The sequence below is a fragment of the Methylocystis parvus genome (assembly GCF_049675845.1).
In the GTDB taxonomy this organism is placed as follows: Bacteria; Pseudomonadota; Alphaproteobacteria; order Rhizobiales; family Beijerinckiaceae; genus Methylocystis; species Methylocystis parvus_A.
The window spans coordinates 4,029,046-4,086,716 of the sequence record NZ_CP187161.1 but is presented as its reverse complement, the minus strand read 5'-3'; the positions used below and the strand labels follow the sequence as shown (position 1 = coordinate 4,086,716).

The 57,671-nt window shown below is 64.3% G+C and carries 45 protein-coding genes and 3 pseudogenes (2 of these 48 only partly in view); 22 read left to right on the top strand and 26 right to left on the bottom strand.

The annotated features are described in order from the left end of the window. The 7 genes from ACPFMJ_RS21005 to ACPFMJ_RS20975 form a co-directional block, all read left to right on the top strand. Positions 1-1,884, top strand: the 3' portion of a protein-coding gene (locus tag ACPFMJ_RS21005) for a hypothetical protein (protein WP_424361814.1). 147 nt of this gene lie to the left of the window's left edge; 1,884 of the gene's 2,031 nt are visible here — the last part of the coding sequence; its start codon lies beyond the left edge, outside the window; it ends in the stop codon at positions 1,882-1,884. Beyond that, positions 1,881-2,612, top strand: coding sequence for an AAA family ATPase (locus ACPFMJ_RS21000; protein ID WP_424361813.1), 732 nt, complete (start codon positions 1,881-1,883; stop codon positions 2,610-2,612). The genes ACPFMJ_RS21005 and ACPFMJ_RS21000 overlap by 4 nt, the downstream gene beginning before the upstream one ends. 15 nt (positions 2,613-2,627) lie before the next feature. Then, positions 2,628-3,035 carry a regulatory protein GemA gene (locus tag ACPFMJ_RS20995; RefSeq protein WP_424361812.1) on the top strand — a complete coding sequence of 136 codons (408 nt, stop codon included), beginning with the start codon at positions 2,628-2,630 and terminating at the stop codon, positions 3,033-3,035. A 207-nt stretch (positions 3,036-3,242) separates the two neighbouring features. Then, entirely contained in the window at positions 3,243-3,545 is a 303-nt protein-coding gene (locus ACPFMJ_RS20990) for a hypothetical protein (RefSeq protein ID WP_424361811.1), read from the top strand. A gap of 12 nt (positions 3,546-3,557) precedes the next feature. After that, positions 3,558-3,791 (top strand): hypothetical protein, encoded by a 234-nt coding sequence (locus tag ACPFMJ_RS20985; RefSeq protein ID WP_424361810.1) that lies wholly within the window; start codon positions 3,558-3,560, stop codon positions 3,789-3,791. Continuing rightward, entirely contained in the window at positions 3,788-4,084 is a 297-nt protein-coding gene (locus ACPFMJ_RS20980) for a hypothetical protein (protein WP_424361809.1), read from the top strand. Before ACPFMJ_RS20985 ends, ACPFMJ_RS20980 begins: the two co-directional genes overlap by 4 nt. 10 nt (positions 4,085-4,094) lie before the next feature. Then, positions 4,095-4,895: a hypothetical protein gene (locus ACPFMJ_RS20975; protein WP_424361808.1), complete on the top strand. Its 801-nt coding sequence runs from the start codon at positions 4,095-4,097 to the stop codon at positions 4,893-4,895. Positions 4,896-5,195: 300 nt separating this feature from the next. Here the strand turns inward: ACPFMJ_RS20975 and ACPFMJ_RS20970 are convergent, their stop codons facing one another. Continuing rightward, positions 5,196-6,176, bottom strand: coding sequence for a P63C domain-containing protein (locus tag ACPFMJ_RS20970; protein WP_424361807.1), 981 nt, complete (start codon positions 6,174-6,176; stop codon positions 5,196-5,198). Between the two features lie 407 nt (positions 6,177-6,583). On the opposite strand from ACPFMJ_RS20970, the gene ACPFMJ_RS20965 reads away from it, so the two are divergent. The 4 genes from ACPFMJ_RS20965 to ACPFMJ_RS20950 are packed head-to-tail and all read left to right on the top strand — an operon-like array spanning position 6,584 to position 12,138. Beyond that, complete coding sequence (locus tag ACPFMJ_RS20965; RefSeq protein WP_424361806.1) at positions 6,584-7,222, top strand: helix-turn-helix domain-containing protein; 639 nt, start codon at positions 6,584-6,586, stop codon at positions 7,220-7,222. A gap of 1 nt (position 7,223) precedes the next feature. Next, complete coding sequence (locus tag ACPFMJ_RS20960; protein WP_424361805.1) at positions 7,224-9,566, top strand: phage protease; 2,343 nt, start codon at positions 7,224-7,226, stop codon at positions 9,564-9,566. 13 nt (positions 9,567-9,579) lie between these two features. Beyond that, positions 9,580-11,757: a phage tail tape measure protein gene (locus ACPFMJ_RS20955; protein WP_424361804.1), complete on the top strand. Its 2,178-nt coding sequence runs from the start codon at positions 9,580-9,582 to the stop codon at positions 11,755-11,757. Positions 11,758-11,802: 45 nt separating this feature from the next. Next, positions 11,803-12,138 (top strand): hypothetical protein, encoded by a 336-nt coding sequence (locus ACPFMJ_RS20950; RefSeq protein ID WP_424361803.1) that lies wholly within the window; start codon positions 11,803-11,805, stop codon positions 12,136-12,138. 123 nt (positions 12,139-12,261) lie between these two features. On the opposite strand, the gene ACPFMJ_RS20945 is transcribed toward ACPFMJ_RS20950, so the two are convergent. From ACPFMJ_RS20945 to ACPFMJ_RS20915, 7 genes are all read right to left on the bottom strand, one after another. Continuing rightward, positions 12,262-13,170, bottom strand: coding sequence for an FkbM family methyltransferase (locus tag ACPFMJ_RS20945; protein ID WP_424361802.1), 909 nt, complete (start codon positions 13,168-13,170; stop codon positions 12,262-12,264). Positions 13,171-13,195: 25 nt separating this feature from the next. After that, a complete protein-coding gene (locus ACPFMJ_RS20940; protein ID WP_424361801.1) occupies positions 13,196-14,260 on the bottom strand; it encodes a hypothetical protein in 1,065 nt (354 codons plus the stop codon). Beyond that, positions 14,242-16,914, bottom strand: coding sequence for a hypothetical protein (locus ACPFMJ_RS20935; protein ID WP_424361800.1), 2,673 nt, complete (start codon positions 16,912-16,914; stop codon positions 14,242-14,244). The genes ACPFMJ_RS20940 and ACPFMJ_RS20935 overlap by 19 nt, the downstream gene beginning before the upstream one ends. 140 nt (positions 16,915-17,054) lie before the next feature. Beyond that, positions 17,055-17,243: a hypothetical protein gene (locus ACPFMJ_RS20930; protein WP_424361799.1), complete on the bottom strand. Its 189-nt coding sequence runs from the start codon at positions 17,241-17,243 to the stop codon at positions 17,055-17,057. 378 nt (positions 17,244-17,621) lie between these two features. Next, positions 17,622-18,437: a sulfotransferase family 2 domain-containing protein gene (locus tag ACPFMJ_RS20925; RefSeq protein ID WP_424361798.1), complete on the bottom strand. Its 816-nt coding sequence runs from the start codon at positions 18,435-18,437 to the stop codon at positions 17,622-17,624. A 430-nt stretch (positions 18,438-18,867) separates the two neighbouring features. Beyond that, on the bottom strand, positions 18,868-20,040 hold the full coding sequence (locus ACPFMJ_RS20920; protein ID WP_424361797.1) for a L,D-transpeptidase family protein: 1,173 nt from the start codon (positions 20,038-20,040) through the stop codon (positions 18,868-18,870). A gap of 196 nt (positions 20,041-20,236) precedes the next feature. Beyond that, complete coding sequence (locus tag ACPFMJ_RS20915; RefSeq protein WP_424361796.1) at positions 20,237-21,202, bottom strand: acetyl-CoA carboxylase carboxyltransferase subunit alpha; 966 nt, start codon at positions 21,200-21,202, stop codon at positions 20,237-20,239. 166 nt (positions 21,203-21,368) lie between these two features. Between ACPFMJ_RS20915 and ACPFMJ_RS20910 the strand changes: the two genes are divergently transcribed. Further along, entirely contained in the window at positions 21,369-22,241 is an 873-nt protein-coding gene (locus ACPFMJ_RS20910; protein ID WP_424361795.1) for an alpha/beta fold hydrolase, read from the top strand. A gap of 134 nt (positions 22,242-22,375) precedes the next feature. Beyond that, the gene (locus ACPFMJ_RS20905; RefSeq protein WP_424361794.1) at positions 22,376-23,893 is read left to right on the top strand and encodes a hypothetical protein; all 1,518 of its coding nucleotides are present in this window, start codon (positions 22,376-22,378) and stop codon (positions 23,891-23,893) included. A gap of 34 nt (positions 23,894-23,927) precedes the next feature. On the opposite strand, the gene ACPFMJ_RS20900 is transcribed toward ACPFMJ_RS20905, so the two are convergent. The 3 genes and pseudogenes from ACPFMJ_RS20900 to ACPFMJ_RS20890 form a co-directional block, all read right to left on the bottom strand. After that, positions 23,928-25,235: a TolC family protein gene (locus ACPFMJ_RS20900; RefSeq protein WP_424361793.1), complete on the bottom strand. Its 1,308-nt coding sequence runs from the start codon at positions 25,233-25,235 to the stop codon at positions 23,928-23,930. Further along, positions 25,232-28,344 (bottom strand): annotated as a pseudogene (locus tag ACPFMJ_RS20895) (efflux RND transporter permease subunit). The gene ACPFMJ_RS20900 and the pseudogene ACPFMJ_RS20895 overlap by 4 nt, the downstream one beginning before the upstream one ends. A gap of 10 nt (positions 28,345-28,354) precedes the next feature. Next, positions 28,355-29,476, bottom strand: a complete 1,122-nt coding sequence (locus ACPFMJ_RS20890; RefSeq protein WP_424361792.1) for an efflux RND transporter periplasmic adaptor subunit — start codon at positions 29,474-29,476, stop codon at positions 28,355-28,357. A 246-nt stretch (positions 29,477-29,722) separates the two neighbouring features. On the opposite strand from ACPFMJ_RS20890, the pseudogene pepN reads away from it, so the two are divergent. Then, positions 29,723-32,369: pseudogene (pepN, locus tag ACPFMJ_RS20885) on the top strand (aminopeptidase N). A gap of 133 nt (positions 32,370-32,502) precedes the next feature. Then, the gene (locus tag ACPFMJ_RS20880) at positions 32,503-34,935 is read left to right on the top strand and encodes a PAS domain-containing sensor histidine kinase (RefSeq protein ID WP_424361791.1); all 2,433 of its coding nucleotides are present in this window, start codon (positions 32,503-32,505) and stop codon (positions 34,933-34,935) included. Here the strand turns inward: ACPFMJ_RS20880 and ACPFMJ_RS20875 are convergent. Continuing rightward, the gene (locus tag ACPFMJ_RS20875) at positions 34,836-36,278 is read right to left on the bottom strand and encodes a sensor histidine kinase (protein ID WP_424361790.1); all 1,443 of its coding nucleotides are present in this window, start codon (positions 36,276-36,278) and stop codon (positions 34,836-34,838) included. The genes ACPFMJ_RS20880 and ACPFMJ_RS20875 overlap by 100 nt on opposite strands. Before the next feature lie 195 nt (positions 36,279-36,473). After that, a complete protein-coding gene (locus ACPFMJ_RS20870) occupies positions 36,474-37,184 on the bottom strand; it encodes a hypothetical protein (RefSeq protein WP_424361789.1) in 711 nt (236 codons plus the stop codon). A 232-nt stretch (positions 37,185-37,416) separates the two neighbouring features. Here ACPFMJ_RS20870 and ACPFMJ_RS20865 point away from each other — a divergent pair, with 232 nt between their 5' ends. Beyond that, a complete protein-coding gene (locus ACPFMJ_RS20865) occupies positions 37,417-37,893 on the top strand; it encodes a hypothetical protein (RefSeq protein WP_424361788.1) in 477 nt (158 codons plus the stop codon). A 13-nt stretch (positions 37,894-37,906) separates the two neighbouring features. Here ACPFMJ_RS20865 and ACPFMJ_RS20860 read toward each other — a convergent pair whose 3' ends face one another. Further along, complete coding sequence (locus ACPFMJ_RS20860; RefSeq protein ID WP_424361787.1) at positions 37,907-38,590, bottom strand: response regulator transcription factor; 684 nt, start codon at positions 38,588-38,590, stop codon at positions 37,907-37,909. Positions 38,591-38,829: 239 nt separating this feature from the next. Further along, positions 38,830-40,338 (bottom strand): Do family serine endopeptidase, encoded by a 1,509-nt coding sequence (locus ACPFMJ_RS20855; protein ID WP_424361786.1) that lies wholly within the window; start codon positions 40,336-40,338, stop codon positions 38,830-38,832. Between the two features lie 206 nt (positions 40,339-40,544). Here ACPFMJ_RS20855 and ACPFMJ_RS20850 point away from each other — a divergent pair, with 206 nt between their 5' ends. Continuing rightward, a complete protein-coding gene (locus ACPFMJ_RS20850) occupies positions 40,545-40,889 on the top strand; it encodes a c-type cytochrome (protein ID WP_424361785.1) in 345 nt (114 codons plus the stop codon). A 100-nt stretch (positions 40,890-40,989) separates the two neighbouring features. Here ACPFMJ_RS20850 and ACPFMJ_RS20845 read toward each other — a convergent pair whose 3' ends face one another. The 5 genes and pseudogenes from ACPFMJ_RS20845 to gshB form a co-directional block, all read right to left on the bottom strand. Then, positions 40,990-41,550 (bottom strand): nucleoside 2-deoxyribosyltransferase, encoded by a 561-nt coding sequence (locus ACPFMJ_RS20845; protein ID WP_424361784.1) that lies wholly within the window; start codon positions 41,548-41,550, stop codon positions 40,990-40,992. Beyond that, positions 41,520-42,536 carry a magnesium/cobalt transporter CorA gene (gene corA / locus ACPFMJ_RS20840; RefSeq protein ID WP_424361783.1) on the bottom strand — a complete coding sequence of 339 codons (1,017 nt, stop codon included), beginning with the start codon at positions 42,534-42,536 and terminating at the stop codon, positions 41,520-41,522. The genes ACPFMJ_RS20845 and corA overlap by 31 nt, the downstream gene beginning before the upstream one ends. A gap of 10 nt (positions 42,537-42,546) precedes the next feature. After that, complete coding sequence (gene grpE, locus ACPFMJ_RS20835) at positions 42,547-43,158, bottom strand: nucleotide exchange factor GrpE (RefSeq protein ID WP_424363927.1); 612 nt, start codon at positions 43,156-43,158, stop codon at positions 42,547-42,549. A gap of 69 nt (positions 43,159-43,227) precedes the next feature. Next, positions 43,228-46,047, bottom strand: a pseudogene (locus ACPFMJ_RS20830) ([protein-PII] uridylyltransferase). A 5-nt stretch (positions 46,048-46,052) separates the two neighbouring features. After that, positions 46,053-47,009: a glutathione synthase gene (gene gshB / locus ACPFMJ_RS20825; RefSeq protein WP_424361782.1), complete on the bottom strand. Its 957-nt coding sequence runs from the start codon at positions 47,007-47,009 to the stop codon at positions 46,053-46,055. A gap of 97 nt (positions 47,010-47,106) precedes the next feature. Between gshB and ACPFMJ_RS20820 the strand changes: the two genes are divergently transcribed. After that, entirely contained in the window at positions 47,107-48,429 is a 1,323-nt protein-coding gene (locus ACPFMJ_RS20820; RefSeq protein ID WP_424361781.1) for a methyl-accepting chemotaxis protein, read from the top strand. Between the two features lie 114 nt (positions 48,430-48,543). On the opposite strand, the gene ACPFMJ_RS20815 is transcribed toward ACPFMJ_RS20820, so the two are convergent. The 3 genes from ACPFMJ_RS20815 to ACPFMJ_RS20805 all read right to left on the bottom strand — a co-directional run bounded on the left by ACPFMJ_RS20815 (position 48,544) and on the right by ACPFMJ_RS20805 (position 52,589). Further along, on the bottom strand, positions 48,544-49,596 hold the full coding sequence (locus ACPFMJ_RS20815) for a hypothetical protein (protein ID WP_424361780.1): 1,053 nt from the start codon (positions 49,594-49,596) through the stop codon (positions 48,544-48,546). A gap of 113 nt (positions 49,597-49,709) precedes the next feature. Beyond that, positions 49,710-50,753 (bottom strand): FecR family protein, encoded by a 1,044-nt coding sequence (locus tag ACPFMJ_RS20810; RefSeq protein ID WP_424361779.1) that lies wholly within the window; start codon positions 50,751-50,753, stop codon positions 49,710-49,712. A gap of 114 nt (positions 50,754-50,867) precedes the next feature. Beyond that, on the bottom strand, positions 50,868-52,589 hold the full coding sequence (locus ACPFMJ_RS20805; RefSeq protein WP_424361778.1) for a hypothetical protein: 1,722 nt from the start codon (positions 52,587-52,589) through the stop codon (positions 50,868-50,870). Between the two features lie 154 nt (positions 52,590-52,743). Between ACPFMJ_RS20805 and ACPFMJ_RS20800 the strand changes: the two genes are divergently transcribed. The 3 genes from ACPFMJ_RS20800 (at position 52,744) to ACPFMJ_RS20790 (ending at position 54,858) form a co-directional block, all read left to right on the top strand. Continuing rightward, positions 52,744-53,280, top strand: a complete 537-nt coding sequence (locus tag ACPFMJ_RS20800) for a SixA phosphatase family protein (RefSeq protein WP_424361777.1) — start codon at positions 52,744-52,746, stop codon at positions 53,278-53,280. A 25-nt stretch (positions 53,281-53,305) separates the two neighbouring features. Continuing rightward, positions 53,306-54,448, top strand: coding sequence for a hypothetical protein (locus tag ACPFMJ_RS20795; protein WP_424361776.1), 1,143 nt, complete (start codon positions 53,306-53,308; stop codon positions 54,446-54,448). 104 nt (positions 54,449-54,552) lie between these two features. Further along, on the top strand, positions 54,553-54,858 hold the full coding sequence (locus ACPFMJ_RS20790; protein WP_424361775.1) for an HdeA/HdeB family chaperone: 306 nt from the start codon (positions 54,553-54,555) through the stop codon (positions 54,856-54,858). Between the two features lie 45 nt (positions 54,859-54,903). Here the strand turns inward: ACPFMJ_RS20790 and ACPFMJ_RS20785 are convergent, their stop codons facing one another. From ACPFMJ_RS20785 to ACPFMJ_RS20775, 3 genes are all read right to left on the bottom strand, one after another. Beyond that, complete coding sequence (locus ACPFMJ_RS20785) at positions 54,904-55,155, bottom strand: hypothetical protein (RefSeq protein ID WP_424361774.1); 252 nt, start codon at positions 55,153-55,155, stop codon at positions 54,904-54,906. A gap of 138 nt (positions 55,156-55,293) precedes the next feature. Further along, on the bottom strand, positions 55,294-55,824 hold the full coding sequence (locus ACPFMJ_RS20780; protein WP_424361773.1) for a DUF4142 domain-containing protein: 531 nt from the start codon (positions 55,822-55,824) through the stop codon (positions 55,294-55,296). Between the two features lie 58 nt (positions 55,825-55,882). Continuing rightward, positions 55,883-57,007, bottom strand: a complete 1,125-nt coding sequence (locus ACPFMJ_RS20775; protein WP_424361772.1) for a hypothetical protein — start codon at positions 57,005-57,007, stop codon at positions 55,883-55,885. Between the two features lie 248 nt (positions 57,008-57,255). Here ACPFMJ_RS20775 and aroC point away from each other — a divergent pair, with 248 nt between their 5' ends. Beyond that, positions 57,256-57,671: the beginning of a chorismate synthase gene (gene aroC / locus ACPFMJ_RS20770; RefSeq protein ID WP_424361771.1), read on the top strand. The gene runs 658 nt beyond the window's last position; only the first 416 of its 1,074 coding nucleotides appear in the window; the start codon lies at positions 57,256-57,258; its stop codon lies off the right edge, out of view.

Below are 57,671 nucleotides of genomic sequence, written 5' to 3'. Positions count from 1 at the left end.
GGCGGGAAGGCGGGGCTTCAATACCAGGTCCGCGTCGACTCGCTGCCGAGCGACCTTCAAAGCCGCATCAACGCCCCTTCGAAAGCCCTTTCAACGGCAGTTAAACTCCCGGTCAAAGCCGCGAAGCTTTCCGCCATCTTGGCCGTCTTCGGCGAAATGTTCGCCGAGATCGACGCCACCCGGCCGAACACGAAGGCGCGCGCCGACATCTTTCGAGCCTGGAGCGAGCGCCTCATAGTCGACGTGAAGGGCAGCGGGCATTCCCGGCGCTACAGCATCACGACATTGAAGAGGTTCTACCGGGAGCACCAAGCGGCCGGACTCGCCGCTCTCACTCGGCGAGGACGCAGCGACAAGGGTCGCAAGCGCGTCGTCATGACCGCGCGCTACGACGCTTGGGCGCGAAAGGCTGGATTAATGGACTTGGAAGCCGTCGCCGAGAACGTGAAGGGCTATATTCGGGGCTGGCACAAGGCATGGGAAAGCGTCTCCGCCATCCGGTTGCACGCCATCGCCCGGCTCGAAAAGCTCACGCGCGAACGGGGCTTCGAACCGCCGGACGGCATCTGCAACATTCCCTTGAACGTCGTCAAAGCAGAGCGCCGCTACCGGCGAGTCGCAGAATTCAAGAAAGACCGCAAGGCCTTCGAAGACAAGTCTCCCGCCATCCGCCGCACCATCGAAGGGCTGTGGCCCATGGATACCGTCGTTGGCGACGTTCATCCGCTCGATTTTTTCCTGCCGGAAATTGAGGGATATCAACGCTACGCCAAGGCAATTTGCTGGTTGGATTTAGCGACGAAGCGCCTTTGGGCGACGGTTGTCATTCTCCCCCGAGGGAAGGGCATTCGGAACGCCCATGTCATCGCCAGCTTCATGGAGATGGCTGGGGAGTGGGGCCTCCCAAGGACGCTCTACCTCGACAACGGCAAGGAATATAACTTCGCGGAATTTATCGCGGATGCGCTGTCGCTTGACAGCCGTGGAATGGCTGTTGGCGGCGGCGGAGAGCATAAGGCCGTGCGCCATGCGCGACCCTACGCGGCGCGCTCCAAGGCCATAGAAGGCGTCTTCGCCCAGCTTCGCCATCTGTTCGCGAAAGTGCAGGGTTATGTCGGCGGCGACCGCATGAAATCCAAGGTCGCCAATGTCGGCAAGGCGCCCGTGCCCTTCCCTTCGATTGAGCTATTCCCTCAGGTCATTGCAGGGATACTGACGCAGTATCACGCCATGCCGCAGGGCAAGGCGTCGCAGCTCGCCGGTCTCTCTCCGATCGAGGCTTACAACCGCGCGGTTGAGGCGGGGTGGCAAAAGACCGAAATCGACCCAGACGCCTTCGCAACGGTCTTCGCCGAAACGCGCGCCGTCGCCATCAACCGGGGCGCAATCACCGTCAACGGGCGCACCTTCTATTTCGACGGGTTGGTGAAGTATGTGCAGGGCAATTACGTCAATGTCCGCGTGCCGAAATACGAACAATGGGCGCGGCTTCCGGTCGAAGACCTGCAAGGGAACTTCCTCGGCTTCGCTCAGGAGGATCAGCGCTTTAGCGCCTTCGATCCGGCCGGCGCTAGGGAGAGCGATCATCGTCGGGCGCTTCAAAGGGGCGCGGTTCGCGTACTGGACAAGTCCGCCCCCACTATCGACGTGACGGCTGAAATTCTCGCCTTCTCCGCCAACGCGCCAAAGGCGCTCCCGGCGCCGATCGGCGGGCGGGTCACGGCGTCGGACAACGAAAAAAACATCTCGCGCGGACTGAGGGAAACGCCCAAGGCGCAGCGCGAACGCGAGGATGCAGAGCGGCAGCGGGAATTCGAAATCCAGAGACAGTTGGACGAAGAGTTCATGGCAAAGCGCGCCACCAGAAAGGCAGGGAACAAATGACTCATATCAGCCGCACCACCGCCTTAGTTTCCGTTGAGCAATGCTTCAATTACGCGCTTGAGAGGTGCGAGGCGGCGGCGGTCTTCGGAACGCCGGGTGTCGGCAAGACCACGGCGATGACGCACCTTGCTGAAAGAAGCCCCACCGCGACCTTGATCCATGTGGGCTCAACCCGCTGCACGCCGCGCGCCATCGCTTCGATGATCGCCGATGCCATGCGACTATGGGTAGAGCATCGCAGCGCGTGGCAGATCACGGAGATCATCGAAGCCCACCTGATGCACCCAAGCACGCGGGACGAGATTTTGATGTTCGACGAAGCCCAGAACATACCGCTCGGCTTCCTAAAAGATATTGTCGACTGGCCCCAGCGCTTCGGCGTTCCCGTGCTTATCTGCGGCAATGAGCACCTGTTGAAGCGCACGAAGGCGTCGGGCGCCGCGTTCGACCAGATCGACAGCCGTATCGGCAAGCGTATCCACCTCAGCCGCCCGACGCGTGAAGATTTTGAGACGATAGCGATCGATTTCGACGTGTTCGGCGTTGACGCACGTAACGCTTGCGCCGCCTATGGCGCAAAAAACTCCATTCGCGACCTCATTTCATTGCTGCAAACGGCGCGTGACTTCGCCGAAGGCCGCAAGTTGGGGCTGGAGGAAATCCGCAAGGCGGTTGTCTACAAGAAAGGCACCGCCGGCCTGAAACAGCTTTCCAATAGGGGCGCATAACAGGGAGAGCAAACCTTGCTGACGACGAAGCAAATGCGCCTTGTCCAGGCGATCAAGAAGCATCTCGGCGACGAAGCAACCTATCGCCACCTGTTGCGCCAGACGGCCGGCGTCGACAGCGCGAAAGACTTGACCGAAATTGGACTGAACGCCTTTCTCGCGGAAGCGAAGCGCCAGGGCTTCAAGCTCACGTTGCAACGCAGCTTTGGCGCGCGTCGGGGAATGGCGACGCCGCGACAAGTCGCCCTGATCCATAACCTTTGGGCGGAATGGGCTGCAGAAAACAGCGAGAGCGCTCTGAATGCCTGGCTCGAACATAGCTACGGCATCTCGGCGCTGCGGTTCCTTCCCTCCGACGTAGCGGCGAAGGCCATCACCGGCCTGCGGATGATGGTCAAGCGGCGGAAGTCCGACGCTGCGTGACGTTCGGCAGGCTCCCTAAGACGACGGCGCGCCGCGCCAGCCCGGAATAATAGCGAAACGGCGACACTTCCGGGAGCCGAAAAAAGCGCAATCTCTGCGCTTCTTCGGCGGAAGAGATCAGGCCGCGCCTCGCGGCTTGAAGAGCGCGAGACGGGCGCTGCTACGCCCGCCTCGCATGGATCGCAACCACCAAAGGATTGAGCACCCATGACGAAGCGACCCGCTGAAACCATTGCGGAAGAAGGTAAAGAATTCAACCACGCGGCGAGCGCCGCGCGACACAACCTCACGGGCCAGGACTTCGCCTTTCTCGACGACGTTGACGCTCTTCTGATGCGCCTCGCCGCCCTCCCGGAGCTGCTTCGCGTGGTCGACCTGACCAAGGCGGGCGACGAAGAGCGGGAGCCGGTCAGCGCCGCCCTTCGCGAATTCGGCGGCGTTCTTTCCGGTCTGGCCTGCGAAGCGGCGGACAAACTGATGCGCGGTAGAGACGCGCTGGATCTGCGCTGAGAGGGGGCGGCTATGAAGAAGAATGAAGAGCGTAGCCCTGTCGACGAAGCCCGGCGGATGGCTTGGGAGGCAGCGCAACTGGCGGAGCTTCTGACGGTTGTCGATTTCACCTCGGAAGAGTGCGACCGGGACGCCGCAAGTCGCGGCCTGCGCATGTTCGGAAGGCTGCTGTCCGACCGGATTTTGGATGCGGAGGAAGCCTTGGGCGTCGCCAGGGTGGAACAGCTGAGGACCGCGCGCCGATGAAGCCGCTCCTTAGACCAGACGGGAACTACGACCGCGCCGCGATCGTCGTCGGCGCCAATCGGCTCTTCGCCTATATGCGGGCGAAGGGCGCGGAAGATTGGCCCCGCAAGCGCTGTCTCTCCTTCTTCTGGGCTCAGGCGCGCATCCGCCGCGCCGAGTTTCTCGGCGTCGCCCTGGCGCCGCCGAAGAAGCGCAAGCCGCCGCAGCTCCGCGCGCCGCGCCGGGCAGGCCCGCCAACGATCAGACCGGCGCGGCGTCGCGCCGGGGCTCTCCATTCCCTTCCTGCCAATTGAGGCGCCCAAAATGACCCATGCTCATTCGAATGCCATCTCCGATATCAGCGCACTCGGCGCCATTCTCGATGCGTTGGAAGCGGTTCCCCGCGCCCGCGCCGACGCGGGCGTTCTCTTGCCCGGCGCGGCGGCGATCGGCCGGCGCGTCGCCGCTTTGGCTGAAGAGGTTTCCGGCTCGCTCCCTGAAGACGGGGCCGGCGCGGGACAGGCGCTCTCCGAAGCCGGCCGCCTTGGCCAGGCGCTCGGCGCCCTGGACGCCATCCCGGAAAGAGCGCACGGGGCCGGCAAGCTGCTTCGCGGCGCCGCCGCGCTCGGCCGCTCTATCGAGGTCCTGGCGAGCGAGGCCTCCGAGGCGCCGGGGCTGAAAGAAGCCACAGCGTTTGCGCTCGCCAAGATCGCTTTGGCTCAGGCGCGGGAAGGCGGCCACGTTCCTCCGCATATTTGCTCGGTAAGGGACTTTCGAGAGATCGCCTCCAATGTGGAACACGGGGGCGTCCTGATCGGCGCGCGGTTCTTCAGTTGCGATGCGCTGCAACCGATGCACGGGGAGCGGGTGCGCGTGCTGACCCCGAATGCGGAGCCTGTCGACGTCGCGCTTGTCCTGGATCTGGACGGCCGGCTGATCGGCGTCGCCACGCCCGAGGCCAACGGGGACCCGATGCGCCCTGTTCCGGGCGCCGCCGCCCTCGCTGACGCCGTCGCCGCCGAGCTGGGCGACGAAGTGGCCGGGCGCCAGCCCTTCCCGCTCTCTTTGGGCGTCTCCTGCCCCGCCGACGCGGCCCTTGATGGGGCAGCATCCGTCCCCAACTGACGGCCCGCCAAAAGGCGGGAAGATATGAAGCCGGCCGCGCCGACAGGGCGCCGCCGGCTTCGCGCGTTTTGGGGGCCGCTTTTCAGGCTCTCCCAACCCGAAGAGGCAAAGCCTCAGAAATGGCCCATGGATGCGTTGCGACGGATTTCCGCTGTCATGAGCCCTGCCGGCCGGAAAAACGCGCCCAGCGCGTTTGATGGGGGCTTGATGCGCGTGTGTCGGGCTAGGGATCAGGGGTAAGTTGCTAGGGCCCGGAAAATGGCGGGGGCCGCCATCAATCACACATGCCAGCTACCGCGGTCATTCGCCCAAATCCAATTCGCCCTGACCGTGGAAATAGGTCAGCCAATGGCGCTTGAATTCTTCCTTATTGCGGGAGACCCGCAGCAAAGTCATGACAGTGATAACCAGTGTCCGGAAGTGATCGAGGCCCTGCTCCTTGGTGAGGAACTGGTGATGCTTGTGCTTGCGTCGATACTTTTCATTGGTCGGATTTGCATTGTCGAGAGCAGGCAAGACAGGCTTAGGCATCTGAGCGTAGATGAGTTGCCTTATCAGCTTCCCAGCATAGCGCGGGCCTCGGTTGTCGGAGGTGCGCTTCCATCCGTACACTCTGTAAATTTCGCTCGTGAACTCAGCTGGGATCGTTTTGAGCCATGGGCGATGCTCCGGCAGAATGTAGGCTGTGAGAATCTGTTGAAGTTCGTCGCTGTCTCTTTTCGTTTGATAGCCTGTCGCTTCATCAATGAGGGCAATCAACCCCAGCCTCGTGAGGCTAGAAGTAATTACGCGGCACTGATGAGCAATGGCCGCTTGCTGGGTCATTAGAACGCCGGCGTTATCGGCTTTAATAACCGCCTCTGCTATATCGATAAGAGTATCTGAGTCAAAACCGTAAGTTATATTGGATTTGTAACGAAACCTGATCGGGCTTTTGATTCTCTCTAATAACTCATTGGAAACGTATGGTTTTATTCGATTTCGTGAGACGAAAAGCTCCAAACGATTCATACCCCCCACCATCGAGCCGCCATGCGCCATATTCAGAGCCACAAGCATGCCTTTAGTTGGGATTACTCTGCGTTTATCCTCCAGCACAAAACACGGCACTTCGATGTCTGCTATCTTGATGGACTTGTCAGGCGCGCCAAACACGGCTTCGGGTGTTGAATCAGCCCAGCGCTTGGTGGCCGCCTCGCTAGCTATGCGCCGCCGCTCTTCAGGACTAAGTTTTGCCGATCTAGCCAAGCCGCCCTTCTTCTGAGGCGATAAATCTTCCATCCGAATCACTCCGCCATGCTTGCTGCGGAACTCAGCTTATGCTTGCTGAGGGAGTCAGCAAGCATCTTCTGACAATCTCTACGCATGCTTGCTGTGGATATCCGAGAGACGAAACAGTTCTTCGCCGCGATGAACCTCGGATTGAGCGCCGCCAGGATCGCGCCTACCTTGACGGCTCGGCGTAAACGCGCATCCTGTGACTTCTCTTCCCGCGGATGCCTGACAACTGTCAGCGGCGCGAGCGCGACCCCCTTCCTGCGAAGTTGTGGCCCACCTGACAATGTCAGGGCGGACACGTGTCACGCCGTCGCGTAGCGTTTTCTCGCGCGGGTCCGGCTTGCTCGCGTATTGAGCGCGCCGCCGGGGGCTCCATAACGGCGGCGCGCTCTCCTCAAGAAGGGCTGCGCGTGGGCAATCTATTGCTGGCGAAAATTGCCGAAGTAGCGGGCGCGGACGTTGCGACGGCCATCATGCGCGCCAAAGGTGGAACGCGCGCCGAGTTCCCCAGCGAATATGCCGTTCGTGCCGGGGATGGAGGATGGCTGGTCGATCTGGTGGGGCCTGGTCCTGCGCTCGCCATCGCGCGCAAGGTCTTCCCGCGCGGCGGCGCGTTCGATGTTCCGCTTTCCCAGGAAGCACGGCGAGAGAATGCCCCATACTTGCATGAGCTTCCGAACTTCCTGCGGGAGGTCGCGGATGTCGCTGGCGTCGAAGCCGCTCTCGCCCTCGCACGCGCTTATGGCGGAACGGAAGTAACGTTTCCCTGTGCCGAAACCATCCGCGCGGGAAGAGGGGGGTGGTTAGCCAGCGTGGTTGGGCGCGAGAAAGCACTCATTATCGCGCGCGAGCTGTTTCCGATCGGCGGAAAGATGCTGGTCCCGATGGACCCCATGCCGCGCCTTGCGCGGGAGCTACGGATTTCGGAACTGCTGAGCCGTGGGGAGAGCGCCAGAAGCATCGCGCGCGAAGTCGGCTGCCACGTCAGGACCGTTCACCGCTATCGCGCGCGCTTGCTGAAGAAGAAGCAGAAAAAAGGAAGCCTCTAACATGCGCTCTCGCACGATTGAAGAACTCTCGCTTTTCGCCATTGACGCGCCCCTCCCGAAGAACGGCTCGGCGCCCGAGTGGATTACGATCTTTCCCAAGATCGGACAGATAAAAACGCGGGACGGACGCAGCTACACCGTGGATGCGGAAGCCATTATGCGCGCTTTCGAGGCCGATGGGCTCGAGCTTCCCATTGACCTCAATCACGCGACCGATACGGCCATGGCGCAAGGCATGGGCGCGCCCGCCGTCGGCTGGATCACGGCCCTGAAAATCGAGCGCGGCGCCTTGCGGGGCAAGGTCGATTGGGGCGCCAAAGGCAAGGAAGCGCTGGCAGCGCGTGAGTATCGCTACGTTTCCCCCTCCTTTTGGCATACCGCTGAGGGCGATGGAAACAAGACAACGCGACTGAAAGCGGTCGCCCTCGTTACCGCGCCGGCACTTGGACAGCAGCAGGCGTTGGCCAGCGCTCAGGGCGTGCACGGCTCGGCGCGTAGCGCGGCGCTCGCGGCAGCGGAGACAGGAGAGCTGATTTACGGCGTCGTAGCCCCGCCTGTGCCGCGCGGGCGCTCCTTGCCTGACTGGGTTGACGTGTTCCCGGCCCTCGGCTTCGTCGAGACTTTCGAAGAACACGTTTTCTATATCGACGGCAAGTCGGTTGTCGACAATTTCGCGAAGGCGACGCGAGGCCGGGACGAAGATTATCGCGAATTCCCCGTTGGATTGGATCACCGCGCCGAACGGGCATTCGAGGCGGGGGAAGATTTCTCGGAGCCGCCGCTCGGCTACGTGGTTGATCTTCGCATCAGCGGAGGTCGGCTCGAAGCGAAGATCAAGTGGGAAAGAGAAGCGGAAAGCGCTTTCGCAGTCTATGCCGCTGTGTCGCCCGCCTTCTTTGTGGAGCCGGGCGGCAAGGTGAAGCGGCTGAAATCGCTTTCCCTTGTGCGTCGGGCTCGAAATTTCGTGAAGGCTCGCGCTCTCGGCAATGACGTTGCGCGGCAAGAGCGCGGCTATCAGGCCCCGAAGCTCTCTGACGACGCTGGCCAGATGGCGGCAGCGCCAGGCGGCGACGCAATCGACATTATGGCCGAATATGCGCGCAGCCGAGCTTTGAGCGAAGGCGAGTTGCTGCTTTACACGACGACTCGGCTCGAAACCGAGTATAAGCGCGCGGGGCTCTCCACCAGCAGGGCCAGCGCCGATGCAGATGCGCTCGTGAGGCGCGACCCTGCCTATGCGCTCCAACAGCTTCAGGAATGGGGGCAGTCCTCTACAGAGAGCGCGAAAGCCTCGCGCGCCCTTGATCCTGTCCAGCGTCTCGACGAAGAGCGGCGTCAGGCAGCCGCCTCAAATATTGAGGCGCAGCGACAGGGCAGGATTATCGCCGAAGAGGCGCAGCGGCTTGTCGCCAACGCTGCGGCCGAAGGGCTGATGATGAGCTTTTCGGACGCCGTAGCGGTCGCGGACGCGCGGCTCTCGGCGTCTGGCGGCGCCGTCAAGACGGGCGATGGCGCGGACGAAGCGACGATTTCCGCGCTTGTTGTCGAGGGGCTGAAAAACGGCGCTCGCTTCAGCCGCAACGACGCGAAGCGACTGGCGCAATTGATGGCCGAAGGCGCACTTGGCGGAAAGCATCTCGACGAATTGGAGCAAGCGACCATCGTCGGGGTGAAGGCCCATGAAATCCGCATGGCGGCGCTCCAATCGGGCCATGTTATGACCGAGGGCGGAGCTGTCGGCGAGGCCAATAGGCGGCTTGGGATCACAGCGCGCGCTCCCGCTACTCTGGCAAGCAACGCCGTCCTTCGGAGCGCCCCGCCGCCAGTCGATAGCAGCAATCCTTTCGCCATCGTCGAACGGGCGAACGCGTTGCAGGCGTCAGCTGAAGCCGCCGGCTATACCCTGAATTGGTGCGAAGCCGTCGAACTCGCCACCACCGACGCGGCCCCGGCCGGCGCTGGGAGCTTTGCAAGCGACGTAGCGCAACTTCTGACGGGCGCCAGCGAGCTGGTGGCTCGCACGGCGAACGCCCCCCGGCCCGTCTCTCTTCTCGACGCGATTGAAGTGCTTTCGGGAACATGTGCCCACTCGCGGGCGCCCTCGGTCGCTCGGGAGGCCAATGACCTAGTCGTAAGGGCAAGCGCCTTGATGGCGGAGGCCGAAGAGACAGGGCGGCGCCTTGATTGGTGCGCGGCCGTTCAACTTGCCGACGCGGGCGAAACCGAAGACGCGACGCCCCAACGCATCGCGAGGGAGGCCCACGTCATGGCAGCGGCGAGCGGCGGCTCCCTCTCCTATCTCGAGGCTGTGCGCAAAGTCGCCGATGCGCTCGCCGTCGCCTGAGTAAGGGGCTCTCATGGCCGATCTCGATGTTGCGGTAAGGCTTCGCTTTCTCACCACCGGGGACGAAAAGCTCAAGGCCGCCGCGCGCGACCTCCAGGCTTTCGGCAAGGCGAGCGGCAATCTCTCAGCGGCTGCCACGGGGCGTTTGGGCGGCGACCTCACCAAGGCTTGGAGCGCGAGCGCCAAACTCGGCGGCGCCTTGGACAAGACCGCAGGCGCTGCGACGCGAACGGCTGGGGCGCTCAATCGCATCGGAGCCGAAGCGCGCGACATCGATCGCGCTCGCGTCGCCGTGGACAAGCTCTCGAAATCGACGCGGGCGCTCGACGGCGCGCAAGCAAAGGTCGGACGGAACGCGATAGGCCGCCTCGCGGGGACTGGCGCACGCGCGATCGGCGGCGAAGGCCTTGTGGCGGCCGGCGCTATCGGCGGCGCATTGTCGAGGCGGGGCGCGGCGCTAAAAGCCGGCGCATTGGAAGCGGCCTCGCGCGTCTCGCCCGAGGGTTATTTGCTTGGCGCGGGTGGCGCTGTCGTCGCGGGCGCGACGATCGGCGCGACGACGGCCGCAGGCCTCGCGGCGGTTGGCGTGGCGACAAAGGAAGCGATCAATCGGCAGAGCGCTTTCGTCGATATCCAGAAGAAGGTGAGCCTCGAGGCGGGTCAAAGCTGGGATATGCTGGACCGAAAGGTTCGGGCAGTCTCAACCTCGATTGGTATGAGCTACGCGGACGCGGCTGCGATCTTCGCCCAGGGCGGGCAAGGGAACGTCGCCGTAAAGGACCTTGACGCATTTGCAATGCTCGGCGCGAAGATCGCTACATCATGGGATATCGGCGCGAGAGAAGCCGCGCAAATGCTCACGGAGGTGAAAGCTCAAACCGGAAAAACCATCCCACAACTCGACACCTTCGCCAACAAGATCAATGGCCTTGGCGACGTGTCGGCGGCCGCGGAAAAAGATATTGGCGCTATGGCGCAGCGCGCGCTTGCCGGAATGCAGGCGGCCGGCGTCGGCGAAGACGAGTCTCTTGCCTTGATGACAGCGCTGCGCGGCGTCGGCATGCAAGACGAAGTGGCCTCGCGCTTTCTGACGCAGTTTGCGGCCACGCTGCGCGTCGCCTCAAAGCTCCAACCGGGCCAGCTCGGGGCGCTTAAGGAAATTGGGCTTACCGGGAAGCAGCTTGAACAGGGCATGCAGACCAATGCGATGGGCACGATCCTTGATTTTCTGGACCGTGTTTCCAAGGCGAAAAACCCGGTGGGCACCATTCGCGATGTACTCGGGCAACAGTGGTTTGATGAAGGTCTTCGCCTTGCGCAAGCAGCGCCGGAAATCGTTCGCGTCCTCGATTACATCAATGGCGGCGCGTGGCGCGGCTCCATGGATAAGGCGATGACGCTGGAGCTGGGAACTACGGAAGCGAAACTGAACAAGCTGAAGGAGTCCATTCTCGACATCGCCGCCACCGCCGCGAAGCCGATCGCGCTGCCCTGGCTCTCAGAAGTCGCAGATAAATGGAGTGCTGCGGCGGAGCGGTTCCGCAACGCGCAGCAGCGCTCAGAAGAGACGCGCGCCCTGGCGAAGCCGGTTGGCGAGTCGATGTCAGCCTACGAGGGCCGGCTGCGGCTAGACAGGCCTTCCGGCCCGCCTCCAAAGCCGTTCTTTCAGCAAATCGAGGGAGGCGCGCCGCACCTTGCCCAGGTGAAGGGTTTCGGGAAGACCATGCTCGACGCCAGCTCCTTCGCGCCGATCGCGGAAAATGTAACCACGAAGGCGGACGATCTCTACAACGCCCTTCAGCATCTCAACACCACTGTCAAACCAGTGGTCGACGCAGGCGCGGCGACGGGGCCGCTCGCACAGATTGCAGCCGCCGGGCGCGAGGCGTTGGGCGTCCTTTCCTCTCTTCGCGGCATAAGCGCTCCTGCTGGTGGCGGCGTTGTCCGCATGCCGGCGAGTCTCACGGGCGCGAAGCCGGGAGCCGGTGGCTCCACCGGGTCAGGCGCGCCGGCCGCGCCAGCGCCCACGACGCCCGGCAAGCAGGCCCGGCGCGCGGGCGGGAATATCTACGCCAACGCCATTCACTTCCACGGGGTGAAGGACCTTGCGGGAGCCCACACCAAGCTCGCCCGCCTCCAAGACCGGCGCATCCGCGACGCGCGGGACAGTGCGCTCCACGATTTGGCTTAGCTCCCTTTGATGGGGCCTCAAAGCGGCTTTGAAGGAGGTTAGAAGGTGTCGGAAAAGGCGATTGAAAGCGCTCTCCCGGTCGGTCCGTCCACAGTCGCGGGCGTCCCCGTCGTCACAATCCCGCTCGCGGAATACGAGGAACTCCTTCGGCTGCGAAAGCTGCACGGCAACCCGGCCGGGCAAGTCCTGCTCCCCCCGCCTACCCGCTCGCGCATCGAACGCGACAAGGAAGTGGCTGAATTTCTGAACAAAAATCTCGGGAGAATGCTTCTGAAGGAGATCCACGCGGCTTGCGTCGAGAAATTCGGGGCCGCGCGGACGCCGAGCAAATCCGCCATCAACCGATATCACGTGAGGCACATGGCAAGTCGTCGGAAGTAATTCCGTCCGCGGTCGCCCCGGCCCTCCTGCGTCGATCCACGCTCGCGAGAGGCAGGGTGAAACCGCGTAATCCCGAAATTCGGTCAGATAATTATTTCTCTACCACTACGGCGCGCGACGGCGCTAGCCTCCTACGCGCGCCCTCACCCTGCGCCCGCGCTTACGATAGCCCGCGACCTCCACGCCTGCGCGGGCGTCTTCGCGAAAGGGCAGCGCTTCCGCCGAGCCGAGGACAGGCGGCAGATCCAACGCCGTTTCGCAGCCCTCGGGCAAAGCGAGCACCCCCATCTCCGTGCGCCACCAGATGTTCTCTTCATGCCCCCGATGATTAAGCCGATTGAATTGATGCGTCTCGAGCCAGAAGAGACGGTAGCCCAGGCGGGACAGCAAGTCGCATGGCTCGGCGGCGCTCGGAGCGTCGAGGGTCTCGAAAAACACCGCAGGCCGATGCGCGGCGAGCGTCTCGCGCGCGCCGGCAAGCACATCGAATTCCATGCCCTCCACATCGATCTTCAGCAATGAAATGGGCCTCGCATAATCATAATCGTCGAGCGCGACGACTTCGATGCGCGACATAAGCGGCGCCGCGGCGGCCGGTTGTTCGCCAATCGAGATTTGACGAAGCGAGAAGGCCCCCACATTGCCCTCCCCCTCCAGGGGCGGCGCCAGCAAAATCGCGCCCGGCGCCGCGCCGCAGGCGGCCGAAACGATGAGCGCATTCCTGACGCCGTTACGGGCGCAATTGGCCCAGGCGAGCGAACTCACAAGCGGTCGCGGCTCGAAGCCCCAGATCTCGGCCTTTGGATGGCGCTTGGCGAAAGCCAGCGTGTGGTTGCCGATGTTCGCGCCGATGTCGAGCGCGATCGTATCGTCGCGGATGAAGCGGCTCAGCACGTCGATCTCGTGCTCAGACCACTCCCCGTAAAGCTTCAAGGCGCGTCCGATAACGGGGTCGGACGCGAAGCCAAACATGGGCCCGTAGCGGCAGTTCCTGTAATCCGCCACCGTCGCTATTCTTGCGAAATGCTGCATGACGGTTGGAGCTCCGCATTATCAGCTACTTGATCTGCTCAAGATAAGTTCGGCCTTCCCTGGCCAGCCACGCGCGGTAAGAATCCTGCCCCGCGGCGAACGGATCGCGAAAGCGCGACCACAAGTCGGGACGCGACCGATAAAGCAACCGCATGGTCCGCTCGACGAGCGCGCCGTCCTTGAATTTGGCGTAGACCCAGTACTGCTTCGGAATTCCGGGAAGCTCCATTGCGGCGATCGCGCGCTTGTACCAGTTCCAGACCTCGAACACGGCCAGATTTCCTCTGGCGTAACGGTTCGTCATCACATCGCCGTCGCCGTTGATCTTGGTGAAATGGTAGAAACGCAGCAGATTTCCGTTGACCCGAATTTTTCCGTCTGCGTCGATGGTCAGCTTGCGCCGGCTGAGATTCCAGCTTGCGACGTTGCAGCCCGGATCGCGGTCGATGAACACATTGTCGAACAGCCCCGGCACATGGTCGCAGTATTTTTGGTCTGTGAAGACGCCATTGGGAACGTCGTCATAGCACGCGTGATAAAGACAGTCCGCCCACCAGCGCGCCATTGCGCGACCCTCGGAATTATTCCGAACAGCGAGAAAGCCGAGATTGAAAATGCCGTATTTCATCGACGCGAATTCGTTGTCGCGCATCTCCTCCAGAGTGGCGTTCGGCTCGATCTGATGGGGGGTCAGGACGATGGAGGAATGGTTCAACCGTTCCACGACAGTATCGAGGCCGTGAAAGACGGCGATGTCCGGATCTAGATAAATCGCCTTGTCGGCGCCCTGGTCGAGAATGTGCATCAGCGCACGGCCCTTCACAGCCGTGCAAGCCTCAACGATGTCGTGTTTGAATATCCAGGCCGCCCACTCGTTCGGAAAAAGCGTCGCCGCGTCCAGCACGAAATCGAACTCGCCTCGCCACGCCGCATCGTCGAAGGTCGGCGGCGGCGCATCGACCAGAACGGCCCATAATTTCCAGTCCGGATGCGCACGCCGCACAGTCTTCGCGAGCACGCGCGCGCGTTGCAGATAGGAATAGGTGAAGCTCGTATAGAGGTGAACGCCCGTCACGGTTCGCGCGTCCATGGGCTGTCTTCGAAGAGGAGCGCAGCGGTGGTCCCCGTGTGGCGCAGCGCGCCGCGGCATATGCCCTCCCGGGCGCGGGCGCGAACCCAGGCGATCGCCGCGCCGCTCACGAAGAAATCGACGAGCGCGTCTTCGTCTTCGAGCACCAGCCCGCGGCCGGTTTCACGGACCATGGTCGCGACATTGCCGCTGTCCGAGATCGTCGCCACGTCGCAACCCGCCGCCAGAGCCTCATAGAGCGTGTAGGAAAAAGTTTCCGGCCAGAGCGCCGCGTTGACGGTGATATCGATATTCTCGCGCATCAATGCCTGAATCATCGCGTCCCGATTTTGCGACGTGACGGAAGCGTCGATTTTCTTCACGCGCCGCAATGGCGCGCCTTCGCCTTTATTGGCGAAATGATAGAAGGCGTAGCCGGCGACGCCGCAACTTTCCTCGACGATCCTCTCGAAAGCTCCCCATCCTTTTGCGTACGCCTTGTAGCCAATGAAAGCGACGCGAACGGGATGCGCCGGCTGGCCGATCATTCCCACCGGCCTCGTGTCACGCCAAATTCCGGCCGGTTCAATCCTGCAGTGGGGGACAGTCAGCACTTCCTTGTGCGGCAGATTTGTGCTGCGCGCCCACATCTCGCGCGTCGCCTCCGAAGGCGAAACGACGCGGAAGACGCAAGCCTCGAAAAGACGCCGGACCAAGCGGAGATAAGGTCCGCGCGACTCTCCGTAGACGCAAACGCCGCAAGCCATGGACCCTTGCGGCGGCGCTCCGCAGTAGTCGATGTCGTTTCGTAGCAGATTGAAGCCCGTGCAAACCGATGAGAAGTCGTGCAGCCAATAGAAAGCCTCGGTCGCGCGGAACGCCGTATGCGCGTCGAGCAGGACATTGAGGGAATGACCCAGCACGCAATGAACGATGAAGACGCGAGACCCGGCGAAGGCCGTCATCGCGGCCTCGAGGGCCTCGATGACCGTCGCGCCCGACGCCGCGCCAACGACCTCGCCATTGACGACGACGCGGAGCATCGTCTTTTCAGCCGGCGCGTCCTCGAGCGTCAGCCCGCCTCTCAGGGGTGATAAATGAAAATAGCAGTGGCCGTTTTCGTTGAACTTGCGCTGCTCGTCCGAAATGAAGATTTGCGTGCCTCCGACGATGAGCGGATAGCAGTCATGACTGATCGAAAGCGCTGCGCCCACAGCGTTGGACAGCGCCTTGGCGAAGGCCTCGCATAACGATTCCTTGCCGATCTTCTTATGGGCGGGGTCGCAATATATCGCCGCCCTCTCCTGCGGCGTCTTGAGTTCGCTCAGGATCTGTCGACCGATCTGCGCCGTCACTTTGGGCTCACGCCCTTCGCGCCGTCCTGCGACGATGTAATGCCAGAAAGGATTGATCGCAGCTTTCGCAATGTCCGGATTGGAGTTCAGATAGTAACGCGTCGAGAACCAGGGAGCCGGATCATATCCATCCTTCCAACCTTTCTCGAAATAATGCGCTAAAGGATCGAGCCTTTTCGCCCGGACGTCGTCATAGGCCTGTAGATAGTAATTGAAGTCGAACTCAGCGGCGGCCGTCTTCAACTCGCCGGCATAATTTTCGGGCGTCGGAACGACGTCAACATTATTGCGCGCTTCAGCCAACAAGGCCGCCAGCTCAGCCTCGTCTGCAACAACGCGATCATATTCGCGGCGCGCGCGCCGCCGCGCCTCGGCGACGATCGAGGACATATCCGCCGTCGCCTCGACGGCCTTCTCGAAAACAAGCGTATCGTCTGCGAGCGAATAGGCGTCACCCGCGACTTCGGCAAATCCCCCCGCGTGCGGCGCGCAGCCTGTCGGCAAGTCATAGGCGATATCGGCCACGCCCGGCTCCGCGTCCATCTTGTAGCCGACGCTGCCCGCGATCGCGTGCAGCAGGGGATTGACGCCCTCATTCCCCGACAGCTTGAGGCTCTTATACGTCGCCAGGTCAAAGGTGGCTGAGGGGTTACGCCCTTCTCTGTGGCCCTGAAGCAGAAAATGCTCGAAGGGATCGCCGCCGCTCGCCCTGATCGCGTCCCGGTTTCTATCGAGATAGTAGCTTACGTCGAACAGCGGATTGGGACTTATGCGCGCCGACTTGCGGTTGCGCAGATAATGAGCGAGCGCATAGGCGCCGCCACCGATCTCGGAAGCGTATTGCGAAAGATACCAGTTCGTATCAAACCAGAGCGCCGGCCGTCGCGATTCTCTTTCGCCGCCCCGAAAATAGTGAAGCAGCGGCGGGACGCCGGCATTCGCCACATCCAGATACATGCACAGATACCATTCATTGTCGAACACGTAGTTCGGCTGAAAGGATCCGTGACAGCCTACGGTCCTGAAATGCTCGATCGCCTCGGCGGCGCTCCCGAAACTCCGCCCATAATTGGCAAGATACCACTCGACGTCGAAGAGGCCGGCCGAAATGAGGCTGGCCATGTCGCCCGGGGAGATGGGCTGCCCGCGACGACGATCCGCAACGGCGCGCCTGATCAGGGCGCGCATGTCGCGGGAGTCCGGAACCGTCCAGACGATGGGCCGATCCCAAAGCCGGACTGCCTCGCCCTCCTGCGCCCCGACAGCCGTGACAGGTCTGCGAGCAGCCAGGCCCGGAGAAAAATCGCGCTCCTCTTTCATCTTTGGCGCCGACGAAGGCTCACCAGCCATCTGCCCTTCCTCAAAACCCGCACATACGGAACCGGCGGCGCGAGAGGCCGAACAGCGCGGCGTCAGACCTCCAAAAGCCCGAAAAGAATGATGCAGGCCAGCCGGTCAGGCTAGCAGCAGCGAAAGCCAGAAACTGACGTCGGCGCGCCCCTCACGTCTGGATATTTGTCGAGATAAAAACGCTCATTGAAGCTCGAAAGAGAAACGGCCTTCCTCAAGAGGAAGCTAAACAGGTCCTTGTTGACGAGGACATTCGAGCCGCCATCCATCTTGGGGTTCTTCTTTTTGAGTTCTTCCATCAAGAAAGCGTAGCTCGGCATTTTCATGCTGATCGTCCTCGCTCAAGATTTTTGACCGGACAAGCCTAGACTTTGCTATAGAACGAATGCATACGCGAATCACAATCCGTATGCAAACAAAAATTCGTATTCATTTGCAAACGCTTAGCCCATGAATTTCCTGAATTCCATCACGGCTAAGCTTGCGGATACGCTCTGCTGGCGAACGCGGAGTCGCAAATTTCGACAAGGGCGGAAATCAGTTCTGGCTAGTGACCGCCTGCCGTCGCGCCGCGGGCGAGCGGCCCTATAAGCTCCCTTATCGCAACCCAAAACTAAAAGGCGGAGGCTACCGCGTCGCCTCCGCCTTGCATTTCACAACAGACTCCCGACCGAGCGTCAGGGATGCGGCCCCGGCGTGTATCGCGGATAATCGAACTCTCGTCGCGCAGGCTCGCCGGGCTTCGGTTTCTGAGTCGGGGGCGCGCTCGCTCGCCAACTGATCCGCCAATCATTGAGCAGATCGCCGGTCTGCTCCGCCTCGCGCACGAGTTCGTAAAGCTCGAGATCCCGCTCGATGAAGCCTTCGAGCCGCCGCCGCTGATCGCTTGTCAGGTCCAGATGGGACGCGCTGACATTGTGCGGCCGGATGACATGTACGGAGCCGAGTGTGACCCGCATATATTCCTGGAGCATGTAGTTTCGGGCGACCGTCATGATCGAATGCCCTGCCGAGATATATTTCAGAAGATCGCCGGAGACCGATCGCGCCGGCATCTCGTTCATCTGAATGTAATTGCACTGAAGATCGTACTCGTCGAGGCGCTCTTTCATGTCCAGGTAATCGTCGAACGTCCGAATATCGCGGCCATGCTCGGAGTAGCTATGCTCGACAATATTCTTGAAGGAAGAAACCTCACGCTCGACGGGATCGCGGACGATCGTGAACATGAAGAACTTCCGCGCGCCCATGACGTTCATTATGTCCCGCGCAGGGAGATGCGCAGACAGGTATTTCCAGCGAAAAGCGTGGAAGGGATCGTTCGGGTCCCTGATGCGAATGAAGTCTTCTTCCGTGCCAAGGCGAACGCAGTTCTCATCCCCGAAGACGTTGCGAAAATAATAGTCGACGGACATCCCGCCCGTGCGGGGTATGTGGCAGTGGACGATTGGGACGCTCTCGATGCCCGACAGCACCATCTGAAATCCGCTCATTGTTCGCCACCCCTCCATCAGGGATTTCTGCCAAAAGGGAGCTCTAGACACGGAACTCGACATCGCGGAGCAGACACGAACAGGAGCGCAGTGCGCCTGCGCGCACCACAAACGCTAACCGAATCGAAAGACTCCAGCTTCCAAATGTCAAAACAGCGTCGCCCAAGTTTCGACGATAACTGATTCTGCTAATATCTCAAACACTTGACCAGCCGGGTTTGCGGCAAAGACCGGGCGGCTGCTGGAGTGGAGCGCAACTGAAAGAGCTGGGACCGCCGCGCATCCACTCATTGGACGAGTTGGCCGCGAACAGCCGATTATTGGGCCGCGCAAAAAAGAGCGCCCTTCGCCATCTGCGCAATGGGGACGCAAAAAAGCCGCCGCCTTCGAATCGAAAACGGCGGCTCCTGAGCGGTCGATGCCGGCGGATTTACTTCTTGACGCCCAGCGCCTTCTTGATCGACGCGGTCGGGCTGTCGTCGGGAGCCAGCGCGGACATCTCTCGACGTTCGTCCGGCGCGAGCGACTGGGCGACGCTCGTCGTCTCCGCCTCACGCGTTTGCGCGGCGGCCCTGGCGGCGGCCACCGTGACGACAGGCGACTTCGCGGCGAGCTGCGTCGCCTTGGCGCCCGCCTTCACGGGCTTATCTTCCAGCGCGATTTCAACTGGCGCGGTGAGCGCCTCGGGACGGCTCGTCTCGGCGACGCGCGCCAGGAAGCTTGGATGCATGCCGCCATCCTGATAGACGATGCGCACCGGCTTCACGCTCTCGGAAAGCTGCGCGACCTTCTCATCGTCCTTCGAGGCCTTTGCGGAGACGCTCGCAATCAGTTCCGGATCGTGCTTCAGCGGCGGACAGGCGGAAAGCGCATCCATATGGCCGTTCGCCTGGGCGTTGAAGACGTAGCGACGACCGCAGAAGGCCACCTGCGGCTCTTCCTTCGTCACCTCGAAATGGTCGTTGCCTTCCTTCAGATTCTTCCAGAAGCCGATATTCGGATCGAGCCGGTGTTTGGCGAGATTTTCCGCCGTCATCCGGAACGGATAGGACTGCATCTGGATCGCGCGCTGCCCGCCATTGAAGGCCGAGCGGGCAATGGCGTAAATCTCCGCAATCTGCGCGTCGGTCATCGAGAAGCAGCCGGCCGACGAGCAGGCGCCATGCACCATGATCGTGCCGCCGCTATGGCCCAAGGCGCGATCGAGCTGGTTCGGATAGCCGACGTTGAAAGACAGATAATAAGCGGAGTTGGGATTCATCTGCGCCGGGGTGATCGAATAGAAGCCCTCCGGCACCTGGCGGTCGCCTTCGTGCGTCTTGGGCCCAAGCTGGCCCGACCAACGGCACATGGGGAATGTCTTGAGGTGGACATATTTGCCCTCCCCATTCATCTTCCAGATTTCGAATTCCGCTTCTTTCTTGTAGGCGCGGATCAGCATGGGCGACTCTTTGGTCGTGCCGATCTGACTCATCTTCGCCAGCGTTTCCGGAGGAACGGGGGCCAGCGAACGCTGAGTGACGCCGCTGTCCTGGCAAGCGGCGAGCGAAAGTCCGGCAAGGGCAACCGCCACGGCCGCCGGCTTCGAGACCCAATACTTCATGCGCTCAGCTCCCCTCTGCGCCCCGGCGCCCGCGCACACATACGCAACTGTGACAAATGTAACACAGTTCCGTAACTTAAATCTTACCAGAGGAACTCGGAGCCCCTCCCGCCACGGCGCACCTAACTCCGGGATTGGGACGAGAAAGTGTCATTGGCGCCATGGATGCGCCCAACTTCCAGACGCAACGCCAGACTTACGCCTTCACGTCGATCTTTCGGCCCATTGTGAGAAACTTGTCCGCGCGCTGGGCGCGAAGCTGCTCGCGCGAGAGATTGGTGAGCCGGGAGAGTTCGCTCGAGACCGCCTCGCCCACCGAAGCGATGGCGGCGGCCGGATCGCGATGGGCGCCGCCGGCAGGCTCGGCGACGATGACGTCGATGATGCCGAATTTCAGCAGGTCCTGCGCGGTGATCTTCATGCTCGTCGCAGCGTCCTGCGCCTTCGCCGAATCGCGCCAGAGGATAGAGGCGGAGGCTTCCGGCGACGCGACGGTGTACACCGCGTGCTCCAGCATGAGCACCTTGTTGGCGGCGGCGATGGCGATGGCGCCGCCGGAACCGCCCTCGCCCACGACCACCGCGACATTCGGCACGCCGAGCGACAGAGAAGCGTCGGTCGAGCGGGCGATGGCCTCGGCCTGTCCGCGCTCCTCTGCGTCGATGCCCGGAAAGGCGCCGGCCGTATCGACGAGCGAAATCACCGGCAGGCCAAAACGGTCCGCCAGCTCCATCAGACGCACGGCCTTGCGATAGCCCTCGGGGCGGGCCATGCCGAAATTATGATGCAGGCGGCTCGCCGTGTCGGAGCCCTTCTCCTGGCCGATGATGCAGACCGGCTCGCCCTTGAAGCGGCCGAATCCGCCGACGATCGCTGAATCCTCGCCGAACAGGCGGTCGCCGGCGAGCGGCGTGAATTCGGCGACGAGCTGCTTCACGTAATCCGAAAAATGCGGCCGCTGCGGATGGCGCGCGACCTGAATCTTCTGCCAGGGCGTAAGGGCGGCGTAGAGGTCGGCCAGCGCCTTGGCGGCCTTGGCCTCGAGCTTGGAAAGCTCTTCGCCGATCGAGACGCCCTCGCCTTTCTCGGCCAGCGCGCGCAACTCCTCCACCTTTGTTTCGAGTTCGGCGACGGGCTTTTCGAAGTCGAGATAAGAGCGCATGGGCTGGCGTGTTTCCTGACAAAATCAGACGGCGCCCGTCGGCCTCTCGGGCGGGCGGAACCTCGCTGCAACCGGGCCGGAAGTCAAGGAAGCCAAGCGTCGCGCGGGCAGGATTTTGAACGGGGCCCCCAAACGTGTAAAACGCCTTGGAAAAGGAGGGTTTCGCTTGAGCTCGACACTCCCGCCCGTCAGCCGCTTCGTCGCCGCCGGCGACGGTCTGCGCCTTTTCTACTTCGATTACCCCTGCCCCGACCGTTCGCGCCTGCCGCTCGTCTGCCTTCCGGGCCTCGCGCGCACGGCCGACGACTTTGCTCTGATCGCGCAGGCCGCGCAGCGTTCGGGGCGGCGCGTGCTGGCGCTCGACTATCGCGGACGCGGGCGCTCCGAATGGGACAAGGACTGGCGCCGGTACGACCCTGACGTCGAAGAGGAAGACATCTTCACCGTCCTTGGCGACGCGGGGATTTCAGAGGCGGTCTTTTTCGGCACCTCGCGCGGGGGCCTGCATACGATGCGCATCGCGAAAGCGCGGCCGGGCGTCATCCGCGCGGCGGTGCTCAACGACATCGGGCCGGTGATCGAGAAAAGCGGGCTTTTGCGCATCAAGACCTATGTCGGCAAGATGCCGCCGCTCCAAAAGATGAGCGACGCCGCCGCGCTGATGCGCTTTGCGATGAGCGCGAACTTTCCGGCGGTCACCCCTGAGCAGTTCGAGATCTTCGCCCGCCAGACCTTCGAAGAGAAGGACGGCAAGGTCCAGCTGCGCTACGATCCGGAACTCAACCACACATTGGACGACATCACGCCCGAGGCCGACGTCGCGGATTTCTGGGAGCCCTTCGCCGCCTTGTCCGCGGTCCCGATCCTTTCGCTGCGCGGCGAGACCTCGGACATTCTCTCGGTCGAGGTCTTCAACGAGATGGCGCGGCGCGCGCCAAGGCTGGAGCAATATACCGTGCCGGGACAAGGGCACGCGCCCTTGCTGCTGGATGACCCGACGATCGACCGGGCGATGGCTTTTCTAAACGCTCAGCCTTGAGCGAACCGAGACTTTGAACTGTGCGCTGCGGCGAATGTCGCCGCGCGCCGGCTCTTGCCTGACACCGCGCATGGAGAATAAGCTTAGGGCAGATCGACGCTTTTTCTAAAATTTGACTGTTTGGAGAACCTGCCATGTTTTTTAGGGATCCTCGCAACCCGCGTCTCTCTGTCTCGCTCGCCGCGCTTCTCGTCGTCGCATCGACGTCCTCCCTGAATGCGCATGTGCGCCATGTCCGCCACGCGCCGGTTCGCCACGCCCATGCGGCCACCCCCCGCACGGTGGCCCAGGCCGATGCGCCCGCTCCCGCAGCGCCCGCCCCTGCGGCCTCGTCGCCGGCGCTGCTCGCGGCGGACGACGTGTCCTGGCTGTTCCCGCCGCCGAAGAGCGCCGCCGACCTCGACAACACAATCGCCGTCGCCGATCTGACGGCGCCCGATCCAAAAGATCCGACAAAGCGCCTCCCGATCTGGCCCGCCGCGGCCTTCGCGCAATTCATCGCCAATGCGGAGAGCCCGGCGACGACCATCGTCAGCCACCATATCAAGCTTCCGGCCGACGCCCATGACATCAAGGCCTGGCGCGTCGCGGGCCTGCGCATCGATCCCGGCGCGCCCGGGCTCACGAGCGAGATCATCGGGCAGTTTGGCCAGTCCCCGCAATTGCGCTTCATTCTCCAGCCCGTGACGCGCAAGCCCGGCGGCGGCGTGCAGGTCCACGATGTAGCGGCGCACGTGATCTACACATTCGCCACCGGCGCCGACGACCCCGCGCAGCCCGGCTGCTCGAAGCGCCCGAAGCCGGACACCGAGGCCTTCCGAAAGCTCGCGCGCGATTTTGCGACGCTGCGCGACGACCTCGCCGCCGGGAAGTTCGGCGACGCCAGGATCACGACCGCCGGCAAACCGCTCGGCGTGCATCCCGGGCTGGCCGACAAGCGCACTGCCAAGCCGTTGAAGGACGCGCTCGTCGAGGTGCTGCAACGCAATCTCTCCGGCGAGAAGCTCACCGCCATGGCGGTGATGGGCCTCGACGTCGACGCGCCCGAACCCTGGATCTTCCTGGCGATGGCGCCGGTTCCGCCGGGCGTCGTCCCGTCTTTGCCGAATGGCGGCTTCATCCCGGTGCGCGGTCCCTCCCTCGACGGCAAGCAGATGGCGCAGGGGCTCGCCGTGCTGGAGACGCCCCATCAGGTCATGCCGACCCCGGCGCCGAACAATCTCAACCCCATCACCTGCAAGCACGCCGCCCTGCCATCGGGCGAAGCCGCCCTGCCCGTCGCGGAGCGCAAGGGACTCGCCACAGCCGCGCTTTTCGATATGGGCGACGCGACGGTGACCGACCCGAAGAAAATCGCGAAGATCAAGGAGACGGTCGACCTCGTCGCCGACGCCGACCGCAGCCACTTCTTCAACACCGATTGCGTCAGCTGCCACACGGATACGCGCCGCACGCTGGACCTACTGAAAAACGCATCGATCCCTGGCGTCGATCCGGCCGTCCTGCCGAAAGAGAAATGGAACGTGCGTAATTTCGGCTGGTTCCCCTCCTTCTTCCGCGGGACGCTCGAACCCACCGCGACACGCCGTGCGGCCTCGGAGACGGAAGCGGTCGTGAAGTTCATCAACGACAACGGATTGGCGAAGCCGTAGGCGCTGTCATAATCCCGGCGTGCAAGCGCCGGGATTACGGCGCGTAGCCCTGCGCCTGATTCACGCGCGAAATCGCTTGCCCGACATTGACCGACGCCGTGGCCTGGGCGCGCTGCGCGTCGAGCTGCAGTTGACGGACGCGATAGAGATCGAAGGCGTTGATCTCGCCGAGCGCAAAGGATTTTCGCGAGAGATCGAACTGTTCGTTCGCCACGGCGAGGCGTTGCGCGGCGAGCCCCGCAGCTTTCTTCGCGGCGGCGAGATTGACGCGCGCGGCTTTGACCTCCGCCATCACCACGCGCTTCGCTTTCTCATATTCCGCCTTCGCGCGCGCCATCTCCGCCATCGCCTCGGCGCGGCGCGGCTCCTGCCGTCCGTCGGTCGGCAAGGGGATGCGAATGCGCACGCCGACCGTCGTCGCATTGGTGAGCTGGTCGGATACTTCGAATCTCGGATCGGTCGAATATTGCCGATTATGCTCCTGTCGGCCGAAGACGCCGACATCCGGGCTGTCGATCGGCGTCGCCTCGACAAGCTGCAATTGTGTTTCGGCGCGGCGCAATGCGGCGAGCGGCGTGCGCAACGCCGGGTGATCCTCGATGTCGCCGGCGGGCTTTATCGTCTCCAGCACGCCGTCGGGCGGCGCGCCGCCGGTCAGCGCGCCGTAATTCACGCGCGCAATCTTCTCGGCGCCTTCCGCTTGCGCGAGTTCTGTCTCGGCGGCGAGCAATTCGTTCTTTGCGAGCAGAGCGTCGGCCTGCGCCGCGTCGCCCAGTTCGACGCGCCGCGTCATGTCGGAGCCAATCTCGCGGGCCGTCGCCACGCGGCTCTTGGCGACATCGACCTCGCGCGCCGTGCGCTGCGCATTCCACCAGGCGTCGCGAAGGAGGCCCGCGACGTCGAGCCGGCGGAGGGCTATTTTCTCCTCGACCTCGATCACGCCGCTCGAAACCGTCGCCTCCAATGCATCGCGCTGGCCGGGCAACCAGAGCGGCAACCCCGCCTCCACTTCCGTCTCGTTGTAGTTGCGCAGATTGCCGGCGACGGCGTTGCGCTGGGCGCCGCCAACATACGGCGAACCGGGCGAGATGGAGCGTGTCGTGGCGTAACGCGCGGAGACGGCGCCGAATTGCGCTTCGAGCGCCTTGCTCTGCGCGTCGATCGCCACGGCCATATCGAGATGCCGCGCGAGCTGATGGCCGAGCGGCTTCTTTCCACGCTTCTCCACAGGCTGCCCGCCGCCGCCCTTCACGGAAACCCCGCCGCTCGCTTTGGGCGCGGCAGCAGCCGGCGCCGCAAGCGCGCTGACTGACAGGACAAGAGCGAAAGCGCGTAGCATCATACCGCAATCCTACGGCCGGCGAGGCGCGTCCGCTTGCTGCGCAGACGCCAGCCCGTGGCGCGATCGTAGAGGATCGGCAGGAGGATCAGCGTGAGGATCGTCGCCGAAATCAGCCCGCCGATCACGACGATTGCGAGCGGCCGCTGGATCTCTGCGCCGGGGCCAGTTGCAAAGAGGAAGGGAATAAGACCGAAGGCGGCGATGGTCGCGGTGAGCATCACGGGCCGCATGCGACGGCGCGCGCCTTCGACGACCGCTTCGCGCGTGGTTCGGGTTCCTTCCGCGACGAGTTTGTTGATGTAGGAGATGAGCACGACGCCGTTCAGCACGGCGATACCGATGAGCGCGATGAAGCCTACCGAGGCCGGCACCGAGAGAAACTCCCGGAGAGCCAAAGGCCGAGAACGCCGCCGATCGCCGCGAAAGGCACGTTGCAGAAGACGAGCGTCGCCTGCAGGGACGAGCCGAAGGTGAAATAGAGGAGGATGAAGATCAATGCGAGCGCGATCGGCACGACGACGGCGAGACGCGCGGAGGCGCGTTGCTGGTTCTCGAACTGTCCGCCCCATTGATAGGTGTAGCCCTTCGGCGTCGTGACGCGGCTGGCGACCGCCTTCTTCGCATCCTCGACGAAGCCCACGAGATCACGGCCCTCGACGTTGGCGAGGACGGTGGCGAAGCGGCGCCCTTCTTCGCGAATGACCTGAATGGGGCCGTTCTCCACCTGAACCTCGGCGAGCTGCGACAGCTCCACGACGTTGCCGTCGCTCGACACCATCGGAAGCCGCGCGAAATCGACGGAGGAACGGCGTGAGGTCTCCGAACCGCGCACGACGAGCGGCGTTCGGATGGGGCCTTCGAGAACGATGCCGACCTGCTGGCCGTCGACCCAGACGCGCAGCGCGTCCTGAATGTCGCCGGCGTTGAGACCGAAACGGCCCGCCGCGAGACGGTCGACGCGCGCAGTGAGATAACGCATGCCGTCATTTTGCAGGCCGAACACGTCGCGCGCGCCCGGGAGCTTCTTCAGTTCCGCCGCGACCTCGCGCGTGAGACGGTTCAGTTCGTTGATGTCGTCGCCGAAAATCTTCACGACCACATCGCCGCGCGCGCCGATGATCATCTCCTGAACGCGCATGTCGATGGGCTGCGAGAACGCGTAGGAAATCCCGGGGATCTCATCGAGCACCTTGCGGATCTCGCCCATGAGCCAGTCGACGCCGCGGCCGCGCCACTCCTTTTCCGGGGCGAGCGTCAGGAAGTTGTCCGTCTCATTGAGGCCGACGGGATCAATGCCAAGCTCGTCGGCGCCCGCGCGCGCCATCATGCCCTTCACCTCCGGAACCTTCTCCATGATTTCGCGCTGGATGAGCCGGTCGGTCTCCGCGGCGACGGTGACGCTGATGGTGGGATGCTTGCGGATGGTTATGACGGGCGTTCCCTCGTTCATCACGGGCATGAAGGTCTGGCCGATGCGCGAATAGGCGAGGCCCGCGAGGACAAGACCGGCGACTGCGATTCCGGCCACGACGAGCGGCCGCTCGAGCGCACGCGCCAGCACCGGCTCGTAGACCGCCGCGATCTTTCGCACCAGCCAGGGCTCGTCGGCATGGCCGGGCCGCAGGATGGTCGCGCTCAGCGCCGGCACGACGGTGAGCGACAATATGAGGGCCGAGCCGAGCGCGAAGGCGATAGTCAGCGCCACCGGCGCGAAAAGACGGCCCTCCAGTCCTTCGAGCGAGAGCAGCGGCAGGAAGACGGTCACGATGATGATGACGCCCGAGGCCAGCGGCGTCGCGACCTCGCTCGTTGCTTCCAGCGTCATGAAAATGCGGTCGGCAAGCGTAGCGTCATGCGCCTCTCCGAGCCTGTGTTCGACATTCTCCACCACCACGACGGCGCAGTCCACGAGCAGACCTATGGCGATGGCGAGGCCGCCAAGCGACATGATGTTGGCGGACAGGCCCCAGAGGCGCATGACGCCGAAGGTCGCGAGCGCCGCGAGCGGCAGAATGACGGACACCACGAGCGCGGCGCGCATATTGCCGAGAAAGAGCGCCAGAAGAATGACAACGAGGACGATGGCCTCGATCAGCACCTTCTGGACGGTCCAGACCGCCTTCCCGATCAATTCGCTGCGGTCGTAGAAAATTTCGATTTTCGCGCCTTTCGGCAGGTTTGGCTCAAGTTCGGCGAGGCGCGCCTTCACACCCGTCACCACCGTGCGCGCATCGGCCCCGCGCAGGCCGAGCACCAGCCCCCAGACGGCTTCGTCCCGACCGTTTCTGCTGACGACGCCGTTGCGCGGCAGCGAGCCGAACCGCACCTCCGCCACGTCGCCGACGCGCACGATGCCGGTGGCGCGCGCCGCGATGACGACCGATCGAATGTCTTCCAGAGAGCGCAGGCGGCCTTCCGCGCGAACGAGCAACGCCTCCTCGCCGTCGCGGACGCGGCCGGCGCCGTCGTTTCTGTTGTTGTCCTTGAGCGCCGACTCCAGCATCTCGACCGTGACGCCGCGCGCCGCCATGGCGGAAGGCGACGGCGCCACCTCGAAAGTGCGCACGAAGCCGCCGAGCACATTGAGATCGGCGACGCCCGGCAGGCCGCGAATGGCGGGCCGTATCGTCCAGTCGATGAGGCTGCGCTGCTCGGTCGGCGTGAGATTGTCGCCGACGATGGTGAACATCAGCATCTCGCCGAGCGGCGTCACGATGGGCGCAAGCCCACCGGAAACGCCCGACGGCAACTGGTCCTGCGCCTGCGCCAGCCTTTCATTGACCTGCGCGCGCGCCCAATAAATGTCGGTCCCCTCCGCAAATTCGAAGGTGATGAGCGCCACGGAGTATCGTGTCGTGGAGCGCATTCGCACGAGCGACGGTATGCCCTTGGCGGCGATCTCGATCGGCGCCGTGACGCGGCTTTCCAGCTCCTCCGGCGTCAAGCCCGGGGCGCGCATGGCGACGAGAACCTGAATGGGGGCGACATCCGGGAAAGCGTCGATGGGCAGCTTTAGATAGCTCACCGCTCCCCAGGCCGCGACGAACAGCGCGCCGAGAAGGGTGATGAGCCGCTGCCGCAGCGAGAAGTGGATCAGACGCTCAAGCATATAAGACCGATCACTTGCTCTCGGCTTCCGCCAGCTCGGCGAGAAGCGTCAGGAGGCCGCGAGTCGCGACGCGTTCGCTCGCCGCCAGCCGCCCCTGCACGGACGCGAATTGCGGCGTTTCCGAGACCAGGGTGACTGGAACGGCGCGAAATCCCTCGGGGATGCGCACGAACACCCAGCTATGATTGAGATGGCTCACCACCGCGTCGGCCGGCACGCGCCATTGCGAGGCGCCGCCGCCCTTCACACGCAGAATGGCCGTCAGCGCCTGCCCCGGCCGAAGCGGACTGCGCCCGGGCCGAAACTCCGCGACCGCCGTCACGGACTGCGTCGCGGAGTCGACCGTGCGGCCGACGCGGATCAGCTTGCCGTCGAGGCCGGCGGAAGGAAGATGCACCCGCTCGACGCTGTCCAGGGCGACGGCGCGGCTGAGCGGCACTTGCAGATTGACCCAGATGGGATCGAGGCGGGCGATGGTGACGAGCGGGGCCGAGGCGGCCACGCGCTCGCCCGTCGTTCCGTGCCGCTGCAAAATCGTGCCGCCGATCGGCGCCCGGACGAGCAGCGAGGGGGCGAGCTTGCGGTCCTTGCGCAGCGCCCCGATCTCGCCCTCCGTCATGCCCGCAAGCGCGAGAATCTGTCCGCGTTCGTCGAGAGTCGCCCTTGCCTGAGCGGCCTCGGCGCGGGTCACGATCAGCCGGCGCTCGGCTATGATGCGCTCCTTGAAGAGCTGCTCGTCCCTGCGCAGCTTCTCTATGGCGAGATTCGCTTCGGACATGGCGAGGAGGAATGCGCGCTGCGCCTCGACGAGTTCGGAGGATTTCAGCGTGGCGATCGGATCGCCTTCCTTCACGTCCTCGTCGGGAGCGACGAGCAGCGTCTCGACGAGGCCCGCCGCCGGCGCGGCGACGATCCGCAACTGCTGCGGCGGCACGGCCACGACGCCGGGCACGACGATTTCGCCGACGCCCGATTCCGCCTCGACGGGCTGCGTCTCGACGCCCGCGGCGCGGATCTGCTCGTCGGTGAGCGGCACGAGAATGTCGCGCGCCTGCCCATTCGCGGGCGCGCCGATGGCGGGCGCAGAGCCGCACGCGAGGACGAGAAGGATAAGAAGGAGTGTTCGCCGCATGAGGATTGATGACACCTAGGTAGAGCGCGAGCGGCGCCGATCAAGGCGAAGGGCGCTTTCCGGCGGCCTGCCGCCATTCTTGACCGCCCGGCCGCCGCGACTCAAGCATTAACGGGGCGTTAATGCCGCTTTCCAATGGAAAATGGACCGACGCCGCCCCGGGGCGGGGGCGCGGCTGGTCGCAAACGGCCCGGCGGCGCCTATATTCGACGCTAATGACCGATTCTGACCGCCCTTGAGGATTTCATGCGCCACCCCGCCAATGTCGCCGTCCGCCTCGTCGATTACAGCCCTGCCGATTTTTTGATCGACGCCGTCAGGCTCGACATCTCGCTTGACCGGACGGCGACGAAGGTCGTCGCCACGCTCTCCTTGCGCCGCAATCCCAAAGGCTCCCCCGCGGCGCCGCTCTCCCTCGACGGCGACGACCTGAGCCTTGTCGGCGTCAAGCTCGACGGCCGCCCGCTCGGCCCGCAAGAATACACGGCTGCGCCCGACCGGCTGCTGCTGGAGAAAGTCCCGGACGCGCCCTTCACGCTGGAAATTGAGACGCGGGTGAACCCAACCGCGAACACCCAGCTCTCGGGCCTTTACCGCTCGGGATCGGCCTATTGCACGCAATGCGAGGCGGAAGGCTTCCGTCGCATCACTTATTTCCTCGACCGGCCGGACGTTCTCAGCGTCTACACGACGCGAATCGAGGCGGATAAGAGCGAAGCCCCGCTCTTGCTCTCCAATGGCAATCCCGGGGAAACGGGAGATCTTCCCGGCGGTCGCCATTACGCCGTCTGGCATGACCCCTTCCCCAAGCCCTCTTATCTCTTCGCGCTGGTCGGAGGCGATCTCGGCGTCGTGCGCGATAGCTTCACGACCATGTCCCGCCGCGAGATCGCGCTCGCGATCTATGTCGAGCACGGCAAGGAGACGCGCGCGACCTACGCCATGGACGCGCTGAAGCGCGCGATGCGCTGGGACGAGGAGAAGTTCGGCCGAGAATACGATCTCGACGTGTTCAACATCGTCGCCGTCTCCGACTTCAACATGGGCGCGATGGAGAACAAGGGCCTCAACATCTTCAACGACAAATATGTCCTGGCTTCGCCCGAGACGGCGACCGACGGCGACTATGCGGCGATCGAGGCGTCATCGCCACGAATATTTCCACAACTGGACCGGCAACCGCATCACCTGCCGCGACTGGTTCCAGCTCTGCCTGAAGGAAGGGCTCACCGTCTTCCGCGATCAGGAATTCTCCGCCGACATGCGCTCGCGCGCCGTGGAGCGCATCAGCGACGTGCGTGGCCTGCGGCTTGCGCAATTTCCGGAAGACGGCGGCCCGCTCGCCCATCCGGTGCGGCCAGAGGTCTATCACGAGATCAACAACTTCTACACGGCGACCGTTTACGAGAAGGGCGCGGAGATCGTGCGGATGCTGCGCACGCTGATCGGCGAGGAGACCTTCCGCCGCGGCATGGATCTCTATTTCGAGCGCTTCGACGGCACGGCGGCGACGGTCGAGGATTTTCTCTCCTGCTTCGCGGAAGCCTCCGGGCGCGACCTCTCCCACTTTGCGCGTTGGTACAGCCAGTCGGGAACGCCTGTGTTGTCCGTTGCGGGCGCCTATGACGCCGACGCCAAGACTTTCTCGCTGACGCTACGACAGGAGACGCAGCCGACGCCCGGCCAGAGCGAGAAGAAGCCGGTCGTCATCCCGGTCGCCCTCGCGCTCTTCGGCGAGAATGGCGAAAGGCTCGATCTCGCGAGCCCCGACGCCAGCGCCGGGGAGCTCTCGCGCGGCCTGATCGAACTTGGCGACGCCGAACGGACGCTTACCTTCACAAGCGTTCCGTCGCGCCCGGTCATCTCGGCGCTGCGCGGTTTCTCCGCCCCGGTGCGGCTGGAGCCCGCGCCCGCCAGCGCCGATCTCGAAAAGCTGCTCGCCTGCGACGACGATCCCTTCAACCGCTGGCAGGCGGCGCAAAGCCTCGCGCTCCGCGCCATCTTCGCGCGGGTCGATGCGGCGAAGGACGGCGCGCCCCTGCCGCCGGCGCCCGGCTTCGTCGGCGCGCTGCGCAGCATTCTCGCAGGCGCGGACGCCGATCCCGCCTTCGCGGCGCAGGCGCTTTCCCTCCCCTCCGAGATCGACCTCGCGCGCGAGGCCGGCCACGACGTCGATCCAGACGTCCTCTTCGCCGCGCGCATCGGTCTGCGCGAAGAGCTTGGCCGCGCGCTCGGACCCGGCGCCGAGGCTGTCTATGCGCGCCTCGCCGACGCCGGCCCCTACTCGCCCGACGCCGCGAGCGCCGGACGGCGCGCCCTCAAGGCGGTGTCGCTCGATCTCGTCGCTGCCGGCGACCCGGCGAAGGGCGCGGCGCTCGCACAGAGTCAATTTGCCGCGGCCGGCAATATGACCGACCGGCTCGCCGCGCTTGGGCTCCTCGCATTCCTCGGCGGCGACGCCCGCGAGGCGGCCTTCGCCGCCTTCTACGAGCAGTTCAAGGGCGACGCGCTGGTGCTCGACAAATGGTTCTCGCTGCAGGCGACGATCCCGGAGCCCGCCACGATGGACCGAGTCGTCAAGCTCATGTCTCACCCGGATTTTTCGCTCGCCAATCCCAACCGCGTGCGCGCGCTCGTCGGCGCATTTTCGAACGCCAATCTCACGCGATTTCATGCGCTCGACGGCTCGGGCTACGACCTTCTGACGCGTATCGTGCTGGAGCTCGATCCAAAGAACCCGCAGCTCGCCGCAAGGCTTCTGTCGGCCCTCCGCTCCTGGCGCACATTGGAGCCGCGCCGGCGGGCGCTGGTCGAGGGAAGATTGAGGCACATTGCTGATCAGAAAGGACTTTCCCCGGATACGAAGGACATCGCGACGCGCGCGCTCTCGTAAGGAGGGCGCAACAGCGCGCCCGCGTTAATCGCTCATTAAGGTCTGGACAATTCGAGTCTGAAAGATTCGAATGAGGGTGATTCGGGCGTCTCTCGGCCCACCTCGATAGATCGCCAGATTTCGGAGATTTTTAATGGCGCGCGTCACCGCAGCTCGTGCGATGAGTCACGCGGAAACGGTATGGGGCGCCTATCGTTTTAACGGCAATGGCGAGAGGGACCCGAAGGAAAGCCCCTGGCTGAAGCGGGCGGCCTACATCGTGTCTGCGATCGGCCTCGTCGCGCTCGCCGCCTTCGCCATCACGCTCACGACCTCGATGCAGGACCAGCTCGTTGAGGAGGCCACGGCCGACTTCGAGGTCTTCGCGCACGCCGTCTGGCACGATCTGCATGATAAAATTCAGGCCGACAAGAAGTCGCTCGGCGAGCCTTTGAATAAAATCCTGCCCGGCCGCGCCACGGCGCGCGGGCGCCGTATCCTCATCACTGACGACCAGGGCCATGTCGCCGCCGCCTTTCCTCCGATCACCGCGAAGAACGCCACGCTGTCGGACGTGCTCGGCGCCGAGCAGGTGCTGACGGAGTTTGCGGAAAAGGCCGGCGCGATGCGCGTCAAGCTCGCGGACGGCACGCCCGCGCTCGCGACGGTCCAAAAACTGCCCGCGCCCTATGGGCAGGTGGCGATGATCTACCCGCTCGACAACGTCCTCGGCGAGTGGCGCACCATCGCCGCGGAATATGCGGTCGTCTTCGCTTTCACGACGCTGATGCTGCTCGCCGTCGTCTTCGCCTATTTCCGCCAGTCGCGGAAAAGACAGGCGGCGGAGCAGGTCAACGCCTATATCCGCACGCGGCTCGACGCGGCGCTGTCACGCGGCCGCTGCGGCCTGTGGGATTGGGACATTGCGCGCGGACGTATCTACTGGTCCGACTCGATGTACGAGATGCTCGGCCTGCCGGCGGAGCGCCGCTGTCTCTCCTTTGGCGAGTTGAACGCGCTGCTGCATCCCGAAGACGGCGATCTCTCGATGATCGCCGAAATGGCGTCTCGCACGAAGAGCGTCGACCACGAGTTCCGCGCCCGCCACGCCAATGGCCAATGGATCTGGCTGCGCGCCCGCGCGCAGCTCGTCGACGACGCTCAGGACGCCGGCCTGCACCTCGTCGGCATTGCAGTCGACGTCTCCGAACAAAAGGCGCTCGCGAAACATACGGCCACAGCCAATATGCGCCTGCGCGACGCCATCAACGCCATCTCCGAAGCCTTCGTGCTTTGGGACGCCCAGAACCGCCTCGTCGTCTGTAATTCGAAGTTCCTCGACCTGCACGGCCTTGCGCCGGAGGTCGCGATTCCTGGCGCGTCCTATGGCGAGATCATGGCCCGCCGCACGGCCTTCGTGTTGCAGCAGGAAACCTCGTCGACCGAAAGCCGCGCGGGAGACGCCCGCACTTACGAAGCCCGCCTGACGGACGGGCGCTGGCTGCAGATCAACGAGCGCCGCACGCGCGACGGCGGTTATGTCTCGGTCGGCGCCGACATCACCGCGCTGAAGCGTCATCAGGAGCAGCTCATAGAGTCCGAGCGCCGTCTGACGGGCACGGTCGCCGATCTCACGCGCTCGCGCCAGACGCTCGAAATGCAGGCGCAACAGCTCGCGACTCTCGCCGAGCAGTATCACCACCAGAAGGCCGAAGCCGAGGCCGCTTACCTCGCCAAGTCCGAATTCCTGGCGAATATGAGCCACGAATTACGCACGCCTCTCAACGCGATCATCGGCTTCACCGAGATGATGCTGGCGGAACCCTTTGGTTCGCTCGGCTCGCCGAAATATGTCGAATATTGCAATAATGTCCGGCAGGGCGGAACCTATCTCAACGAAGTGCTCTCCGACATTCTTGACATGTCGCGGCTGGAAGCCGGCCTGGTGCGCCTGACCGAGCGCGAGGTCGACGTCGCGGAGGCGGCGCGCCGCGCGATCGGCGCCTGGCGGGCGCGCGCCGAGGAAAAGAAGATCACGCTCATTGTCGAAGTCGACGAGAAGCTGCGCTGCGTCGGCGACGATGCGCTGATCGTCAAGGCGCTGAGCATTCTGCTTTCCAACAGCGTCAAATTCACCGAGGCCGGCGGTTTCGTGCGCCTGCGCGCGCGCCATCACGGCGAGTCGATCGCCTTCTTCGTCGAGGATACGGGCCAGGGCATGGACCCGCGCGCCCTGTCGAAGCTCGGTCGCCCGTTCGAGCAGAGCGCGAATGTGATGGAGAACGGCATGAAGGGCTCGGGACTCGGCCTCGCCATCGCCCGCGCGCTCATCGACCTTCACGGCGGCGGGCTACGCTTCCGCTCGCGGCTCGGCATGGGCACGGTGGCGATGATGCGGCTCGCCTGCGCCCATTGCGCCGGCAAGAACGTCACGCCGCTCGTCGCGAAGCAAGCGGAGCCGCAACAATCCACCGCAAGAGGCCCCGCCTACGCCACGCGCTCGCGCGAGACCGCCGCGCGCATCGCCGGCAGCGACAGCACGACGCGCAACCCTGGCGCATTGTCCTCGATCCGCAGGGCGCCGTGATGCAGGCGGGCGACCGCCGAGGCCATTGAAAGCCCCAGGCCGGAGCCCGGCCGCGAACGCGAATTCTCGAGCCGCACGAAACGTCCGACGACGCGATCGCGGTCCTGCGGCGCAATGCCCGGGCCGTGATCGGCGACGGTGATTTCGATACGGTCGCCGACGCGCTTCGCTGAGACGTCGATGCGCGGACCGTCGCCCGCGGAGCCATATTTGAGCGCATTGTCGACGAGATTGACGACCGCCTGCCCGAGAAGCTCGCGGCTGCCGGTCACGCAGAGGCCCGGCTCGGTCGTCGCTTCGAGCTGGACGCCCTGCTCCTCCGCCACCGGCTCATACATTTCCACAATGTCGCCCACCACGGCGTCGACGTCGTAGGTCGCGAGATTGTCGCTCGAATAGCCGGCCTCGGCGCGCGCAATCATGAGCAGCGCGTTGAAGACGCGGATGAGGCTGTCGGACTCCTCGATGACGGCGTTGAGCGCCTCGCGATGCTCGCCATTGTCCGACGAGCCGCGCAGCGCCGCTTCCGCGCGGTTGCGCAAGCGCGTGAGCGGCGTCTTGAGGTCGTGGGCGATGTTGTCCGAAACCTCGCGCAATCCGGTCATCAGCTCGGAGATGCGCTCCAGCATGGCGTTGAAATTCTCGGCCAGACGATCGAGCTCGTCGCCCGCGCCCGAGACGGCGAGGCGTTCGTGCAGATCGCCCGCCATGATCCGCCGCGCCGAGGCCGACATCACATCGACGCGCTCCAGCATGCGGTGCGCGACGAAGAGGCCGCCCAGCGCGCCGACCAGCGCGAGCCAGAAGAGCGACACGCCGAGCGCGCGGCGCAGAATGTCGCGCAGCACCTGATGGTCCTCGATATCGTGGCCGATGAGCAGGCGGAAGCCGCCGGGGATGAGAAAGAGACGCAGCAGCGCCGGATGCTCGACGCCGGGCTCCCCGCGCCGCTGATAGGGCGTCTCGACAAGCTGCGAGCCGCTGACGGGCACGCTCGTGGTCGGCTCGATATTGCCGACGATCACCTCGCCCGAATGCGTGGTGAGCAGATAGAGGGAACCGCCCGGCGCGCGCACGCGGCGCTCCAGCGCACTGGTGAGCTGATGCAGGCCGCCCTGCGCATATTGCTCGGAGAGCGCACGGATTTCGGCGTCGACCGTCTGCTGGATCTGCTCGTCCAGCACCTCCTTCACCCGCGCGCCGACGCGCGTCAGCACGAGCCCGGCGCCGATGGAGAAGAGGACGAGATAGGCGAGCGACAGCTTGAAGGCGGTCGTGCGGAAGAGCTTGCCCAGCGATCCGAAGGAGACCTGGTTCACCCTGCTTTGCTTGGAAAAAAACATCCGGGTTCGCTTTCCCCGGCCGGCGGCGACATGCTGCGGCTTGCGACGACGACTTCGGCCCTGGCCTAGATATGGGATGCCGCGGGTGAAATCCCCAAGCTCGGCCTTGAAAGCGAGTTAGAGTCGAAAATAGCTCAAAAGAAAAGCCCGGCGCGGGCAGCGCCGGGCGTTGGGTTCAGACCTCGATTGCCCCCGCTACTTCGCCGCCGGCTTGCCGGGCAGGCTGAGATCGCCGGATGCGATCTTGAAGACGTCTGCGACGCAAAGCAGCGGCGCATGGAGGTCCGCATTCACCTTCAGGCCCGCCGCGACAGCGTCGAAGGATGCGTTTTTCAGCCCCGCGAGCGCCGAGAGCGGAACCTGCACCTCCACCATGTCGCCCGAGACTTTGGTCGGATAGTCCGGGCTGTCGATCAGGAGCGGCGCGCCGGGCCAGTGTTCGGGTAGTTTCGGTTTCGCGTCCTTGGGGACGTCGACAACCTTCAGACCGCCGCCGCAACTTTGGTCCTTTGCAAGGACGACCCAGTGCGGGTGCCAATGGTCGCGGTTTTTCGCGCCCTTCGCCCCGTCGTCGAAGTCGGGATGGTAGGTAACGGCGAGGGCGACGATCCCCTGCCCCTTTTCGAAGCCGACATCGGCGCTGTCGAGCGAAGTCGGCCAGACATAGGCGTACACCTGCGAGCCCTCGAACTTGCCCGTCGCGGCCGGCTTGTTCGCGCCTGCGTCGCCGCGCACGCGCGTCTGAAAGGTCGCGTGGTCCTTATCGACCACGATCCGGCTTTCCACGATGTCGAAGGGGGCGGCGACTTTCGCGTCGCTCTTCGCCTTGATGTCGTCGGCGATCGCCGCGCCCGCGAAGCCGACCATCAACGCCGTCGCCAGGTTACGCGCATTGCTCAGTTTCATTAACTCCTCCGAAGGTTTGTCAGCGGCCCGGCGTCGGACTCCGCCCGCCAGGCGCGCATCCTTGAGTGGATAGAAACTAACTCTTTTCGCGTGATTTTCTTAGATCCACACAAGCGCGGCGACATGGAGCCGAACCGCGCTTAACCAGAACCGCATGCCAGGCTGCCCGCCACGGAACCAACGCGGCGCAACCGACGTTCGTTTAGGAGGGGCCAGCCAAGGTGACACGGAGATGCGCAAGAATTTGAAAACCATGATCCTCGCGGCGCTCTGCGGCTCGACCGCGCTGGGCGCCGTCCCACCTGAAGCGCTCGCAGGGCCTATGGGGGTCGCGCCGCCGTCAGTGGTCAGCCTCGATCCGTTGACCACGGATGTGCACTACAGGCGCTATTATCATCGACACTACCGCCACTGGGGGTACCGGCCCTACCACCGCCACTGGCGCCACCGCCATTGGGGCTACTACCGCCCCTATTACCGGCGGGCCTATTACGGCGGCTATTACGGCTATCCGCGGTACGGCTATGGCTACGACCCGGCGGGCGCGATTTTCGCGAGCGCCGCGCTCGGCCTGATGGGCGCCGGCATCGCGGCCGCGACGGCCCCGCGCTGGGGCTATGGCTGGGGCGGCTGGGGCGGCGGATGGGGTCCCGGTTGGGGCTGGGGCGGCGGATGGGGTCCCGGCTTTGGCTGGGGCGGATGGTGGTGAACCGGTCGCCCGGTTAGCGCATGCCGTCCCTGATCATGTAACCCGCTCCGCGTATCGTATGCAGGAGCGGGTTCTCCCTGCCTTTGTCGATCTTCGAGCGCAGCCGCGAGATATGCACGTCGATGACGTTGGTCTGCGGATCGAAGTGATAATCCCAAACATTTTCGAGCAGCATGGTTCGCGTCACCACCTGCCCTGCATGTTTCATCAGATATTCGAGCAGGCGGAACTCTCGCGGCTGCAGCACGATCTCCTGCCCGCCGACCGTCACCTTGTGCGATAGGCGGTCGAGCTCCAGATCGCCGACGCGATAGTGAGTCTCCTCCCCCCGCGGCCCGATGCGGCGGCGCACCAGCGCCTCGACGCGGGCCAATAATTCCGAGAAGGCGTAGGGCTTGGGCAGATAGTCGTCGCCGCCGGCGCGCAGGCCCTTCACCCGGTCGTCCACCTGTCCGAGCGCGGAAAGGATGAGCACGGGCGTCTCCACCTTCTGCTCGCGCAGGCTGGAAATGAGCGAGAGCCCGTCCATTTTCGGCAGCATGCGGTCGACGATCAGGACGTCGTAATCGCCCTCCTGAGCCGTCGCATAGCCTTCGAGCCCGTCCGCCGCATGTTCGGCGACGTGCCCCTGTTCGCGGAACGCCTTGACGAGATAATCGCTCGCCTCTTTGTCGTCTTCGATGATGAGTATGCGCATCCCGGCCATGATAACCGACCTTGCCCAAAAACGGCAGCCCGGAGCCCCTGCCCCGCCTGCCGCCAAAACGACGGCGGGCCGGCGCGCGGGAACGCGCCGGCCCGCCTGCGACAGGAGCCAGGAGGGGACTGGCTAAACCCATCGCTCTTCCTTGCGTAGGACCGTCTGCGGGCGGGTGCAGTCTCGCGGTCCACGTCGCAAGAAGCTCTTAACTCCGCGCGAACTCTGGTCGCGCGCGCTTACCCGGCGCTCTGCTTCACCGGCACGGCGATGAACTTCGCCCCGTCGGCGGACTTGATCCGAAGCAGAACCGAGCGGCGGCCTTCCTTACGGGCGCCGTCGATCGCGTTGGCGAGATCGCCCCGCGAGCTCACCGGCTGGCCGCCGGCCTCCACGATCACATCGCCCCGGCGCACGCCCTTCTGGGCCGCCGCGCCGCTCGGATCGATGTCGGTCACGACCAGGCCCTCGCCGCCCGCGCCGCGCACCTCGGCAGCCGGCGCGACCTCGACGCCGAGGCTCGCGACATTGGCGTGCCCCGTCGGAGCGCCGCCAAAATCTTCCTCATCCGCCCTCGCCTCCTTCTCTTCGGGCAGCTTGCCCAGAGTGAGCTTCGCGTTCTTTTCCGACCCGTTGCGGATATATGTCAGATCGACAGACTTGCTCGGGCCCATGGCGGCGATTTTGCGCGCCAGCTCGCGCGGCGTCTCGATCTTCTCGCCATTCACCGCCGTAATCACGTCGCCCGCCTTCAGGCCTGCGGCCTCGGCCGGCGCGCCTCTCTGCGGCTGCGCGATCAGCGCGCCCTTGGTGGACTTCAGACCGAGGCTCTCGGCGATCTCCGGCGTCACCTGCTGGATCTTCACGCCGATCCAGCCGCGCGACACGACGCCCTTGTCCTTGAGCGCGGCGACGACGTCCTTGGCGACCTCGGAGGGGATCGCGAAGCCGATGCCGACCGAGCCGCCAGACGGCGAATAGATCGCAGTGTTCACGCCGACGACATTGCCATGCGAGTCGAAGGCCGGGCCGCCGGAATTGCCGCGGTTCACGGGCGCGTCGATCTGCAGGAAGTCGTCATAGGGGCCGGCGCCGATGTCGCGGCCGCGCGCCGAGACGATGCCCGCGGTCACCGAGCCGCCGAGGCCGAACGGATTGCCGACCGCGATTACCCAGTCGCCGACGCGCGGCTGCGCGCTCGCCCATTCGACATAGGGAAGCTTGTTCCCGTCATTCACCTTGAGCAGCGCAAGGTCGGTGCGCTTGTCGGTGCCGATCACCTTGGCGGAAAGCGTGCGGCCGTCGTCCAGCGCGACTTCGACGTCGTTCGCATGTTCGACGACGTGGTTATTGGTCACGACATAGCCGTCGGCGCTGATGATGAAGCCCGACCCCTGCGACTGCGTCATGCGCTTTTGCGGCGTCTCGCCGAAGCGCTTGAAGAAGCGATACATAGGATCGTCCGGCGAGAGCTCGCCCTGACCCTCGAAGGGATTCTGCGACTCTTCGACGGCCTTCACCTTGATGGCGACGACGGCGCCCTTCACGCGCTCCACGACATCCGCAAACGACGCGGGGCCCGCGGCCGGGCCGACGGAGACGGAAGGCGCTTCCGCAAAGGCCGGACGGACCGGCGCGCCGGCGCCCACGCCGAAAGCCAGCGCGGCGGCCGCGCCCATCAGCGCAAGGCGCGAGGCGCGACGGCGCTGCGGCATCTGGGCGCTACGCTCGTAAATCCGATGATGCATTTCAAAAACTCTCCATTTGCGCGACGATGGAGGAGGAGTTGAGCTTGGGAGCCCCCCATCGCCGCCTGCATGAGGAAGATGGAGGCTCGGCGCTTGCCGTCCAATGGCCGGCGGATGAAACTTTCGTAAGGGGAAACGCAGCCGCCCGCGTTAAGCATGCAAGCGCGTGCGCGCGTGGTTGATCCGGCGATAGAAGGCGAAACGCAATGTGGAAGGGAACGCGACCTCTGCTCCTCGCCTTGGCGCTAGGCGCTCCCGCAGCCGCGTTTGGCGCAGACCAGGAAGTCGCCGACGGACGCATGCTCGCGCGGCACGTCTGCTCGGCCTGTCACGACATCGGCGGCGACAGGCCCTGGTCGCCGACGCTGCAGCCGCCGGCGCCGAACTTCGCGACCCTCGCGCGCCAGCATAAGCTCGACGAGACTTATCTGCGCGCCTTTCTCGCCGCGCCCCATGGCGGCGGCAAAAGGAAAATGCCCAATCCGCAATTGATTGATTATCAAATCGACAGTCTCGTCGCTTATCTGCGCGCGACGCGAAAGACGCGGTGATTTTCGAACCGCCGTCATTGAGAGGAGCGCAGCGACGAAGCAAACCAGACCGGCTGTCGCAGCGCTGGATTGCTTCGCTCCGCTCGCAATGACTCCTGGTTCACGCCTCGAAATACGCCCCTGCGCGTCGCAGGCATTCTTCAAACGCCTCACGCGCCTCTGCTGAGACGATATCCCACCCCTGCGCGCGCACGGCCTCGACGATCATGAGATTGTCTGCGAGACCGAAATCCTCGACGCTCATGCCATCGGCGGCGAATAAACGTCCGTCCTCGTCGCGTAAGGGACCGTGGCTCCGAGCGACGCGCGCAGCGTAGTCCGCCGTTGCTTCGGCATAGGCGAAGACCGGCTTGCCAAGCGCGATCGCAAAGCCGATTTCGAAGATGGTTCCCGCATCCGCGCTGGGCACCCGAAAGGGCGAGAGATTTGCAATAACGGCGTCGCATGCGCGGATGGAAGCGATATTCGTCTCGTAGATCCGACGCGACAGCGGCTCGCTCCCTGTCGCCAGCTCGGCTTCAAGCGGATAGACGCCGAGAAAGCCGTACCTTTCGCAAAGCGCCTTCATCCGGGCGCCGATCGCGGCGGCGTCCAGACGGAACACCTCGGGGCCGGCGAGATAAAGCCGCCTCACAACCAGCCGGCTTTGCGGAATCGCCAATACAGCGTCGCGCAGATCGCAAAGGTTACGCAGAGAACGGCGTAATAACCGTATTGCCATTTGAGCTCGGGCATGTGCTCGAAGTTCATGCCGTAAATGCCGGCGATGGCGGTGGGCACGGCGAGGATCGCCGCCCAGGCCGCGAGCCGGCGCGAGATGTTCGTCTGCTGCATCTGCGCGTTCATGAGGCTCGCCTCGAAGGCGAAGGCGAGCGTCTCGCGCAGCGTATCGATGCGCTCCTGCGCGCGGCGCAGATGGTCGCGCACGTCGCGAAAATGCGGCCGCATCAGCGGGTCGATGAAGACGATATCCGTGCGCTCCAGTCGCCGGCAAACGTCCCCGAGAGGCACGACGGCGTTGCGCAGCCGCAGAAGATCGCGCCGCAACGTATAGAGCTGCTCGATCTCCTCCTGTCCCATCGTGATCGCGAGAACGTGGTCCTCGATGTCGTCGACCTGATCGTTGATGCAGTCGAGCACCGGAGAATAGTTGTCGACGATGAAGTCGAGCAGCGCATAGACGATGAAGTCCTCGCCCTCGGAGAGCCGCTGCGCGCGCGCTTCGCAACGGGTCCGCACCTGCGCATAGCTTTGCGAGGCGCCATGGCGCACGCTCACCACATAGCCGGCGCCGACGAAAAGATGCGTCTCGCCGAACGCGACGCGCCCGTCCTCCATCTGCGCGGTGCGCGCGACGATGAAGAGGCTGTCGTCGAACTCCTCGAGCTTGGGAAACTGATGCGCCTTGGCGGCGTCCTCGATGGCGAGCGGGTGCAGGGAGAACTGCTTCCTGACCCGCTCCAGCAGGGCGAGGTCGGGCTCATAGAGCCCGATCCAGACGACATGATCCCCCCGCGCCGCCCAGGCGCCGGCCTCGTCAATGTCTATGTCGGCGACCTTGACGCCCTTGCAATAAACGGATGCGTTGACGACGCCGGGGCGCATCGCCGCGTCCGGGGTCGCCTGTTCCGGCGCAAGGGCGTCCATCGCCACGCCGTCAGGCTTTGGGGCCGCCGCGCGTCACGCCGACTTTCGCGGGACGCAGCACGCGCTCGCCGATCATGTAGCCCTGCTCCACGACCTGCGCGACCGTGCCGGCGGGCTTCGTCTCGTCGGGGATTTCGTACAGCGCCTCATGCTGGTTGGGGTCGAATTTGGCGCCCAGCGCCTCGATCGGCTTGACCCCGAAACGCGCGAGCCGCGACAGGAAGTCCCGCTCGGTGACGCCGAGCCCGTCGAGCAGAGCCTTGGCCACGGGATCGAGATTGGGCCGCGCCTCAGCGGGCACGCTCTCGGCGGCGCGGCGCAGATTGTCGGCGAAAGCCAGCATTTCGCGCGCGAGATTCGCAACGCCGTAGATCTTGGCGTCGGCGACCTCCTTCTCGGCGCGGCGGCGGACGTTCTCGACCTCCGCCATGGCGCGCAGAGCCCTGTCCTTGAGGCTGGCGTTTTCCTGGTAGAGATTCTCGAGTTCGGTGAAGGGCTCCGGCTCGGTAATGGGAGATTCCGCCGAGGGTTGCGACAGCGAGGACGCGTTCGCCTCTTCCCCCTTGGCGCCCTGCGGCGGCGGGGTTTCGGCGTTGTTCTCGGCGTTGCTCTGGTCGCTCATGCTCATGTCCGTCTTGTGGATAAGGGACGCTCTTCAAAGGCCACGATATCTGCGTTCGAGGCCGCAAAATCAAGTCGCCGCGACATTCTGCGCCCCGTGGCCGTTGGTTTTGGCGCGCTTCTCGCCCGTGGGGGCGAAAACCTCCAGAAGCGTCCGCTTGATCGCCGCCTGGCGTTGCGGACCGACGATTTTGGCGCCCGTGAGGTCCGTCACGTAGAAGGCGTCAACCGCGCGCTCGCCAAAGGTCACGATATGGGCGGAGGCGATATTCAGATTGAGCTTCGAGATCGCGTTGGTGAGATCGAAGAGCAGCCCCTCGCGGTCGAGGCCCGAGACCTCGATGACCGTATAGACGTTGGAGAGGCTGTTATCGACCACGACCTCCGGCGCGACGCTGAAGGCGGTCGGCGCCTGGTTTTGCGTGACGCGCGCCTTCACCGCGTCGGAAACGATCACCTCGCCTCGCAGGGCCTTGGCGATGAATTCCGCGATGCGGCGCGCGCGACGCAGCTCGTCCTCGTCGAAATCGAAGGCGCGGGAGACGAAGATCGTGTCGAGCGCGAGTCCGTCCGCCGTCGTAAAGATATGCGCGTCGACAATGTTCACGCCGCTCGCCGCGCAGCCGCCCGCGATGATCGAGAGCAGCCGGCGATGATCCGGCGCGATCACGGTAAGCTCCACCGCGCCACGCGTGCGATCCAGCTCCACGGCGGTGGCGAGCGGCGTTTCGGCGCCGGTGAGCTTTTCGAGCATATGCGCGTGGCGCTCTTTGCGCGCGAGATCCACCTTCAGCCAATAGGCGGGATAATGCCGCTTGGCGTAGGCGTCGAAGGTCTCGTCGCTCCAATCCGGCAGCGCGGCGCGCAATTCCGCTACAGCGGCGGCGACGCGGCTCTTGCGGTCGACGGAGGAATGGCCGCCGCCGAGCACCACTTCCGTCTCCCAATAGAGCACGCGCAGAAGCTGGGATTTCCAGGCGTCGAGAACGCCGGGACCGACGGCGTTGATGTCGCAGACCGTAAGGACGAAGAGCATTTTCAGCCGCTCCATCGTCTGCACGATGGCGGCGAAACTCTCGATCGTCACGCGGTCCGAAAGATCGCGGCTCTGCGCGAAGCTCGACATGGTGAGGTGATGCTCGACCAGCCAGGCGACCGTCTCCGTCTCGCCCGGCGTGAAGCCCAGACGCGGGCAGAGCGTGCGCGCGACGTCCATGCCGGCGAGGGAGTGATCCTCCTTGCGGCCCTTCGCGATGTCGTGAAGGAAGAGCCCGAGATACAGCACCTTGCGATTGACGATGGTGGGCAGAATCTCGCCCACGAGCTGCTGATGCTCCGGCAGGCGGCCCGCTTCGAGATCGGAGAGCGCGCCAACGGCGCGCAGCAGATGCTCGTCCACCGTATAGTGATGATACATGTTGAACTGCATCATCGCGACGATGCGGCCGAAATCGGGAATGAAGCGGCCAAGCACGCCGGTCTCGTTCATGCGGCGCAGAATGATCTCGGTCATGTTCCGCGAGAGCAGGATTTCGAGGAACAGCCGGTTCGCCTCCTTGTCGGCGCGAAGATCCGCGTCGATCTCGCGCAGCGACAAGGTGACGGCGCGCAGCGCGTCCGGATGGAGCGGCAGGCCGTGATGATCAGCCATCCAGAAGAGCCGGATGATGTTCACCGGATCGCGGTGAAAGGCGTCGGCGTCGGTGACGCTGATGCGGTCGTGATCGATGATGAAATCGCCCTTCGGCGCCTTGTTGCGGCGGCGGCGGAAGGGCTGCATGAAGCGTTCGAAAATCGCGGGCGGCTTCGCCTGCTTTTCCTCCAGCGCGGCGCAGACGATGGCGGTCAGATCGCCAACCTGCTTCGCGACGAGAAATAGTGCTTCATGAAGCGCTCGACGCGCGAGAGTCCCGCGCGGTCGTGATAGCCGAGACGCCGCGCCATGGTCGGCTGAATGTCGAAGGACAGCCGCTCCTCCGCGCGCCCCGTCTCGAAATGCAGATGGCAGCGCACGCGCCAGAGAAACTCCTCGCAACGCTCGAAGAGGCTAAATTCAGCGGCGGTGAAGAGACCCGCCGCGACCAGCTCGCGCGCTTCGCGCACGCGATAGACATATTTGAAATCCAGAAGAGCGTGTTGAGGTCGCGCAGCCCCCCTTCCCTTCCTTGACGTTCGGCTCGACAAGATAGCGCGAGGCGCCGGCGCGGCGCACGCGCGTGTCGCGTTCGGCGAGCTTCGCGGCGACGAATTCGCGCGCGTCCGAACGCGCGACCTCCTTGTCGAAAGCCTCCTGCAATTCGGCGAACAGCTCCGGGCTTCCGAGAATGAAACGCGACTCCAGCAAGGTCGTGCGGATCGTCATGTCCGCGCGCGACTGGCGCATGCACTCGGCGACGGAGCGCGTGGCGTGGCCCACCTTCTGGCGCAAATCCCACAGCACGTAGAGGATCGCCTCCACGACGCTCTCGCCCCAGGGAGTCTGCTTGTAGGGAAGCAGGAAGAGAAGATCGATGTCCGAGCCCGGCGCCAGCATGCCGCGCCCATAGCCGCCCACGGCGACGACGGTCAGGCGCTCGGCGAAAGTGGGATTGTCCGCCGGATAGACGTAGTTGACGACGTAGTCGTAGATGGCGCCGATGAGCTCGTCCTGAAGCTGCGAGATGAGCCGCGCGCAGGCGAGGCCCGAGCCCCGCGCCTCGAGCCCCTGACGGGCGCGCTGGCGCCCCTCGGCGAGCGTCGAGCGGAAGAGATCGACCACGGCCGTGCGCCGCGAATGGCCCTTCTCGGTCCTGCAGAGCTCCGCGACAGGCGCCGCGAGGGCGGCGCGCAGGCCCTTGAAGTTCGAGGGATCGAGCCCGTCGAAGACGCCCGCGGAAACCGTTTGATCCATTGAATTCATCCTGCCGCGCGCAGCGCCGCGAGCCGCGTCTCGATGGCGTCGAAGAGCGGCCCCGCGAGATCGGGCCCGCCGACGCGCTTTAAGGCCCGCAGGCCGGTGGGCGAGGTCACGTTGATCTCTGTCAAACGCCCGTCGATCACGTCGATGCCGACGAAGATCAGCCCCCGCTTCTTAAGCTCGGGGCCGAGCCGGGCGCAAATCTCCTGCTCCCGGTCCGAGAGATCGGTCGCCGCGGCCGCGCCGCCGCGCACCATGTTGGAGCGGATGTCGTCCTGCGCCGGCACACGGTTGATCGCGCCCATGGCCTCGCCGTCGACGAAGATGATGCGCTTGTCGCCCTTGGCGACCTCGGGGAGGAACTGCTGCACCACCCAGGGCTCGCGGAAGGTCGTGCTGAACATGTCGAAGAGCGAGCCGAAATTCGGGTCCTTCGGCGTCACCTTGAAGACCGCCGCGCCGCCATGGCCGTAGAGCGGCTTCATGACGATGTCGCCATGCGTCGCCCGGAAGCGCTCGATCGCCGCGCGGTCGCGCGTGATGAGCGTCGGCGGCATGAGGTCCGCGAAATCCATCACGAAGACCTTTTCCGGCGCGTTGCGCACATGGCCGGGGTCGTTGACCACCAGCACGCGCGACTGGATGCGCTCCAGAAAATGGGTCGAGGTGATGTAGGCGAGGTCGAAAGGCGGGTCCTGGCGCAGCAGCACCACGTCCATCGTGCTGAGGTCGATCTCCCGCGCCTCGGAGAGGTGATACCAGCGGGAAGGGTCGTCGAAGACGTCGATGTGGTGGGCCCGGGCGGTCAGGCGGCCGCCTTCGAGCGACAGCAGGTCGGGCGTGTAGAACCAAAGCCGATGGCCGCGCCTTTTCGCCTCCAGCATGAGCGCGAAGGTCGAATCCCCGGCGAAATTGATTCGCTCCAGCGGGTCCATCTGAACCGCGATTTCCAGCATTTCAGCTCCTTAGCCCCGCCTAAGCCGTCACCGTTAACCAAGCGTGAAAGACTGTTAACTAGCTTGTGCCCGATCCAATAGCAGGACAATCGAGCAAATGCGCAATCTATCCATCGGAGCGGGCCTCGTCTTTCGCCAATTCCTGTTCCTGGCGCTCCTGCTCCTGATGGGGGCCGCCGCCTATTTCGGCACCATCAATGTCCGCGACCTCACCGCCGCGGCCGCCGGGGCGACCGACCACGCCCAGATGGTCGCGCTGGCCAGGGCGGCCCATGAGGCGGCGAGCTCCCTCTCCATCGAGCTTTTCGTCGGCACGCTGGTCGCAGGCTTTCTGGTGGTCGGCGTCTCGGTGCCCACCATGCACCAGACCATCGCCATCCCGATCAAGAACATCGCCCGCCAGATGACCGACCTCGCCGCCGGGGACACGACGATCGACGTGCGGGACACCTCCCGCTCGGACGAGATCGGCGACATTTCCCGCGCCCTCGTCGTGCTGCGCGACGCCGTGCGCGCCAACAACGAGATGGCGGCCGAAATCAAAGCCCGCGACGACCGCGAGGAGCGCCTGCGCCGCGAGGCCGCCATTCGCGACCAGGTGGAGCACTATTCGGTCGAGCTTTCCGCCACCACCGCCAAGCTCGGCGAGATGACCAAGCGCATGGCCGCTTCTTCGGAGGAAATGATCGTGCAGGAACGCCGCGCCCGGGCCGACAGCGACTTCGCCCGCACCGCCTCGACCCAGGCAGCCGCCGACGTCGGCTCGGTCGCCACCGCCTCGGAACAGCTCCTCGCCGCAATTGGCGAGATCAGCAAGCAGGCCGTCGAATCGACCGCGGTCGTGCGCCAGGCCGTGGTCGAGACCAACGGCTCCTCGGCCGAGATGCTGCGCCTCACCGCCGCCGCCAACCGCGTCGGGGACGTGGTGAACCTCATCTCCCGCATCGCCGCGCAGACGAACCTGCTGGCGCTCAACGCCACCATCGAAGCCGCCCGCGCCGGCGAGGCGGGCCGCGGCTTCGCGGTCGTCGCGCAGGAGGTGAAGAGCCTCGCCACCCAGACCGGAAAGGCGACGCAGGACATCGCCGACCAGATCGCGGAAATCCAGGCGGCGACGGACCAGTCCGTGTCCTCGATCGAGCGGATCAAGTCGAAGATCGCGGAAGTCGAGCACATCTCCGCGATCATCACGCATGCGGTCCATGAGCAGGACGCCGCAACGAAAGAAATCGCCCGCAGCGTGCGCTCCGCCGCGACGAGCGCGGGGGCCATGTCCTCCCACGCCGATCAGGTGGCCAACGCCATGGCGCAGACCGGCGCCGGGGTCGAGGCCATGGTGAGCATGGCCCGCGAGATCGACGTGATGGCGCGGCGCATGCACGCCCATACGGACGAGCTGGCGAAGAGCCTCGCGAGTTGACGGCTTCCTCAGCCGCAAAGAACAACGGGCGCCTCGAGGGCGCCCGTTTTGTTTCTGGATGAGTTTCATCCCACCCTCCCCTTGAGGGGGAGGGTAAGACGCCCGCCAGAAGCGCTACAGCTTCCCTCGACCGCTCGCCAGCAAATTGGGCGGCGGGCCCATGGGCTCGAAGTTCTTCAGGAGCGGCACGTCGTCCTTCGTCACCCACCGCAACTCCATGTCGTACCCGCCCTGCGGTCCCCAGCCGCCGGTGAACATTTTGCCGTCCGGGGTGAAGGTCCAGCACATGTCCTCGCCGCTGGTGTTGACGCCATCGCCGAGATTCAGCGGCTCCTGCCATTCGCCCTTGGCGTTCTGGTAGGAAATCCACTCGTCATGCCCGCCGCGCGAACCCATGTCGGGCCTTGTGCTGGTCACGATCAGCGCCTTGCCGTCCTTTGAGAGCCCCGTCCAGTGCATATGATCGCGATAGGGCGAATTGATGCGCGCGCCGAGGCTCTCGGGCTTCTGCCAGACGCCGTTCTTCTTCTCGACCTTCCAGATGTCGCTGTCCTGCGTGACGCCGGGCTGCTGGTAGTTGAAATAGATCAGGCTGTCCGAGGCGATGATGGGACAATGCTCCTCGCCCGTCTCCGTATTGATGTGCGGCAGTTCCGGCACGTCGTTCCAGTTGCGCGGCGCCTGCCAGACGCCATTGACCTTCTCCACGACCCAAAGATCGCCGGTCGAGAGATTCCCCGCCTTGTAGCGGGTGAAGTAAATCACGTTCCCGTCGTCCGAGATGGCCGGCTCGAGCTCCCAATCGGCGGTGTTGAGATTGGGCCCCACGGTCGGGTTGATGTCGGGGCCCAATTGAACAGGCTCCTGCCAGACGCCATCGACATTGCGGGACATCCAGATGTCGAAATTATAGGGCGTGCCAGACTTCACGCTGCCGTGCCGCGTCGAGGTGAAGAGCGCGGTCTTGCCGTCGGCGCTGTATGTGATCTCCATATTCGTGCCGGACGAAGCGAGCCCGCCGCCCATCAATTTCGTCGGCGGGGTCGCGCCGCCGCCATCCGTCGCTTTCGGCGCCGCGCCGCCGCCCATCGCATGCGCCGCGCCCTGTAACAGCGCAAGTGCGAGCAGCAAGCCGCCGAGCCTTTGTGGCACGCTATCGTGTTTCATCAACAAACCCTTGTTTCTACGCCGAGAAATCCCTCGGTAATTCGCCCTGGCGGCAGAAGACAAGGGACTTTCTCACAAATCGGCGCGTGCGCGGGGCGGCGATTTGTCGCCGCTCAATATCGACCCCAACGCTGCGCCATGCCGCCATAACCGGGGCGACCGCCCGTCATTCCCCCACCCCAGGGCCGCTGCGGATAATGGCCGCCCCAGCCGCCGCCCGGAAAGCGCGGATAGAAGGGTCCGCCGCCGAAGACGATCGGCGGCCGAACCGGAAACCGCGGGGGCGCATAGACGGGCGCGTCGTCCGCCGGTTCATAGACCACCGTCGTCGTGCGGGGGGGCCGGCGGGGCCAGCGCGGCCGGACAGGCTCGGCGGCGGCGCGCCGTTGCGGCGGCTGCTCCGCCGGCCGAACGGCCGCATGGCGCGGCGGCTCGCTGCGCGGGGGCTCGGCCCGCGCGGTCCGCCGGGGCGGGATTACCGGGGGCGGGTTCGCGGGCGGCTCGGCCGCGCCGTGACGGCGCTTCTGGATGGGTGCGGGCTTCGGCCGGCACTGTTCGTCAAAGGTCCAGTCCCGCGCGCCGACCGACCGCGTCTCCTCAAAGCCGGCGTCCGTGACGGAGACCGTGGTGCAGGGCTTGTCGAGCGTGCGGCATTCGCCGCCCTTCGGCAGACAGACCTCGATGGCGCCGTCATACAGCACGGCGTCGGTGCGCAGATCGTTGGAGCGCACCGCAAAGGCGGTGCCGCGCACGCCGATGGTCGTGCGGTTCGTACGCACCTCATAAGGCTTATGGGCGCCCGCGGCGCTGATGAAACGCAGCGCGCCCTTCGTGACGTTGAACGCCACTCCCGGCGCGCCGCCTGTTTTGGCGTAGACGAAATTGTCGAGCCGCACCTGCGATTGCGGCCCCATTTGCAGCGTCGCGCGATCGTCAAAGACGAATTTGCCTTTCGACTCCTGCCCCGTCGTCAACAGCTCATTGAAAAACACCGCGTCGCCCGCCTTCAGCCGCATGTTGCGGTCGGCCGTGAGCCCTTCGACGAGCTTTTCAATCGAGGCTGCGGCGCCGATGGTGCTGTCGGCCGGCGTCTGCTCCGCTCTGGCGTTGGCGCCGAGCGCCAGCAATGCTGAACAGGAGATCGTGAATCTGCGCATGTCGCCGCTCCATCGCTGTTACGGCGCCCGTCGCAAAATTGCGCGGGCTCGCCGTCAGCAAAGGACGCTTCGCGAGTCATTTCCGTGCGCTGGCGCACGCGCGCGTTCGCGACCTTATTTGTCCGCCGTCGCCTCGACCTCGACGCCCTCGAAAAGATCGGAGAAGTTCTTGCCCATCACGTCCAGCGCGTTGATCCCCTTCGCCGAGACGAGACGCACATGCAGCCGTTTGGGATTCATGATGTAGGCCGACAATGCGTCCCCGACTTTCCGCGCCTTCTCTCCGCCCCCGAGAAGCGCCGTCGCCACGGCCGCGGCCGATCTGGCGTAATCGGCGCGCGCTTTCTCCATGGGCTTTTTGTCCTGCTTCGCCTCCAGCGCCAGCACGCGATCGACGAGGCCGCCGCCTTCGACGGTGACGGACACCGATTTCAATGACGACGCCAGCGCCGCCGCCTTGGCGACGATCGGCATGGTGGAGAAGACCGCGCTCGACACGTCGCCAAACGTCACGCCGAACGTCGCGGCGCCCATATCCTTGCCTTCAAGACGCAGCGGCGCGAAGACGGCCTCCTGCGTCTTCTCGCGCCATTCGCCGGCAAGCGCGGCGGAAAAATCGAGATTGCGATAGCCGAGCGCAAGAAACTGCGCGGTCGAGGGCGCTTCGCCACGCGCGGCGAGGTCGATCGACAGGCCGTCCATGCGCGCGGAAAACTTCGTCGGCGCGATCTCGCGAACATCCTTGCAGTCTGCCTCCACGCCGGCGAGGCTGAATTTCATGCGCGAAGCCTCCCCCATGCGGGGGTCGGGCAGATCGCCTTCAAGCCCCTTCGCTTCGATATGGCCGATGAGCGGTATCGGATTGTCCACGAATGACGCCAGCCGCGCGTCGCGCAGGCCGAAATGCTTGAGCGCGATCACGCCGCCGTCGGACGACTGCATGGAGAGACCGTCGAGCGAGAGGTCGCCCACCGTCGCGCCGGCGATGCGGCTCGCCGCGATTCGCGCGATCTTCGTCGAATAGGGCTTCTCGACAGGCTCGCCCTTGCCGATCGCCGCTATGTCCCGGATGTCGAAGGAGTCGATGTCGAAGGACGACATCGCGTCGACGAGGTCCTTCGGGAGCGTCGGATCGGATCCCGGCTTGTCGGGATCGTATTTCTCGAGCCGCTCCAATAGCTGCGTCGCCGGCGACGCCAGCGCGCGCCCCTTCACGCCAGTCATTGTGATGCGGCCGGTCGTAATGGTGAGACGCTCGGCCTTGTCCTCGAACGTAACCGAGTCGACGCTTTCCTCCTCGGCGAGCGGCTTCAGCGCCTCCTGCGGATCGACGCGGACCGCGAGCGCGATATGGGCGAGCTGGCGCAGATCCACGCCTTTTGCGAGCGTTGGGCCCCAACGCTCCACGCTGCCGCCATTCGCCCTTTCCACTGTTTGTTCGACGCCGGCGATCCGAACGGCGCCGATACGTCCGGCGCGGATATCCTCGGCGCGAACGTCGCGATACTGCCTGCGTTCCGTCGCTCCGGTAGAGGCGCTCTCGGTCGTTACGGAGGGAATGACGAGGCTCTTCGCAGAGAATCGCGCGATCCGTCCATCCACAGCTTTCTCGTCGCCCTTGAAGAGATCCGCGAGTTCGGCGGCCGTCAGGGTCGAGCCGGAAAGCTCCAGATGAGGGATGCGATAGGTCGTCTGGCCGACTGTGAGCGTCAGATTGTCGAGCGCGATATTGCTCTCAGAGGCGGGCGCCGCGGCAGCCGTGAAAAGCGCGGCTGCGCAGGCGGCGAACCAAAACAGGCGCGCCGAAGCCGCGCTCCTATGCACAAGTTGTTGCATTATCGAAACTTTTCATGCTGCGTTGGAAGGGGCTTGCGGCGAGCTTGCACGGGCGGCTCGTCCCGGTAAAGACCCGATACGTTTCGTCGCAGCCGCAGAACAGATGCGGTTCGCCGGATGGCGGCCGTTCCGCTTTGCATGCTAGAGAGGCCCCATGCGACGACTACTTCTTCTGCGCCACGGCAAAGCGGATCGACACTCGGCGGGCGGCGATCGCGAAAGGCCCCTGACGGGTCGCGGCGAGGCGGACGCCCGGCGCATGGGCGAATTTCTGCACGAAGCGGGCATGACGCCGGATCTCGCCGTCGCCTCCAATGCGCGCCGCGCCAAGCAGACGCTCGAGCGCGCGCTCGAAGCCTTTCCGGGCCATGTGACGCATCTCATCGAGAATACGATCTATCTCGCGACGCGCGAACATCTCGTGGAGGTGCTGCGGCAGACGCCGGACAAGGTGCAGACGCTGCTCGCCGTCGGCCATAATCCGGGCTTCGCGGAACTCGCCGAGTGGCTCGCGGGCAGCGGGGAATCAGAAGACCTCGACCATATGCGTTCGAGTTATCCCACCGCCGCGCTTGCCATTCTCGATTTCGAAACAGAACATTGGGCCGAGGTCCGGAAAGGGACGGCGCGGCTTCATCGCTTCGTGACGCCGGCGGCGCTTCGCGGCGACGTCGTCGACGACCCGGACTGAAATCAACCCGGGAGCGCCTCGGCGCATGCTGCTCGAAACGCTCATCGCCTTTCTGACCGCCGCCGCGCCCGCCAAGCCGCCTGCGGTCCTCATTGCGCCGGCCTCGGTCGTCTGGCGCACGCCGGCGCCCGCCTATGCGGCCGATAAGCGCGCCGTCGACAATTGGCGCCTTGAGAGCGCGGGCTGGCTGGACATGACTCCCATGGCCGCCCTGCGCCGCGCGCTCGACGCCGGGGACAACGACCCGGCGCGCTGCGTGAAGCTCAATAACTATTGGTGCGTGAAGCGGGCCGGCTGGAATGGCGAGATCGCTTCGGACGCCGACGGCCATGTCGCCTTCGCCTCGGCCGAGGAGGGCGCCGCCGTGGCCGCGCTGCTGCTGCGCCGCTATTACGTCGACTACAAGCGCCGCAGCGCCCGCGCCATCGTCGAGCGCTGGGCGCCCGCGCAATGTTCTCCCATGATCGCGCGGCCGACCTCGGGCGCGCCCGCCTCGCGCGCCGGCATGGCCCGCATGTTGCCGCAGCGCGTGGTGCCCATGGGCCTCGCCCCGCGCGGGATCGAGAACACCTTGCGCGCCCGCTGGCTCGCGGCGCACGGCCGGGGCGGCGTCGGTCCTGCGCCGGTGCGAAGCATGCAGGCCAGCGCCTCGGAGCTGATGCCCGCTCCCTCGATCATGGAAGGCGTCGCCGAAGCGCGGCCCAACCGCGCCGGAAAGACCGTAAAGCCCCCGCGCCCCGTTCCGATGGAGACGGACCTCGGCGCCAGGGCCTCTCTCGGCTCGCTGGAGCCTGCAGGATCCTCGCCGCCGCTCGGCGGTCCCCTGGGCGTCGTGGATTGCTCGGCCGAACTGGCGCGAATCTCCAATTACGCGGCCCATGTCGCCGAGGGCGTCGTCGCATCTCCGAATGACGACCTGATGCTCTTCACGGACGCCGGTCAGCCGACAGGCAACCTCGAAAAGGTGTTGGCCAATATGTCGGCGGTGGAAATCGGCCCCGCGCGACCGCGCATGAGCCTCGTCGCGACGGCTGTCGCGCAATTGCGGCGGTTGCTGGCGGACCCGGCGGCGGCGACCGCCGCGGCGGCCGATCCGGCGCCGGCGCCGGTCAAGTCGAGGATCGAAGGAACCTCCGCCAACACGCCTGCGACGCCGCGCTCAAATTAATCGAAATTTCATCGAGACGGGCGAATTAGCGCAGGTAAGATATGGAGATGATTGTCTTTTCCAATAATCGCCACGATCCTTGAGCGTCAGCTTGGGGAAATCAAATGAAAAAATTTTTGATCGCCGCTTTCTCGCTCGTCGCTGCCTCCAGCGTCCTTGCGCCCGCTAAAGCCGCGGATCGGCTCGACCTCAACACCGTGACATGCGGCGAGTGGATCGCGAGCGGCAAGGAGAATATCGGGGCCACGATGGCCTGGCTCGACGGCTACTACAAAGACGAAAACGATCCGCCGGTGATCGACTTCGACAAGATGCAGGCCAACGCCGGGAAGCTCGGCAAATTCTGCGGCGCCAACAAGGACCTCAGCCTTGGAACCGCCGCCGAGAAAGTGCTCGGCGTCAAGAAGTGACAATCGGGCGCCGCCCGTCTTCGCGGGCGGCGTCGTTTCTCGCGCTTACCAGCCCCAGTGATAACCGCCCTGCCCGCGTGGGCTGAAATGATCGTGGCTGGCGCCCCAATGTCTGCCGTGCGACCCGCCGACATGGCCGCGATTATTGTCGATCCAGGCCCCGCTGCGATGCCTTTGGCTGCTGTGATAATGGCGGTTGTCGTTGCGGCCGTAATCGACGTCGAACCTGTCGCGGGCGAGAACGGGCGTCGCCATCAGAACCACCGCCACGCCCAGCATCGCCGCTTTCTTGGACATCAAATCTCTCCTCTCAACTAGGCTCCGCCTCCGCTTTACGTTGTTTTGCGAACCGCGCAAAGCGAGTGACCGGACATATTCGCCCGGCGAGCCTCCGCCCGCATTTGCGGGCGCTGGCGTCGCAAGCCAGTGGCCTGGCTATTTTAGCCGCCTCGCGAGCGCCTCGGTTCCGGCCAACTGGAGCTTGAAGAACGCGCGGCATGTCTCGAGCGCCGCTTTGAGACGGCCTCCTTTCGCGGACGGCGAGAGCGTCACGTCAAGGATGCCGATGACCATTTGATCATAAAGCATCTCGTTATTCGCATAGGCCTTGTCGAACGCTGCATCGGTCAGCCTGGTCAGTTGGCCCCGCTGATCGGCCGCGGCGCCGCTCAAGGACTGGCTGAGCGGGTCGTCCGTCGCCTGGAGATCGCGCGTCGTCAGCATGTCGTCGACTGTCCTGTGCGCCCGACTGGCCGCGCGCGACGTCGCCTGGGCAAAAACCCTTATCGTCGGGTCCGTCGTTGTTTTGGAGGCAAGGTCCGCGGTCGCAATCTCTTCCTTCAAAGCGGTTCCGACGATGTGCGCGATCTCAGGGTCCGAGAGCGCGCCGACCGTGTCTTGCGCAATCGCTGCCAAGCCGAATATCGAGAAAGCGCAGGCGAACGCCAGTTTAGTGAAGTGTGGCATTGTGTGTCTCCAGAACTTTAAAGCCTTCCCCGGTCACAATTTTGGGCAAGATCTACTTTTACGGAGACGTTCCAAAGCTCTGGATGACGGAATAGGCTGGACGACAGCATGTCCCATCTGTTTTCAGATAGGTGAACCACGGCTGGTTCGTGGATTCGAATTTCCACGCAAGTGCGGATGAGAAACAGGTCGACTTGGCTCCATAGAGATAATTCGCGGCCACCGTCGCCTGGAGAGAATCGCTATAGATCGAAGACCTCTGGGCGAACTCTCCCAAAATGATCTGGGCTTTGTCGCTTCTCACTTTTTGACACAACGCGCTCTGTCCGGAATAGGTCCCTGTATCTGAGTAGTTATGGTCGTCATAGATTGTGAGACCGATCCCCGACAAAAGTCCAAATGTAATCTCCTGTACGCCATAGGGAGAACTAACCGATGACGTTACTGGTAGCCAAGGGCTGATCGACCTCACGAAAGCTGAATAATTTGCAAGAAAGGCTCTTGCGCCCGCCCAACCATTCGGAAAATAATTGAGCGCCGTGTCTATTTCATTGCACATATCCAGCGCATAGATCGCGGGCGTCGGATCGCCGGGAAGATCATTGGCGCGAATCTGATTGAGCGTCGTGAGGAGCGGTCGCAGAACGTAATTCTTGAAATTATCGAACTCGCCATTCCTGTTCAGAAACAGATTTGAAAAAAACGTCTGGAGAGGCGCGTAGCCTATCACTTGCCTCGCGTCCCCGCAGTTCCAGAGCGTAAGGTATGCGGAAAGACCTTTCTTCTTTGTCCGCGCGATGAAGGTCGTCAGATTTTTCAGAAAGTCGGGAGTCAAGCCATGATAGGTCGGGCTGTAATCGGCGATATGAGGCGTTTGCGGGAGGACTGGACTTTGAATCCCTTGTAATGCGGGGAACAGCCAAACTCTTACGATCTTAGCCCTTGAATTCGCGTTCGACATCCCCGCGATCATGTTCCGCTGAAAAGAATAGACAACGTCGGTATATTGGGAGCTCTGATTGTAAACTGGATTGGATGCGAGCCAGTTGCCGTAATTGTCCCCGAACCACGCTTCATTGAAACCATCCCAGAATATGCTGTTGGGGAGCCGTGCTTGAGCGACGGCGAAGTTTGGAGCGAGGCAGAGGAAAGAGGCGGCTGCAACTTTGAAAATGGGTTTCATCACAGTCTCCGATCAAACCGGCAGACGCCCTCCAGCCCAAATGCAAGAATGGCTACATTTCACACCCTCGACAAGGTTAGCCGCAGCGGTCATTGCAAATAATGCATAGTTTTAACGAGAACAAACCGACAAGCTCAAAGTTGAAATTCACGATGTGAGCGTAAAGCTTAACATAACCAACCAACGGATGGCAGAGCGCGCCGGCGGAGCAATTTGACCCGCGCCGACGCCGACCCTAAAAGCCTCGCATGTCGCATAATTCCTTCGGCCACCTCTTCCGCGTCACGACTTTCGGCGAAAGCCACGGCATCGCGCTCGGCGCGATTGTTGACGGCTGCCCGCCAGGGATCGCGCTGACGGAGGCCGACATTCAGGGCTTTCTCGACAAGCGCAAACCCGGCCAGTCGCGCTTCACGACCCAGCGCCGCGAGGCTGACGAGGTGAAGATCCTCTCGGGCGTGTTCACGCGCGGCGACGGCGTGCAGGTGACGACCGGCACGCCCATCGCGCTGATGATCGAGAACACCGACCAGCGCTCGAAGGATTATGGCGACATCGCCAGCAAATACCGACCCGGCCACGCCGACTACGTCTATGACGCCAAATATGGCGTGCGGGACTATCGCGGCGGCGGACGCTCCTCGGCGCGCGAGACGGCGGCGCG

What these genes read in the sequence shown, in the direction of transcription:
- ACPFMJ_RS21000 (WP_424361813.1), top strand. Translation starts at nt 1,881, where the DNA reads ATGACTCATATCAGCCGCACCACCGCCTTAGTTTCCGTTGAGCAATGC.
- ACPFMJ_RS20990 (WP_424361811.1), top strand. Translation starts at nt 3,243, where the DNA reads ATGACGAAGCGACCCGCTGAAACCATTGCGGAAGAAGGTAAAGAATTC.
- ACPFMJ_RS20985 (WP_424361810.1), top strand. Translation starts at nt 3,558, where the DNA reads ATGAAGAAGAATGAAGAGCGTAGCCCTGTCGACGAAGCCCGGCGGATG.
- ACPFMJ_RS20980 (WP_424361809.1), top strand. Translation starts at nt 3,788, where the DNA reads ATGAAGCCGCTCCTTAGACCAGACGGGAACTACGACCGCGCCGCGATC.
- ACPFMJ_RS20975 (WP_424361808.1), top strand. Translation starts at nt 4,095, where the DNA reads ATGACCCATGCTCATTCGAATGCCATCTCCGATATCAGCGCACTCGGC.
- ACPFMJ_RS20970 (WP_424361807.1), bottom strand. Translation starts at nt 6,176, where the DNA reads ATGGAAGATTTATCGCCTCAGAAGAAGGGCGGCTTGGCTAGATCGGCA.
- ACPFMJ_RS20960 (WP_424361805.1), top strand. Translation starts at nt 7,224, where the DNA reads ATGCGCTCTCGCACGATTGAAGAACTCTCGCTTTTCGCCATTGACGCG.
- ACPFMJ_RS20955 (WP_424361804.1), top strand. Translation starts at nt 9,580, where the DNA reads ATGGCCGATCTCGATGTTGCGGTAAGGCTTCGCTTTCTCACCACCGGG.
- ACPFMJ_RS20945 (WP_424361802.1), bottom strand. Translation starts at nt 13,170, where the DNA reads ATGCAGCATTTCGCAAGAATAGCGACGGTGGCGGATTACAGGAACTGC.
- ACPFMJ_RS20940 (WP_424361801.1), bottom strand. Translation starts at nt 14,260, where the DNA reads ATGGACGCGCGAACCGTGACGGGCGTTCACCTCTATACGAGCTTCACC.
- ACPFMJ_RS20935 (WP_424361800.1), bottom strand. Translation starts at nt 16,914, where the DNA reads ATGAAAGAGGAGCGCGATTTTTCTCCGGGCCTGGCTGCTCGCAGACCT.
- ACPFMJ_RS20930 (WP_424361799.1), bottom strand. Translation starts at nt 17,243, where the DNA reads ATGGAAGAACTCAAAAAGAAGAACCCCAAGATGGATGGCGGCTCGAAT.
- ACPFMJ_RS20925 (WP_424361798.1), bottom strand. Translation starts at nt 18,437, where the DNA reads ATGAGCGGATTTCAGATGGTGCTGTCGGGCATCGAGAGCGTCCCAATC.
- ACPFMJ_RS20920 (WP_424361797.1), bottom strand. Translation starts at nt 20,040, where the DNA reads ATGAAGTATTGGGTCTCGAAGCCGGCGGCCGTGGCGGTTGCCCTTGCC.
- ACPFMJ_RS20915 (WP_424361796.1), bottom strand. Translation starts at nt 21,202, where the DNA reads ATGCGCTCTTATCTCGACTTCGAAAAGCCCGTCGCCGAACTCGAAACA.
- ACPFMJ_RS20905 (WP_424361794.1), top strand. Translation starts at nt 22,376, where the DNA reads ATGTTTTTTAGGGATCCTCGCAACCCGCGTCTCTCTGTCTCGCTCGCC.
- ACPFMJ_RS20900 (WP_424361793.1), bottom strand. Translation starts at nt 25,235, where the DNA reads ATGATGCTACGCGCTTTCGCTCTTGTCCTGTCAGTCAGCGCGCTTGCG.
- ACPFMJ_RS20890 (WP_424361792.1), bottom strand. Translation starts at nt 29,476, where the DNA reads ATGCGGCGAACACTCCTTCTTATCCTTCTCGTCCTCGCGTGCGGCTCT.
- ACPFMJ_RS20880 (WP_424361791.1), top strand. Translation starts at nt 32,503, where the DNA reads ATGGCGCGCGTCACCGCAGCTCGTGCGATGAGTCACGCGGAAACGGTA.
- ACPFMJ_RS20875 (WP_424361790.1), bottom strand. Translation starts at nt 36,278, where the DNA reads ATGTTTTTTTCCAAGCAAAGCAGGGTGAACCAGGTCTCCTTCGGATCG.
- ACPFMJ_RS20870 (WP_424361789.1), bottom strand. Translation starts at nt 37,184, where the DNA reads ATGAAACTGAGCAATGCGCGTAACCTGGCGACGGCGTTGATGGTCGGC.
- ACPFMJ_RS20865 (WP_424361788.1), top strand. Translation starts at nt 37,417, where the DNA reads ATGCGCAAGAATTTGAAAACCATGATCCTCGCGGCGCTCTGCGGCTCG.
- ACPFMJ_RS20860 (WP_424361787.1), bottom strand. Translation starts at nt 38,590, where the DNA reads ATGCGCATACTCATCATCGAAGACGACAAAGAGGCGAGCGATTATCTC.
- ACPFMJ_RS20855 (WP_424361786.1), bottom strand. Translation starts at nt 40,338, where the DNA reads ATGCATCATCGGATTTACGAGCGTAGCGCCCAGATGCCGCAGCGCCGT.
- ACPFMJ_RS20850 (WP_424361785.1), top strand. Translation starts at nt 40,545, where the DNA reads ATGTGGAAGGGAACGCGACCTCTGCTCCTCGCCTTGGCGCTAGGCGCT.
- corA (WP_424361783.1), bottom strand. Translation starts at nt 42,536, where the DNA reads ATGGACGCCCTTGCGCCGGAACAGGCGACCCCGGACGCGGCGATGCGC.
- grpE (WP_424363927.1), bottom strand. Translation starts at nt 43,158, where the DNA reads ATGAGCGACCAGAGCAACGCCGAGAACAACGCCGAAACCCCGCCGCCG.
- gshB (WP_424361782.1), bottom strand. Translation starts at nt 47,009, where the DNA reads ATGCTGGAAATCGCGGTTCAGATGGACCCGCTGGAGCGAATCAATTTC.
- ACPFMJ_RS20820 (WP_424361781.1), top strand. Translation starts at nt 47,107, where the DNA reads ATGCGCAATCTATCCATCGGAGCGGGCCTCGTCTTTCGCCAATTCCTG.
- ACPFMJ_RS20815 (WP_424361780.1), bottom strand. Translation starts at nt 49,596, where the DNA reads ATGAAACACGATAGCGTGCCACAAAGGCTCGGCGGCTTGCTGCTCGCA.
- ACPFMJ_RS20810 (WP_424361779.1), bottom strand. Translation starts at nt 50,753, where the DNA reads ATGCGCAGATTCACGATCTCCTGTTCAGCATTGCTGGCGCTCGGCGCC.
- ACPFMJ_RS20805 (WP_424361778.1), bottom strand. Translation starts at nt 52,589, where the DNA reads ATGCAACAACTTGTGCATAGGAGCGCGGCTTCGGCGCGCCTGTTTTGG.
- ACPFMJ_RS20800 (WP_424361777.1), top strand. Translation starts at nt 52,744, where the DNA reads ATGCGACGACTACTTCTTCTGCGCCACGGCAAAGCGGATCGACACTCG.
- ACPFMJ_RS20795 (WP_424361776.1), top strand. Translation starts at nt 53,306, where the DNA reads ATGCTGCTCGAAACGCTCATCGCCTTTCTGACCGCCGCCGCGCCCGCC.
- ACPFMJ_RS20790 (WP_424361775.1), top strand. Translation starts at nt 54,553, where the DNA reads ATGAAAAAATTTTTGATCGCCGCTTTCTCGCTCGTCGCTGCCTCCAGC.
- ACPFMJ_RS20785 (WP_424361774.1), bottom strand. Translation starts at nt 55,155, where the DNA reads ATGTCCAAGAAAGCGGCGATGCTGGGCGTGGCGGTGGTTCTGATGGCG.
- ACPFMJ_RS20780 (WP_424361773.1), bottom strand. Translation starts at nt 55,824, where the DNA reads ATGCCACACTTCACTAAACTGGCGTTCGCCTGCGCTTTCTCGATATTC.
- ACPFMJ_RS20775 (WP_424361772.1), bottom strand. Translation starts at nt 57,007, where the DNA reads ATGAAACCCATTTTCAAAGTTGCAGCCGCCTCTTTCCTCTGCCTCGCT.